Below are 57,671 nucleotides of genomic sequence, written 5' to 3'. Positions count from 1 at the left end.
CCAGCTTTCCAAAAAAACGGTGGAGCGGAAGTATGAAGCAATCGTCCACGGGGAAATCAGTCACGAATACGGAACCATTGATGCACCGATCGGCCGTGATCCCAAGGACCGCCAGAAGATGACCGTCGTCGACGGGGGCCGTGATGCGGTGACTCATTTCCGGGTCATTCGGCTGTTTAACGATTTCACCCACGTTGAATGTAAGCTTGAAACGGGGCGTACCCATCAGATCCGTGTCCATATGCGCTACATCAGCCATCCGTTGGCGGGTGATCCGAAATACGGGCCCCGGAAGACCCTGGACCTTGATGGTCAGGCGCTTCATGCCAAAGTGCTTGGTTTTGAGCATCCTTCAACAGGGGAGTGGATGCACTTCGAAGTGGAACCTCCTCAGGAATTTGCAGATGTGCTCCGTGAACTTGAACTTCGGGAAGGGTAACTCCGTCCTTGACAAACGACGTATGCTTTGACATAATCCTTAATAGAATATAAAGACCTTTAAGAGCAGTCCCGTGAGGCTGAAAAGGTACGGTGATTTTACGTGTGATCTATGCGTAAAAAACCCCTTTTCTGTCTTCATGCGGAAAAGGGGTTTTTTTGTAAAGGAGCTTGCCCATGAATCCGAAAGCCACGGTTCTGGACGATGCAGCCATCCGGCGGGCACTCACCAGAATCTCCCATGAAATCATTGAGAAAAACAAAGGTGTTGAAGATCTTGTGCTCGTCGGGATAAAAACACGCGGTGTTCCCATAGCCCGGAGGATCAAGAGTAAAATATCTGAAATTGAAGGCCGGGAACTGCCGGGGGGAGAACTGGACATCACCTTATACCGTGATGATCTCACTCCTGAAAAGCAGACGTCCGAACCGGAATTAAAAGAAACCAATATTGAAACGGATATTGATGGAAAGAAAGTTATTCTCGTTGATGATGTCCTGTATACAGGGCGGACGGTGCGTGCCGCAATGGACGCGCTGATGGATCACGGGAGACCGAAGGAAATCCAGCTCGCTGTTCTCGTCGACCGGGGACACAGGGAACTGCCTATCCGGGCGGATTATGTCGGCAAGAACGTGCCCACCTCCCTGGAGGAAGTCATCACCGTGACGCTTGCTGAAACGGATGAGAAAGATGAAGTGAAAATTTTCGAAAGATAACTGAATCAACATGCCCTTTAAAAAAGTCCCGTGAGGCTTAAAAGGAATCGTATGGACCTTCCGTGCAGCCGGCTGCACGTGTGCCTCTTTACGCCTTTTAAGCGTAGGGAGGCTTTTTTTACGGGCAGAGGAGGAATGAACAAATGGAAAAACATCAACCAGCATTAGACATTCATGAAGTTCCGGCCGCCGGGAAGTGGCTCACCTTAAGCCTGCAGCACTTGTTTGCCATGTTCGGTGCCACGATCCTTGTCCCATTTCTGACAGGACTTTCCCCAGCCGTCGCTTTAGTATCCAGTGGGTTTGGAACACTTGCCTATCTGCTCATTACAAGAGGAAAGGTCCCGGCCTACCTTGGCTCCAGCTTTGCCTTTATTTATCCCATTATCGAAGTATCAAAGACGAGCGGAGCAGCCGGAGCCATGGTCGGAAGCTTTCTGACAGGTCTTGTATACGGGGCGGTCGCTCTTTTGATCTCGGTGTTTGGAACCAAATGGCTGATGAATCTGCTTCCGCCGATTGTCGTCGGGCCGGTCATCATCGTCATCGGTCTTGGACTGGCTTCCACAGCCGTCGATATGGCTATGTACCTGCCCGGGCCGGAAGAGAATGTATACAGCAGTGTGCACTTGACGACAGCGCTTGTCACCTTGGGATTAACGGTCATGGCATCCATCTTTTTCAGAGGATTCTTCTCCCTGCTGCCCATCTTATTCGGAATCGTCGGCGGATACACCTTCGCTCTATTCCAGGGCATTGTGGATACGAGTACCATTCAAGCGGAATGGCAGGCGCTCACTTCAGCAGATTCCGTGACAGGGTTCCTCGGAGCGTTCTTCCAAGTCCCTGACTTCATCGTTCCCTTTGTGGACTTCAGCCCATGGGAAGTGTTGAGCTGGGAGATCGCCTTCCTGATGGTGCCTTTTGCCCTTGTTACAATCACAGAACATACGGGGGATCAAATGGTGCTCTCCAAAGTGGTCGGCAGGAACTTTTTGAAAAATCCAGGTCTTGATAAGTCGATTCTCGGTGATGGTGCTGCCACCATGATTGCTTCCTGCCTGGGAGGTCCGCCGAACACAACGTATGGAGAAAACATCGGCGTACTTGCCATTACGAAGGTTTACAGTGTCTTTGTGATTGGAGGGGCGGCAGTTGTCGCAGTCATCTTCGGTTTTATCGGAATGATCACAGCTGTGATCGGGTCTGTTCCCACGGCTGTCATGGGAGGGGTTTCCATCCTGCTTTTCGGAATCATCGCTTCCAGCGGACTCCGCATGCTGATTGATAACCAGATTGATTTTGGAGAAAAGCGCAACCTCATCATTGCATCCATCATCCTTGTCCTCGGTGTAGGAGGTGCCTTCGTCCAGGTAACCGAGGAAATTCAAATTGCAGGGATGGCCTTGTCAGCCGTGATCGGCGTCTTCCTCCACCAGGTGCTGCCTGGAAAAGAAAAAGGGTATGGCAATGGAAAAATGTTTGAAGAACCTGAAATCGGAGAGAAACAACAACAGCATGAAGTGGCATAACCAAGAACACACGTTTTAATCGGGTCCCGTGAGGCCCGGAAAGGTGTACCAGGGAATGACTCGTCTGCCTTTGCAGCGAGTAAGGCACCCCCGTACACCGGGGGTGCCTTTTTCTTTGTATACCGGTCAAAAAATAAGGATCGGAGTGAAGGATATGCCGGTAGTCCAGCCATTACAACATTTATTATCTATGAAGGAACTGAGTCCGGTGCAGATATTTCAGCTCATTGAGAAGGCAGAGGAGATGAATCAGCAGAGGGTGACCCCCTCTTACAATGGCAGGTTTGCAGCCAACCTCTTCTTAGAACCAAGTACACGAACCAAAGTGAGCTTCCAGATGGCTCAGCGTAAATCCGGATTTGAGCTCATCGATCTGGAGGGGCACGAATCGAGCCTTACCAAAGGGGAAAGTCTCTATGACACTTTGAAAACGCTCGAATCTCTCGGAGTTGAATTAGCTGTTGTCCGCCAGTCCCGGACAGGTCTGCTGCAGCATTGTGCTTCGAACTTGAATCTTAGCCTGATCAACGCAGGGGATGGATGCGGAGAACATCCGACACAGTGTCTTCTGGATTTATATACCATCTATGAACAGTTTCATAGTTTCAAAGGGCTGCGCATCTGTATTGCCGGGGATATCAAGCACAGCCGTGTCGCCAGATCGAATGCTGCGGCACTTTCCCGTCTTGGGGCGGACGTTCAATTTGTCAGCCGGCCGGAATGGCAGGACTCATCCATTGCGGATCACTACATCTCTATGGATGAAGCTGTTGCACGATGTGATGTGCTGATGCTCTTAAGAATCCAACATGAGCGGCATACCCATCAGGAAGACACAACCACCTACCTGCAGCAATATGGATTGACGAAAGAAAGAGAAGCGCGGATGGGGGCGCAAAGCATTATTCTTCATCCAGCCCCTGTCAACCGCGGCGTCGAAATCGATCATGATCTTGTAGAGAGCGGCAGGTCGAGAATTTTCAGGCAGATGAGTAATGGAGTTGCTGTAAGGATGGCTGTTATCGATTCATTAATGAAAGGGGAGCTGTAAATGAAGGTGAAAGTGATCAATGCTCGTGCGCTTAAGAGCAGTGGGAAGTTAGAATCAGCAGAAATGGTGATAGAAGATGGGGTGATCCAGGAAATAGGGCAAGAGCTTACCTCAGCCACTTTCGACATTGTCTGGGATGCTGAAGGTCTTTTCATCAGCCCCGGATTCGTTGATGTACACGTCCACCTCCGCGAACCGGGGGGAGAAGCGAAGGAGACCATTGCAACGGGAACACAAGCAGCAGCGAAAGGTGGGTTTACGACCATCTGCGCCATGCCGAATACGACTCCTGTCCCTGATGATGTGCAGAAACTGGATGATCTCAAGCGCCGCATCAAAGAGACCGCCCGCGTCCGTGTCCTGCCTTATGCTTCTATCACGAGCCGCCAGGCGGGCCGGGAACTTGTGGACATGAAAGTACTGGCAGGGAATGGAGCCTTTGCTTTTACGGATGATGGTGTAGGCATACAGAATGCCGGAATGATGCAGGAGGCGATGAAAGAAGCCTCCTCGGCCGGCAAAGCCGTAGTCGCGCATTGCGAGGACAATTCCCTTGTACATAAAGGCGTGTGTCATCAAGGTGAAGTGAGTCAACGTCTTTCCCTGCCGGGGATTGCTTCAACGACGGAATCTGTACAGATTGCCAGGGATGTCCTCCTCGCAGAACAAACCGGCTGTCACTATCACGTCTGTCATGTGTCCACCAAAGAATCTGTACGAATCATCCGCAATGCGAAGAAAGCGGGGATCCATGTCACAGCTGAAGTGACTCCGCACCATCTTCTTCTGCATGAAGATGACATTACGGAGGATCACGGGTTTTATAAGATGAATCCGCCACTCCGAAGCAGGGAGGATCAAAAAGCGCTGCTCGAGGCCTTGAAGGATGGCACGATCGACTTTATAGCCACAGATCACGCCCCTCATACAGAAGAGGAAAAGCAGCAGGGGTTTTTAGACGCTCCCTTTGGAATTACGGGTTTGGAAACGGCTTTCCCTCTTTTATATACCCACCTTGTTGAAAAAGGGTTCTGCACATTGAAGGAACTGGTGGATTGGATGACAGTGAAGCCGGCAGCCGTTTTCAATCTGCCATACGGTACGCTTATACCTGGAGCTCCTGCTGATTTTACAATGGTTGAGCTGGAAAGCGAAAGAACGCTCGATCGAAAGACATTTCTTTCAAAAGGAAAAAACACGCCGTTCGATGGCTGGACACTGAAAGGATGGCCGGTCCGGACAATAGTTAACGGAAATCTCGCATGGGAGGAGCCTACACATGAAGCAGCTCGTACTTGAAGATGGAACAGTATTCAAAGGGGAAAGTTTTGGAAGTGAAAGGGAATCGATCGGTGAAATTGTCTTTAACACAGGAATGACAGGTTATCAGGAGGTCTTGTCCGATCCATCCTACTGCGGTCAAATTGTCACGTTCACATATCCGCTGATCGGAAATTACGGCATCAACCGGGATGATTTTGAAACGGTGTACCCTGCTGTGTTCGGGGTGGTCGTGAAGGAGCACTGTGAAAGACCGTCAAACTTCCGCAGTGAGGAAACCCTGGGTGCTTTTCTGGAGGCACGGGATATTCCGGGAATCACCGGCGTGGATACGAGGAAGCTGACGAAGATCATCCGCCGTTACGGTACGATGAAAGCGATGATTGCCTCCAGTGAACGTTCCACAAAAGAAGTGATGGCAATGCTTAAAGACTCTCCTTCCTGCACCAGCCAAGTGCAGCAGGTTTCCACCGTAAAGCCCTATGTTGTACCGGGACGCGGGAAAAGGATTGTTCTGATGGACTTTGGAATGAAGCATGGTATTTTAAGAGATTTTGCCAAACGCAGCTGTCACGTCACTGTCGTTCCTTACCATACTAGTCATGAAGAGATTTTAAGGTTGAAACCGGACGGCGTTATGCTCTCCAATGGTCCTGGAGATCCGAAGAATGTCCCGGAGGCTGTAGATACGGTTCGGAACTTGATCGGCCGTGTTCCGGTTTTCGGCATCTGTCTCGGTCACCAGTTGATTGCCCTTGCAGGCGGTGCGGATACGGTGAAAATGAAGTTCGGACACCGCGGGTCCAACCAGCCTGTAAAAGACCTTGAAACGAATCGCACCTTTATTACCTCCCAGAACCATGGGTACACCGTCGCCTTGGAGTCCCTTGATGATACAGAATTGATTCCCACACAGGTCTCTTTAAACGATCAGACCGTTGAAGGGCTGAAGCACAGCACGCAGCCCGTTTTTAGTGTACAGTATCATCCGGAAAGCTCCCCCGGACCCGAAGATACGTCCTGGTTGTTTGACCGCTTTCTTGAAAACATCGAACAGACGAACAAGTGCACAAAGGAGGATGTTCAATGCCTGAACGTACAGATATAAATAAAATTCTCGTCATCGGGTCTGGTCCCATCGTCATCGGCCAGGCGGCTGAATTTGATTATTCCGGCACCCAGGCCTGCCAGTCTTTGAAAGAGGAAGGTTATGAGGTCATCCTGGCCAATTCCAATCCAGCTACGATCATGACCGATCATACGTTTGCAGACCAGGTTTATATGGAACCTTTAACTCTTGAGTTTATGAAAAAGATTATCCGTAAGGAACAGCCGGATGCCGTGCTTCCGACACTGGGCGGCCAGACAGGCTTGAATATGGCTGTCGAGCTGCATGACTCAGGCATTCTGGATCAATACCAGGTGGAACTTCTCGGCACACCGCTTGAGGCGATTCAGCGCGCGGAGGACCGGGAGAAATTCCGCTCCCTCATGCACGAATTAAATCATCCTGTACCTGAAAGTGATATCGTCAGTACGGTGGATCAGGCGCTTGCCTTTGCCGGCCGCATCGGCTATCCGGTCATTGTCCGGCCGGCTTATACGATGGGAGGAGCCGGCGGTGGAATATGTGAGCATGAGGATCAGCTGAGGGAAACGGTAAGAAGCGGGCTTTCCTTAAGTCCTGTATCCCAGTGCCTTGTAGAGAAAAACATCGCCGGATTCAAGGAAATTGAATATGAAGTCATGCGTGACAGCCTGCAGAATAAAATTGTCGTCTGCAATATGGAAAACTTTGATCCTGTCGGCATCCATACCGGTGATTCCATCGTAACCGCTCCTTCACAGACACTGAGTGACAGGGAATATCAGATGCTCCGGAATGTATCCCTGGAAATTATCGAAGCTTTAAAAATTGAAGGAGGCTGCAACGTTCAACTGGCTCTCGACCCCGACAGCTTTCAATATTATGTGATTGAAGTGAACCCGAGAGTCAGCCGCTCCTCAGCGCTGGCATCCAAGGCGACCGGTTATCCCATTGCAAAGATTGCTGCGAAAATTGCAGTCGGAATGACATTGGATGAAATTCAAAATCCGATTACAGGAACCACCTTTGCCTGCTTTGAACCTTCCCTGGATTATGTCGTTTCGAAAATCCCACGCTGGCCGTTCGATAAATTTGCCAAAGGAAACCGTGTTCTCGGCACACAGATGAAAGCGACAGGTGAGGTCATGAGCATCGGACGCACTTGGGAAGAGTCCCTGTTAAAGGGTATCCGTTCACTCGAAGGGGGAACGGAAGAACTCCGTTTGTCCTATGCGTCCCGTTTAACTGCAGAAGAGTTGAACGAGCGGATTGTAAAAGCGGATGACGAACGGATCTTTTTAATCGCCGAAGCCTTCCGCCGTGGTTTTTCTATCGAGGAGCTTCACGAAAAAACAGCGATCGACGAGTTCTTTCTGTATAAATTGGAGCAGATCATCCTCCTTGAACAGCAGCTGGAAACAGAAGGGCTGAATGGTGCTCTACTTAGAAAAGTGAAACAGCTGGGCATGTCCGACCTGCAGATTTCCCGTGCAGTGGGTGTGTCGGTCGATGAAGTCCGGCAGCAGCGGAAAAACATGGGTATTGAACCGGTCTATAAAATGGTGGATACGTGTGCAGGGGAATTCGCTTCTGAAACGCCGTACTTTTACAGCAGTTATGAAGAGGAAAATGAATCTCTTTCCTCTTCAAGGAAAAAAGTCCTCGTAATCGGTTCCGGGCCGATTCGTATCGGGCAGGGAGTCGAGTTTGATTATGCCACAGTTCACTCGGTCCTCGCGTTAAAAGATATGGGGTATGAAGCCATTATTATGAACAACAATCCGGAAACCGTCTCCACCGATTTCAGTGTTTCGGATAAATTGTACTTTGAACCTCTAACGTTGGAGGATGTTCTCAATGTCATCGACCTTGAAAATCCGGAAGGGGTGATTGTTCAATTCGGTGGTCAGACGGCGATCAACCTCGTAGAAGGGTTGAGCCGTCACGGAATAACGATCCTCGGGACAACGATGGAAGCCATTCACGAAACCGAGGACCGCGACTTGTTTGAAAAGCTTCTCAACCGTCTCGGTGTACCGAAACCTGGAGGAGAAAGTGCTGCAAGCGAAAGAGAAGCTGTGGACGCCGCTGAAAAAATCGGCTTTCCCATTGTCGTCCGCCCATCCTATGTTCTTGGCGGCAGAGCGATGGCTATCGTTTATTCCAGGGAAGAGCTGGCCTCTTATCTGGATGCCAATGCCTTTGTGCATAACGGCCACCCGATATTAATCGATAAGTATATGACAGGGATGGAAGTGGAAGTGGATGCCATCACAGATGGTGAGGATGTGTTTGTGCCGGGGGTCATGGAGCATATTGAACGCGCCGGAGTCCACTCGGGCGATTCCATGGCGGTTTATCCACCTCAGCGCCTGACGCCGGAGCTTGAAAAACAGTGCCTGGATATCACAGCTGCTATAGCAAGAGAACTGAAAATGAAAGGTCTCGTCAACATCCAGTTTGTCATATCCGGGGGAACGGCGTATGTATTGGAAGTAAATCCAAGAGCCAGCCGTACAGTTCCTTTTCTCAGCAAAATTACCGGCGTTCCGATGGCAGGACTGGCAACCAAGGTGCTCATGGGCGGAAAATTGTCAGCCCATGGATATGCCACGGGAACAGCACGTAAGCCGGAAGGGGTCTATGTAAAAGTACCTGTATTCTCCTTTGAAAAATTAAGAAGCGTAGATACAACCCTGGGACCGGAGATGAAATCGACAGGTGAAGTCATAGGGTATGACGAAACGCTCGAAAAAGCCTTGTATAAAGGGATGATTTCCTCCGGATTGAAAATTCCTGTTCAAGGTTCTGTCCTGCTCACGGTTGCAGATAAAGACAAAGAGGAAATGGTCCGCATTGCCCGGACGTTCTATGAACTAGGCTTTCGTTTGTTTGCGACAGAAGGAACATCAGCCGTCATCGCACAGGAAGGTCTTCCTGTAGAAGCGGTCGGTAAAGTCGGTTCGACACAGAGGGATGTGCTGGACCTTATTCAAAACAGTGAAGTTCAATTTGTCATCAATACGTTGAATAAAGGGACGCGCGCAAGGTCTGACGGGTTCAGAATCCGCCGGGAAGCTGTGGAAAATGGAATAGCCTGTCTCACAAGTCTGGATACGGCAGCAGCTATTGTAGAAGTCATTAATGCGATGTCCTTTTCAGCAAGAGCGATCACTCCGATGGAAGGGGTGGGGCAGTGATCAGGGAAGATTTGGAGGTTGTGAATCATACTCTACTGGCGGTAGATACGTATGAACTGATTCTTCGGGGGCGTTTAGTGCGCGACATCAAGCAGCCGGGACAGTTCGTTCATATCCGGACAAGTGCGGACGAATATTTACGCAGACCTGTATCGATCTCGGATTACAGCATGGAAGAGGAAACGATCACCCTGTTGTACAAAATGATTGGGAAAGGAACAAAAGCTCTTACAAACTATCAGGCAGGAGATACCCTCGATGTTCTCGGTCCGGGAGGGAGGGGGTTTCCTGTTAAGGCCCTCCCTGGAGAGCGTATCCTCCTGACAGGGGGCGGCATCGGTGTTCCTCCTTTATACCGGCTCGCCAGGGAGCTGTTTGAAAAGGGAGCGGAGCTGACGATTATCCTTGGTTTTCAATCTGTGGATCACGCGTTTTTGAGAGAGGAATTCCAGCAATATGGAGAGGTCCGTGTAATGACCAATGACGGTTCCTCCGGCAATAAGGGATATGTCACAGATGGGATTGCTCAAATGGCTGCTCCCATTGACCGGTATTATACGTGCGGACCAACGCCTATGTTAAAGGCCGTTGTCCAGCAGCTCGGTGATACAGAAGGCTACATCTCTATGGAGGAACGTATGGGCTGCGGGATCGGTGCATGCTTTGCCTGTGTTGTGCCTTCTCATGATGAGAAAGGCTACAAGCGGATCTGCTGCGACGGCCCTGTTTTTCACCACAAGGAGGTTGTGCTCTCATGAATACAGTGGTTCATCTTCCAGGTTTATCCTTGAAAAATCCGATCATGCCGGCATCGGGATGCTTTGGGTTTGGTCGTGAATATGCCCGGTTCTATCCTCTGGCTGATCTGGGGGCTGTCATCATGAAGGCTGCTACCGGCGAAAAGAGATATGGGAATCCAACTCCGAGAGTGGCTGAAGCAGCAGGGGGCATGCTCAATGCCATCGGTCTGCAGAATCCAGGTGTCGATTCCATCATTCGCGAGGAAATTCCATTTTTAAAAGCCCAGCAGGTGCCGATCATAGCAAATGTCGCCGGCAGCACGGTGGAGGAGTATGTGGAAGTAGCTGAAAAAATATCCTCCCATGTGGATGCACTGGAACTCAATATATCCTGTCCGAATGTCAAGGAGGGAGGCGTTCAGTTTGGGATGGATCCTGTCCTTGCGGAGGACGTAACGCGTAAGGTCGTGCAGGTGAGCAGTGTCCCGGTGTACGTAAAGCTGTCGCCGAATGTGAGCGACATCGTCGTCATGGCCAGGGCGGCAGAAAGGGGAGGCGCATCCGGCCTTTCTATGATCAATACGCTGACGGCTATGCGGGTGGATCCGTCTTCACGGAAACCGACCTTGTCCAACGGGACCGGGGGATTGTCTGGAGCTGCCTTGAAGCCGGTAAGTATTCGTATGATCCATCAAGTCTACCCGGAGGTTGGCATACCGATCATCGGCATGGGCGGGATTGAAACGACAGCCGATATTGTTGAATACCTGTTGGCGGGAGCGAGTGCAGTGGCAGTCGGCAGCGCCAATTTTAAAAATCCATTCATATGCCGGGAGCTTATAGAAGAGCTGCCGGATACGTTAAAGCATTATGGATTTCAATCTGTAGAAGAAGCTGTAGGAGGTGCCCACCGTGAAAGAGTTGAAACCGGTCTATTTCGCCCTTGATTTTTCTTCAGGCAGCGAGGCGCTCGCTTTTATTCAAAGTCATGATTTGGAAGGGGTTCCCGTTAAAGTAGGCATGGAACTTTTTTACAAGGAGGGCGCGCCGTTCATCGCCGAACTGAAAAGACAGAACCATGATATCTTTCTGGATTTGAAGCTTTACGATATACCGGAAACCGTCCGCCGGTCGATGAGGAACCTTGCAGCACTTGGTGTAGACATCGTTAATGTCCACGCTTCTGGTGGAAGCCGGATGATTGAAGCTGCCCGCCAGGGGCTGAAGGAAGGTGCCTTCGGTGAACAGCCGCTTTTGTTTGCGGTCACTGTCCTTACCTCGATGGATGAGTGGACCGTGCGCAGGGAGTTAAACGTGGAGGCATCACCAAAAGAGATGGTTAGTCACTACAGCCGCTTGGCAAAGGCTCACGGGGCGGATGGAGTGGTCTGTTCGGTTCACGAAGCAGCTATGGTCAAAAAAGAAACCGGGCTTTTCACCCTGACCCCCGGGATCCGGCTGCCGGGAGGAGACACCCATGACCAAAAAAGGACATCGACTCCTGAAGAAGCCGGTATTCAAGCCAGTGATGCCATTGTCACAGGAAGACCCATCCGTGACAGTTCAGCACCGGCAGATACATACCAGACCATCAAGGGGGACTTTTTATATGGAAAACAAACAGCTGATTCATAGGCTTCTGGACATTGGAGCTGTCAAAATTAACAGCAGGGACTTTTTTACGTGGACGTCTGGTATCCAATCGCCTATTTACTGTGACAACCGTTTGACGATGTCTTACCCGGAGGTCCGCTCGGCTGTGGCAGATACGCTGGTGGACATGATTCATGAGCTCCAGGGAGGTGTGGATGTGATCGCCGGATGTGCGACTGCCGGCATTCCACACGCGGCATGGGTGGCCGAACGGCTCCATTTACCGATGGTGTATGTGCGCGGGACAGCCAAAAAGCACGGCCGCAGAAACCAGATTGAAGGAGTCGCTGCCGAAGGAAGCCGCGTCGTCGTCATTGAGGATCTAATATCGACAGGACGTTCTTCGATCCAAGCCGCAGATGCTCTTCGGGAAGCGGGGATGGAAGTGGCAGGGATTCTGTCCATTTTCACTTACGGTTTGGCGGAAGCACAGACTGCGTTTATGGAAAAGGGGTACCAGGTACAGTCCATTGCGAGCTATGAAGATCTTTTGAACGAGTTGTATTCCCAGGGGGAAATGGATGACAGTCAGCTGGAGAAGCTGAAGGTATGGAGGGAAAACCCGTACGTATTTACAAACGCTTAACTAATGGAAGAGTTGCTATTTTCATCTTGTCCTTGTACGATTAATACAACACAATGTATTGGTGATGACGATGAAATCTAACAAACATTCCTTTTTTATTCTCATGAATGCCTCCCTCGGACTATTAACCTGCTTTGTTTATTTATATACGTGGGTCGCCTTTTCCTTTATGGAATCCATGTTTTCATGGGAACCTCTGCTCAGCCTGGCGGGGTCTCTGACGATTTTTATTTTATGGAATATGTACATGTTAAAAAAAGAAGCGAAAAGATACTGGGCACAGGCCGTTTTTTCCTACTTAGCCTCGATTGCTGTTTTTGCTTATTTTTTGACTTGAAGCTGCGATGCCGATCGCAGCTTTTTTCGTCCCGGTCTTTTCGTGGGAATTTCTAACAATAGAAGGTGTTAAACCGTGAGGGTTGCCCTCCAGACTGAAAATCGATAAGATAAATGACTATACATATGAAAGAGGGGAGCACTTATATATGAAAGAATTAGTCAAACAGTCATATTGGCTGCGGCGTCTGCTCGCCTCTGATCCGGGCAGGCGAAGACTGGCACAAGCGGGAAAAGCGACACTGAGCCTGGTCTCATCGGTGTTTACGACCTTATTTTTGATGAGCCATACAGCGGTTGATCCGCTTTTTCCAGCGATTATATCCGGAATTGCCGGACTTATGGGGATCATGATTGTTATGGATGATACCAAACGAAAAAAGCAGGTGACCACACTTCTGCTGGGGGTGGCAGCTGTGTCGGGTGTGACCCTTGGGTCTCTGGCCGCTTCCAGTCCGGTGCTGGTCAGTATCTTGATGATTGCTGCCATTTGTTCAGCTTTTTATTTTTCCCAGCACGGAAGCCGGTACTTTTCTCTTGGAATGATTGGTTTTTTCACGATTTATTTTTCCTCCTTTCTACAGCTTTCACCAGACCAGTTCCTCTGGTTTTACCTCGCTGTAGGTATTGGAATCCTTTATGCTTTTCTTTACAATTTCTTCATTTTTGAGGATTCCAGGCAGATGCTGAGAAGAAGCACGGTTTCTTTCCACAGGCAGGCCAACTTGACGTTCGATCTGCTTATAGAGGTGATCAAAGACCCGGAACTGCAGCCATCACGGTTGAAGAAGCTGGGCAGCAACGTGAGTAAATTAAGGATTTATGCCAATCAGGTCGCCGCTGATCTACATCAGCAGGACAGCACAGAAATCTGGCCGGGGCTTCAATCCGGCCGGCTTCGATTATATATTTTCGATACGACCATGTTTGTGATGACTCTTTCGGAAAGCCTGCAGAAATTGAAAGAGGACGAGGCGCTGGATTTAAAAGAACTGCGCCATCTTCTCGTCGATCTGCTTGTGACTTTGAAGGATGCGGATGTGCTTGACCCCCAGCCGGAAATGAGGAGCCTTCAGCAGGCGGAGAAAGTGGTCGCGGGTATCCGGCACCAGCTTAATTACTGGATAATGAATGAAACCGATCTGCCTGATGGCCGGCTGTATTTGATTAGAAGAATTGAAACGATGGCATCGCACGTTACCGAAGGGGCTTATGAAGTGCAGCGGGACATTCATTTCAATGAAGGGGTGGAGCATCCACCGGCTGCTGATGAAGAGGTGCTGGATGAGAAGGAAGAGGAGGCAGCCGGACTAAAACCGGCGGAGAAAAAAGCCGTGCAGGCGCTGATCGCCGGGAGCATTGCGATTGTCACGGGCTATATCATTTCCCCGATTCAGCCGTACTGGGTTCTGCTGACCGCTTTTATTATTCAGCTCGGTACAGAAACAGTGGGGCGCACATACTTGAAGGCCTTTGAACGTTCTGTCGGTACGTTTTTCGGCGCTTTCTTTGGTTTTCTTGCCGCGTTATGGCTCTCCGGTCACCCTCAGATTGAGGTTGCCCTTTTATTCCTCGTGATTTTTACAGCTTTCTACTTTCTCACGGTTTCTTATACGGTGGCAAGCTTTTTTATTACGATGATGATCGCCTTTATCTATGATTTGATCCTTGGTGGAGTGACGCCGGAACTTCTGGGAGCCAGGGTTTTGGACACTGTGGCGGGTGCTGCGATCGCTCTTGCCGTTTCAGCCTTTGTTTTTCCGACGCGGACGAAGGACAAGCTGTCCGCGGCGTTTCACGAATACTTTACACAGCTGTCTCAATTAGTTGATGAGTACCTGACGAATATCAAAGGGACAAAAGGGGTCAAAGGTCTGGCCCAGCAGGCTTTGGATCTGGATGCGAAAATGCAGGAAATTGAAGAGGAATCCAAGCCGGCCGTGCAGGATCCCATTTTCCGGGGAGATAAAAACCTTACAGCCGTGCTGACAGTGATTACAGCCATCAACTATTATGCTAAGCACCTGGTTGCTTCCCCCTACCCGAAGTATACGAGTCACAGCCGGGAGACACTGGATCTTTTGACAGCCGTCCAGGATAAGCTGCAAAAGAATTTACAGGGGCTGCTTCATCAAATTGAAACAGGTCAGCATTCCTATCCGGTTTATGACTTGTTGGATGAGAGAGAACGAGTCGAATTGAGTGTGCAGCCGGGCACAGAGGATAAGGAAAACCTGCTTCATCACCTTTATTACATTTGGAAAATCAATCGTTCCATTACGATTCTCAGGGACCGGTTGGATCACCTCAGGAAAAGGTAGCCGTGCAGACAAGCTGGAGCTGAGAAGGAAAGTCCCTGAATCAAGTTGGCTGCTGTTTCTCTTGAACTGAATGAATATTAATGAAAAAAGAAGGTCGGACTCTGCTGAAAACAACAGTCCGGCCTTCTTTTGCTTTGGATTCAAACGGAACAGGGAAGGCGCGTTTCAGATAATCCATTGAAAAAGGCTGCCGAGATATTCTCGGCAGCCTTTCAGGCGTGTATACGCCAATGGTTTGTCATGGGAACTCTGACTATCGCTCTTCAACGGTCATCAAAAGATTTTCCCGCTTTAGAGATCGTTACGCGCTCTTCACCACTGCTGGGCTGGACCGCGTCCCGGCTCTTCTTTGGGTTGCGTTTTGATTTTGAGTTCTTTGGCATGACTGCAGCCTCCTCTACTAAGATCAAGGTGCCCCCTTAGTATGGCTGCCTGTTTTGGAATTATTCCTCTGTTTGTTTTTTCATGGTACGGACATAGGAGGCATCCGGAGTAACAAACAGTGTCTGCTGATGGTCATAGGTTACAAATCCGGGTTTGGCACCGGACGGTTTCTTCACATGCTTGATCTGTGTGTAGTCCACAGGCACAGAGGAGGACCTGCTGGATTTACTGAAGTTGGCAGCCAGCTGGGCTGCTTCAAGCAAGGTGTCTTCACTTGGGTTTTCGTCCTTAATGACCACGTGGGAGCCCGGAATGTCCTTGGCGTGCAGCCAGATATCGGATTTTCCTGCCATCCGGTTCGTTAAATATTCATTCTGTTTATTATTGCGCCCGACATAGATCATCGTCCCATCACTGGATTGGAAGGTTTCAGGAGCCGGCTTTTTAGGCTTGTTTTTCTTACGCCCGGCTGAAGCGCTTTTTTTCTTCATATAGCCCTGTTCCCTCAGTTCCTCGCGGATTTCCTCAATATCTTCTTCCCTGGCTGTTTCGACTTGTTGAATCAAGCGTTCGAAGTAGGCGATTTCGATTTCCGCTTTCCCGATTTCCTTTTGGACCACCTGTTTCGACTTTTTCATTTTCTGGTACGTCTGGAAATAGGACTGGGCGTTTTCGCTTGGTGTTTTATTCGGGTTCAGTTCAATAGACATTTCCTTTTGATCCGGGTCGTAGTAATCAATGACCGTTACACTTTCGTCTCCGTTTTGAACGAGGTGCATATGAGCGGTCAGCAGTTCACCGAGCTTTTGGTAATCCCCGGCTGCTTCAGACTTCTTCAAAGTATCCTCGTGCTTTTTAATTTTCCGCTTGTTTTTGTCGCGCTCATTCTTAAGAAAGCGGAATAAATCTCCAGCCTGCTGCTTCACCCGGTCTCTCTCGGCTTTACCGGAGTAAAAGGCGTCCAGCATGCCGCTGACTGTGGAGAAGCTTTCGGCTTCTTCTCCGAACGCCTGCAGCGGCAGGACATAAAATTGTTCTTTATCCCCGCGCTTCACCTGCGGTTCATAGGAGTGATCCAGAATCCTGTTCCTTACTTCCTCATAAGCGGTCTTATATCCCGAAGGACCGTTCATCCCGGCTTTTTCTGCAATTTCCTTCGTAATCATAGGAGAAAAGCCCATGACAATGGAAAGAATCTGCTTGTCCAGGCGCCCTGCATTAAAGTCCAGCTTTTTAACCAGCTGTTCCGGTTCCAATTCCACCGGATTGATCTTTCCCTGCTCGGGAGGCAGTTTGTAGGGCTGGCCCGGCATGATCGTCCGGTGCCGGTTCTGGGAAGGGGGGAGGTGTTTAATGCTGTCCAGAATATGGCCTTCCTGTTCATCTACAAGAAGAATATTCGAATGTTTCCCCATCACTTCAATAATAAGGGTTTTGTACGTTTCGTCACCGATTTCATTCCGTGTCCGGATCTGAATTTTGACGATTCTTTCCATGTCCACCTGTTCGATACTTTCAATAAACCCTCCAACAAGATGCTTACGCAGGAGCATACAGAGCATCGGCGGCTCTTTAGGGTTGTGGTATTGGTCATTGGTTAAATGAAAACGTGCATAGGATGGATGAGCGGACAACAGAAGCGTATGTTTGGTCCGCTGGGAGCGGACAGTGAAAACAAGCTCTGTGTCCGTAGGTTGATAAATTTTCATGATCCGCCCGGACTGAAGTACATGGTTCAGTTCATTTGTCGCAGCCCGGGTTACAATTCCGTCGAAAGACATAGTCTCTTCACCTCTCTAAAAAGCCATTATAGCATGATTTTCTAACGGATTTCTAAAGAATCATTCCAGTCGCTCTGAAAGAAGAATTTTGGTAAAATATAAACCACCAAAGATGGAACGGCAGGTGGAGGAGATATGGCAGACAGTATGACCGGTTACGGCCGGGAAATATCAGAGCAGGAGGGAACACGGGTGGTGGTGGAAGTGAGGTCCGTCAATCATCGGTTTCTTGACGTGCACACACACCTTCCTTCGTCCCTTTTGTTTATGGAGGATTCCATTAGAAAACGTGTGAAAGAAGCTGTGCAGCGCGGCCGTGTGGATGTTTACATCACCATGGACAGCGGTGGGTTTCATACGAACGTCGAAGTGGACTGGTCAGCAGCCGAACAGTATATCCAGGCCATGGAGGGCTTGAAGAGCCGGTTTCATTTGACGGGCGATATAACTATTGATATGGTATCCAAGTTAGAGAATGTCTTCGTTACAAAAGAAACGGAGGATGTTCCGGGTTCTTTTCAGGAAGAGCTTCAGGCGTCGGTGAAACAGGCCCTGAACCAGCTGACGGATATGAGGAAACGAGAAGGAAGGCAGTTGACGAAGGATCTTCATTCCCGAATAACGGCCGTTGGACATTGGCTGAAGATGATGGATCAGCGCCGCCCGGATGTCATAAACGAATACAAAGCGAGAATACGCGCCCGTATTGAAGAATACGCTGCACAGACCCTCACGCAGGATGAACCGAGGATTCTGCAGGAAGTGTCCCTGATGGCTGAAAAAGGGGATGTCACGGAGGAATTCACGCGTATGCACTCCCACCTTCAACAGTTTGAGGAGGCGTTGACCCAGCCGGGATCCGTTGGGAGACGTCTGGATTTCATTCTTCAGGAAATGCATCGGGAAGTGAACACGATGGGATCGAAATCCAATGACGCCCTTTTGATGGAGTATGTACTCAACATGAAGAGTGAGTTGGAAAAAATGAAGGAACAAGTGCAAAATGTCGAATAACAATTGTGTTCTGTACGGTTTTTTTCATATAATAGAGTTAATGATTAAGTGCTTGGCCATAAGAAGGAGGAGTCAGCTTTGAGTTTAAAATTGATCAATATCGGGTTTGGGAACGTTGTTTCTGCCAATAGAATCATTTCCATCGTTTCACCTGAATCCGCTCCAGTCAAACGTATCATTACTGTCGCCCGTGACAATAATAAATTAGTAGATGCTACATATGGCCGCCGTACACGTGCGGTCATCATCACAGATAGTGATCATGTCGTACTGTCTGCTGTTCAGCCGGAGACCGTCGGGCAGCGTGTAATCAGTAATGACGAGATTTCAGATGAAAACTAGGAGGACTATTCGCAGTGATTGAACAGAAAGGTATTTTATTTATTCTTTCCGGACCATCCGGTGTCGGAAAAGGAACCGTACGGAAGGCTCTGTTCGAGCAGTCGACAGACTTACGATATTCCATTTCCATGACGACACGTGCTCCACGTGAAGGGGAAGTGGATGGTGTCGATTATTTCTTTAAAAGCAGAGATGAATTTGAAAAGCTGATTACAGAAGGACAGCTGATTGAACATGCCGAATACGTCGGCAACTATTACGGCACGCCGCGCCAGTATGTGGAAGAAACGCTGAACCAGGGGAAGGATGTTTTCCTCGAAATTGAGGTTCAGGGCGCATTGAAAGTCCGCGAAAACTTCCCGGAAGGTGTGTTCGTATTTTTAATTCCTCCTTCTCTTGAAGAATTAAAAGACCGGATTGTAAGCCGTGGAACAGAGACAGAGGAAAAGGTGAAAAACCGTCTTCTCGCTGCCAAAGAAGAAATTGATATGATGGATGCCTACGATTATGTTGTCGTCAATGATCAAATTGACAACGCTGTTCAAAAGGTCCAGTCCATTGTAGCCAGTGAACACTGCAAGCGTGAACGTGTGGCTCATCAATACAAAAAAGCATTGGAGGAAAAATAATTATGATGTTAGAACCATCCATTGATTCCCTGCAGAAGCAGATCAAATCAAAATATACTCTAGTCACTCTTTCAGCACGAAGAGCCCGTGAATTGAAGCAGGGGAGTGCTCCTATGGTCGATCATCCGACCTCTCACCAGCAGGTTGGCGTGGCCCTGGAGGAAATCCGCGACGGGAAATTAAATTATATTGAAGCGGATGAGATTCAAGAACGGACAGAAACCACATAATAGTATTGTTCTCGGAACAACGTAGGAAAAGCCGCGCATCTGTATGACGATCAGCGCGGCTTTTCCTGCGTATTTTACCGTGATATTTTTTACAGGCAGGGGGTCCATCACATGTTAAAAGATAAAAAGATTGTCCTGGGCGTGTCAGGAGGGATAGCGGCGTATAAAGCGGCTGCACTGACGAGTAAGCTTGTTCAGGCAGGAGCCTTCGTCAAAGTTATTATGACAGAAAGCGCCAGGAACTTCGTCGCTCCGACGACGTTTCAGGCTTTGTCCAGACAGCCCGTCTATACAGATACGTTTGATGAACAGGATGCGACACAAATTCAGCACATTGATGTAGCCGATTGGGCGGATTTATTTTTAATTGCGCCCGCCACAGCCAATACAATTGGGAAGCTTGCGGGAGGGCTGGCCGATGATATGCTGTCGACGACCCTTCTTGCAACGGAGGCACCGGTGTACATCGCCCCGGCGATGAATGTACACATGTACAGCCATCCGGCCGTCATGAACAATATGAAAAAGCTCGATGAATGGGGCTTTCGTTTTATTGAGCCTGGTGAAGGTTATCTGGCCTGCGGTTATGTGGGTAAAGGCCGGCTGGAAGAGCCGGAGAGTATCGTCAAGGTCCTTGAGGATGAATATAGGAAAACCGTGTCGTTAAAAGGGAAAAAAGTTCTCATTACAGCAGGACCTACACAGGAAAAAATAGACCCTGTGCGGTATTTTACGAACCCTTCTACAGGGAAGATGGGATTTGCTCTGGCCAGACAGGCGGCACGAAGCGGAGCTGAGGTTACCCTCGTGACAGGTCCTGTCTCTCTCCATACGCCAAAAGGTGTGAAGCGCATTGATGTGGTCTCTGCACAGGATATGTATGAAGAAGTGCTGAAGCATTTCCCGCATGCAGATCTCGTAATTAAATCAGCAGCCGTTGCCGACTACCGGCCGAAGGAGACCTTCCTTCATAAAATGAAAAAATCACCAGGAGAATATGCGGTTGAAATGGAGCGGACCGATGACATTCTTCAGGAGCTTGGCAAAAGGAAAGAATCTCAGTATTTGATCGGGTTTGCTGCGGAAACAAACGATCCTGAGCAATACGGAAGAGAAAAACTAGAGAAAAAGAACCTGGATGCGATTGTGATTAATAATGTTGCAGAGGAAGGGGCGGGCTTCGGAACAGATACCAATGTGTCCCTCTTCATCCAAAGAAACGGCAGTGAAAAAACATATCCATTGATGACGAAGGACCAGCTCGCTGAACAAATTCTTAAGGAAGCGTCTCAGGAGATGTCGGGGCGTGACCGCACGTGATTGCTAATGTCATTGTGGACGTAGCCTCCCAGAATACCAACAGACCCTTTGATTATGAAATTCCTGAAAAGTTCGAAGGGATTGTGCAGCCCGGAGTCAGGGTGATCGTTCCCTTCGGACCGAGGAAAATTCTCGGCTATGTGATTTCCCTGTCGGAAACGTCCAGCTTTTCTTCCGTCAAGAAAATCACGGACGTGCTGGACGTGATTCCTACGCTGACAGAAGAGCTGCTTCATCTGGGGAAATGGCTGTCCAATTATACGTTAAGTTATTACATTTCCTGTCTACAGGTCATGCTGCCGCAGGTCATGAAAGCCAAATACAGAAAAGAGTTATGGAAACTGACAGATGAACCGCTTCAATCAGCCCTTGATGCTGTATTTGATGGACGGGGTGTCATGGATTTTGAAGAGTTCGAGCAGTCCGGTGTCAGTTACCATGTCCTCAGGAAACATATGAACGAAGGCGAAGTAGATGTTCACTATGAAGTGAAGAGCAGGGAAACGAAGAAGTTGAAGCCTATGGTGGCACCGGCTCTTTCCCCTATCGAAATGGAAGAAAAACTGGAAGACCTTTCACCACAGGCGAGAAAACAGCGGGCCATCGTTGAATATTTTCTTCAGCAGCCGGATCCGTTGGAGAAAAAGCTGCTGCTGGATAAACTCCAAACAACATCCGCTGCGTTAAAGCCGCTCGTGGAGCAGAACGTGATCAAGGAGTATAAACAGGAGGTCTTCCGCGATCCATACGGAGGCAGGGAGTTTAAGCGGACGACACCTTTTGCGTTAACAGAGGAGCAGGAAACTGCCATCCAGCCGATCCTCTCACGGATTGAAAATCAGCAGCACGACGTGTTTCTGCTTCACGGAGTTACAGGAAGTGGGAAAACGGAAGTTTATATGCAGTCGATTCAACAGGTGCTGGATAATGGAGAGGAAGCGATCATGCTCGTCCCTGAAATTGCTTTAACTCCTCAGATGGTGGAGCGGTTTAAAGGACGTTTCGGCTCCAAGGTAGCTGTCCTTCACAGTGCTCTGTCAGCTGGAGAAAAGTACGATGAATGGCGGAAAATCCAGCGGCGGGAAGTCCAGGTCGTTGTAGGGGCACGTTCCGCGATATTCGCTCCATTCACGAACATCGGGCTCATCATTATTGATGAGGAACACGAAACCAGCTATAAGCAGGAAGACAGAACGAGGTACCACGCCCGGGATGTAGCTGTTCAGCGTGCAAAGACTCACAACTGTCCGGTCGTTCTCGGAAGCGCCACTCCATCTCTGGAAACGTATGCGCGGGCGGTGAAAGGCAATTATCAGCTGCTTACCCTCAGCAAACGGATGAATGAAGCCGTCATGCCTGAGGTGGAACTCGTGGATATGAGAGAAGAACTGCATAGTGGAAACCGGTCGATGTTTTCCATCCCTTTAAAGGAGAAGATAGAAGAGCGGCTGGCCAGGAAGGAACAGATCGTCCTGTTCCTCAACCGCCGGGGATATTCCACGTTTGTCATGTGCAGGGACTGCGGACACGTGAGCGAATGCCCGCACTGTGATATCGCCTTAACCTTTCATAAGCGGCAGAACCGGCTGAAATGTCACTATTGTTCCCATGAAGAGCCGATGCCTGAGAAGTGTCCGGAATGTGAAAGCAAAACCATCCGGTACTTCGGTACAGGGACACAAAAAGTCGAGGAAGCTCTTCAGGAACTTATTCCCGAGGCACGAATCATCCGGATGGATGTGGATACGACGAGGAAAAAAGGGGCCCACGAAAGACTTCTGACACAGTTCGGTGAAGGGAAAGCGGATATTCTCCTTGGGACACAAATGATCGCCAAGGGTCTCGATTTCGGTAATGTCACACTCGTCGGGGTCCTGGCAGCGGATGCGATGCTGAACCTGCCCGATTTTCGTGCCTCTGAAAAGACCTTCCAGCTGCTCACGCAGGTGAGCGGGAGGGCCGGACGCCACGAGAAAAGCGGGGAAGTCGTTGTTCAGACGTATACTCCGGAACATTACAGCATCGAACTGGCCAGTACGTATGATTATGAGCAGTTTTTCCAGGAGGAAATGAAGCTGAGGAAAGCTTTTCGTTATCCGCCGTACTATTATTTGACGTTGTTTACCATCTCGCATCCGAATCAGCTCAAAGCGGAAGAAGCCACCCGGAAGATTACGATGTTCATGCAGCAGAAGCTGTCCCAGCAGGCCTATGTACTGGGGCCCACCCCCTCTGCGCTTGCCAGGATCAATAATAGATATCGCTATCAATGCATGGTAAAATACAAGAAGGAACCCGAGCAGCGGAAGTTTGTAGAACGAATACTGCATTATTATGAAGATGAAATGAAACAGGAAAATGGTTTACAGATTACGGTTGATTTTCAGCCGTATCAGTTGATGTAGGAAGGAGCCGTCAGTTATGACACGAATTGCATTTATGGGAACGCCGGACTTTGCCGTCCCTGTTCTTGACCGGATTATGAAAGAGGGCTATGAAGTGGTGGTGGCTGTGACCCAGCCGGATCGACCGAAAGGGAGGAAAAAGGTCATGACACCGCCGCCGGTGAAAACCGCAGCCTTGAACCACGGAATTCCAGTGCTGCAGCCCGAAAAGATTAAGAATGAATATGAGGATGTCCTCGCCTATCAGCCGGACTTGATTGTAACGGCCGCTTTTGGACAGATTCTTCCGGAAGCGCTTCTAAACGTTCCGGAATATGGATGTATCAATGTGCACGCGTCACTGCTGCCTGAATTTCGTGGAGGTGCTCCCATCCACTACAGTATCCTTGAAGGAAAGAAAGAAACCGGTGTGACCATCATGTACATGGTCAAAAAACTGGATGCCGGCGATATGCTGTCCAAAGTTGTCGTTCCGATTGAGGATACCGATCACGTCGGTACGCTGCATGACAAATTATCAGCGGCCGGCGCCGACCTTCTCGCCGACACCCTGCCCGATTTGCTGGCAGGAAAAATCACACCGGAAGTGCAGGATGAATCCAAAGTCACATTTGCCGGCAACATTAAGCGTGAACAGGAGCTGATTGACTGGAGCAGAGATCAGCAGGCGGTCTATAACCATGTCCGCGGTCTTCATCCATGGCCGGTAGCCTACACGTACTGGAATGGAAAGCCCTTGAAAATCTGGTGGGCTGAGAAAGTTTCCGGAAACTTCTCCAAGCCTGCCGGAACGGTGGTTAAAATCGAGGAGGACGGCTTCCTCGTTCAAACAGGAGAAGGAAAAGCATTGAAAATCGTATCGCTTCAGCCTTCGGGGAAGAAAAAAATGGACGGACAGTCATTCGTCAACGGTGCCGGGCAATCGTTGAATGAGGGCGACGTATTGGGGGAGCAGCATGGCTAAGTATGTATTAAGGGAAACGGCACTCCATTTGTTAACACGGATCGGTGAGCAGGGAGGCTTCAGTCATGTTCTGCTTGACAGAGAAATGTCCAAACAGGAGCTCTCCCGGCAGGATGGAGCCCTTTTGACGGAAATCGTCTACGGAACGCTGCAGCGCAGAGACCTGATTGATTATTATATCCAGCCGTATACGGCCGGTCAGAAGAAAATTAAACCGTGGGTCCGCTGGCTTCTCTACATGTCTGTTTATCAAATGATATTTCTTGAACGCGTCCCGGATCACGCGGTGATTCACGAGGCTGTGGAAATATCCAAAAAACGCGGACATAAGGGAATTTCCTCCTTTATGAATGGTGTCCTGCGCAATGTACAGCGAAAAGGTGTTCAAAGCCTGGACGACATCGAAAATGAAATCACTCGTCTGGCTGTTGAAACGAGTCATCCTGAGTGGCTTGTCAAGCGGTGGACAGATCAATATGGATTGGAAACAACGCAGGCGATGTGTGAGGCGAACAATCACCATCTTCCTATGTCCATCCGTGTCCAGCCCCTGAGAATCACTCGACATGAGGCTGCTGAACAGCTTCGAGAGGACGGTTTCTCGGTGGAAGAGAGTACGTTCTCCACCCAGGGTCTGGTTGTGAAAGAAGGAAACATTTTAAACCACACTCTCTTTAAAGAAGGCTTTGTAAGTGTTCAGGATCAGAGCTCTATGCTTGTTGGAGAAATGATGAACCTCGAGGAACAGATGTCTGTCCTCGATGCCTGCAGCGCGCCGGGGGGGAAAACGACGCACATAGCTGAAAAGATGAAGGATAAAGGAAGCGTGACCGCTTATGATCTTCATGAGAAGAAGGCCAGGCTCGTCAGTAAAAAAGCCGGACAGCTCCATCTCACTTCCATTAAAGCCGGACAGGCGGATTCACGCACGCTCACTTCTCTCCATGATTCAGAAAGCTTTGATCGCATTCTGCTGGATGCTCCGTGCTCCGGACTGGGTGTTTTAAGAGGCAAGCCGGATATTAAATATCACAAAAGTGAAGAGGATATTTACAACCTCAGGAAGATTCAGGACGACCTTTTCAACGAAGTGGCTCCGCTACTGAAGCCTGGTGGAAAGCTCCTCTATAGTACATGTACGGTGGACCAGCATGAAAATGAGGAAGCTGTCCGTCATTTTCTGGATCAACATCCGGAATTTGAACTGGATCCAGCTTTTGTACACGATCTTCCCGAGGCGCTGCGTAAAGGGGCAGGCCTGACGGAAGCTGGTCTTCAGATCTTTCCGCACGAATGGGATACGGACGGATTTTTCTTGACTCGGTTGGTGAAAAAATAATGGCCCTGCTTCCTGTTGAAGGAAGCAGCCGGTCTTCTATGGATGACAGTAACTGAAAAAGGCAGGTGAACGTCCATGATAGAGTACTACCTCACAGATCAAGGCAGAGTAAGGGCCCATAATGAAGACGCAGGAGGCGTCTTCAGAAATCAAGCCGGTCAAGTGCTTGCGGTGACGGCTGATGGTATGGGAGGTCATCAGGCAGGGGATGTAGCCAGTCGGATGGCTGTTGATGTTTTACATAACGAATGGGAGCAGTCGGACGAGTTTTATACCCCGAGCGGGGCAGAAGAGTGGATGAAGGAAACGATCCGCGCCGCCAACAATGAAATCAAAACCTATGCTTCTGAGCATGAAGAATGTGCCGGAATGGGAACGACGATTGTGGCAGCCATCTGTACCGAACAGTTCGTGTCGATTGCGCATGTGGGGGACAGCCGTTGTTATTTAGCCAATGCGTACGGGTTTAAAGCCGTAACGGAAGATCATTCGCTTGTCAATGAACTAGTCCGCTCCGGCCAGATCACAGAAGAACAGGCCGAGCATCATCCCCGCAAAAATGTCCTGCTAAAGGCGCTGGGGACGGAATATGATCTTTTCCCAGATGTTCAAAGCATGGAATGGGACCCGGATAACCGTCTCCTTCTTTGTACAGACGGTCTGACAAATAAAGTGAGCTTTGATGAGCTCAGCTGTTTGAAGGACCATGAAGGAGACTGGGGCGGTTTCGCCCATTCTCTTGTCGAACGGGCCAATGAACGTGGTGGAGAAGACAACATTACACTTGCCATTGTCCACCACCTGCCACCCCAGGGTGAGAAAGAAGGTGTGGATTGATGCTCAATGACCGTCTTCTTAATGACCGTTACCGTGTCGATAGAATGATCGGCGGCGGAGGGATGGCTAACGTATACTTAGCCCACGATACAATCCTCGACAGAAGCGTTGCCATCAAGGTACTAAGGCTGGAACACGGAAATGATGAAGAGTTTATTGCGCGTTTCCACCGCGAAGCCCAGTCCGCTACCAGTCTTTCTCATCCGAACATTGTCAATATTTATGACGTCGGGGAAGAAGATGATTTGTATTATATGGTCATGGAATATGTAGACGGTATGACACTGAAGCAGTATATCCAGCAGAACAGCCCCGTTGATGTTTCCGAAGCGGTGGACATTATGCGCCAGGTGACTTCTGCCATCACACATGCCCATGACAACGGCATTGTACACAGGGACATCAAACCTCAGAATATTCTCATTGATCACTATGGTCATGTGAAAGTGACGGACTTCGGAATCGCCATGGCTTTGAGTGCGACCGCTCTGACTCAGACGAATTCAGTGCTCGGTTCTGTTCATTATCTGTCTCCTGAACAGGCTCGCGGCGGAATGGCGACGAAGAAATCAGATGTCTATTCAATGGGCATTGTTTTTTTCGAACTGCTCACAGGGCGGCTTCCTTTTTCAGGCGAGTCTCCGGTTTCCATTGCCCTCAAGCATCTGCAGCATGATACCCCGTCATTAAAGCGGTGGCATCCGGATCTGCCGCAGAGTGTGGAAAATGTCGTATTGAAGGCAACGGCTAAAGATCCTTTTCACCGTTATCCGACAGTGGTGGAGATGGAACAGGACATTGAAACATCCCTGGAACCTTACCGGCTGGATGAGAAACCATTCGAATTGCCGGAGGAGGATGAAGAGGAAAAAACGAAAGCCATCCCTGTCATAACCAAAGAAGCATACGGAGATCAAACGGAAGAAAACACGATCATCCATACGGGGGAATATCAGCCAGTAAAGGACACAAAAGCGTACCAGCAGCCGCCGGAGAAAAAGAAAACGGTGGATAAACAGGAGAAAAAGAAGAAAAGAAGACTCTGGCCCTGGATTCTTACCTTTCTTCTTCTGATCATCTTAGGAGGCGGAGCCGCCCTGTATTTTACTCCGGGCATCATTCAGCCTGCAGATGTGACGATTCCTGAAGACCTTGATGGACGGGAATATGAAGAGGTTTACAGTGAATTGAGCGATATGAACTTGATGGTCAGCCGTGAGTCCCAGTATTCGGATGAAGTGGAGGAGGGGCTTGTCATCACGACAGCTCCTGAACCGGGTAGGACCGTGAAGGAAGAAACGGAAGTGACGATTTATACGAGTAAAGGAAAAGAGCGGGAGGAATTTCCGGATTATGTGGGGGAAGAATTTGACCAGATCGATCAGGAACTTCAGGATAAGGGGTATGCAGGAATCGAACGAATCCCCGTTTCCAGTGACGAGCCTGCCGGTCAAATCGTCGCACAGCTTTCGCCGAATCCTGGAGCAAGTGTGATTCCGGAAGAAGAGGAAGTCATTTTCCGCGTCAGTACCGGACCTCCAACCATCAATCTCGGACGGCTTGACCGAATGACACGGGAACAGGCGGAGAAATATTTAACGGACCGCAGCCTTGAGGCTGAAGTAGCGGAAAGCTATTCGGAAACGGTTCCTGCGGGAGAAGTGATCACCCAGGATCCAGAGGCCTATACAGATGTGAAAGAAGGTTCAACGGTAACCATCACTATATCCAAGGGACCAGAGGAAAAACCACCGCGGGAAGAAACGGTGACGCTGGAGGTTCCGTTCAATGAGGAATCGGAAGAAACGGAACAGCAGGTGTTGATCTATGTCGATGATTATGAAAACGATATGGAGACACCGGTGGTGGAAGAAACCATCACGGAAACCACTTCCTTTGATGTCACGCTGATCATAGAAGAAGGCGGGGAAGCGTCTTACCGCGTGCAAAGAGGTGATGAAGTGATTGACGAAGGAAATGTTCCTTATTAAGAAGGTGATTATATGGCAACTGGAAAAATTATAAAATCTTTAAGCGGTTTTTATTATGTGCTCCATGACGGTGAGGTTTATCAATGTCGTGGGCGCGGGAACTTCCGCAAGAAGAAAGTGTCTCCACTTGTCGGGGATATGGTGGAATTCAAGGCGGACAACCATGAAGAGGGTTATATTCTATCCATCCATGAGCGTAAAAATGAATTTGTCAGACCGCCGATTTCAAATGTCGATCAAGCGTTGATTGTGACGTCGGCCATCCATCCTGATTTTAATTCACTTCTTCTCGACAGGTTTCTCGTCCTGGTTGAAGCCAAGCGGATAGAACCATTTATCGTGATTTCGAAGATGGACCAGCTGGACAAGAGTCTGGTGGAAGAAATGGAGACGTATAAGGCGCAGTATGAAAAGATCGGCTACCCGGTCATTTTGTCGGCTGTGAACGATTCCGATTCCATGGATGAAATTCAAGCCCATCTGGCCGGGCGGACAACGGTCATAGCCGGACAGTCGGGAGTTGGGAAATCCTCCCTGCTCAATTCCATCGATCCGCGCCTTTCCATTGATACAGATGAAATCTCTGAAAGCCTTGGGAGGGGAAAGCATACGACGCGCCATGTGGAACTTTACGATATTTCCGGAGGATTGGTGGCGGATACGCCCGGGTTCAGTTCCCTCGAGTTCGGAGATTTGGAACTCGAACAGCTCCCTGAATGTTTTCCGGAATTCGTAGAAGTTCAAAACGATTGTAAATTCAGAGGCTGCCTGCATCACAAAGAACCCAAATGTGCAGTGAAAGCCGGTGTAGAGAACGGTGGGATATCAGAACACCGCTATGACCACTACCTGCAGTTTATGCAGGAAATCCAGAATAGAAAGCCGAGGTATTAAGGAATGACTAAAATTGCACCATCCATCTTATCTTCTGATTTTGCAAGACTGGCTGACGAAATTAAAGATGTGGATCAAGGCGGAGCGGATTACATTCATGTGGATGTTATGGACGGCCATTTTGTTCCTAATATCACAATAGGGCCTTTGATTGTTGATGCGGTGAGGCCGGTTACGGATCTTCCGCTTGATGTCCATTTAATGATTGAAAATCCGGACGCCTATATTGAAGCTTTTGCCAAAGCAGGAGCAGATATCATTACGGTCCATCAGGAAGCCTGCCCCCACCTCCACCGCACGCTGCAGCTGATCAAAAGCTTCGGTGTGAAAGCTGGCGTTGTCATCAACCCGGGGACGCCGGTGGAAATGATCCGTCCAGTCCTTAAGGAAGTGGATCTCGTTTTATTAATGACTGTGAACCCTGGGTTTGGCGGACAGGCCTTTATTCCTGAGGTGCTTGAAAAAGTCACCGAGACGGCTCAGTTTAGAAGAGACCATGGACTATCCTATGAAATTGAAGTGGACGGTGGGGTGAATGAACGCACAGCCCGTCTTTGTGCAGAAGCCGGTGCTGATGTTCTTGTAGCTGGAAGTGCTGTCTTTAATCAGCCGGATAGAAAACAGGCCATCGAAAAGATCCGCGCCTCCTTGTAATAACGTAGACTTAGGAAAGAGAGCTCAGAGGATTGATAAGAATCCTTTGGGCTTTTTCTATAGAAAGGATGAACATAAGTGAAAAAAGTCATCGTCGTCGGTGGTGGGCCGAAATCGTATATCCCGAGCCTCCAGCGATGGGCAGAAGAAGATGTGGAATGGATTGGTGCCGATCAGGGAGCAGAAGTTCTGGTAGAGGCAGGGATATCCCCTGATGCAGCTATTGGAGATTTTGATTCTGTAAGCGAGCGTTCCTATCAGAAAATTAAAGAGCAGGCCCTGGAGCTGCATACATATCCAGATGAAAAAGATGAGACGGATTTGGAGCTTGCGATCAAGGAGGCACTGAACCGGAAGGCGAAGCATATCGTATTACTCGGAGTAACCGGGGGGAGGATGGATCATTCCCAGGCGAACATCCAGCTGTTGTATCCATTAATGGAAAAAGGCATTAAGGCTGTTATTGTAGATCACCAGAACCAGATTGAAATGGCGGCATCCGGTTCGCATAAAATAGAAGAGGATCCGCAGTATCCTTATCTTTCTTTTCTTCCTGTTACCCTGGAGGTTAAAGAGCTGACGCTCAATGGATTTTACTACCCGCTTTCCCGTGCCCATCTGCCTTTTGGGTCGACCTTATGTATCTCCAACCGGCTGGTCGAAGATACAGGTACTTTTTCATTTGAGTCAGGCATACTCTTAGTAATAAGAAGTACAGACTCAATGGAAGATCAGGAAAAAGGGAGTTCGCATTAGTTCACTTAGGAGGAGGGGGCTCTTTTGAAATTTTACACCATTAAACTCCCGCGTTTTGTCGGGGGGATAGTGCGCGCAGTCATAAGTACTTTTAAAAAGGATTAGCTCCGAGCCATACGTGCCTGAAGGGGGAATAACTTTCTCCTGGAAGGCCCTGATGCGATTCGGTGGTCCCGGGGGCGGCTTTTGAACGTCCCGGGGGCTGCCATAATCATATAAAGGCAAGAAAAAAAGCACCCGCAGAACGGGTGCTTTTTTCAGCTCGCTGTTACACGCGCTGGACTTTACCAGATTTAAGTTCACGCGCTGTTACGTAAACTTTCTGAGGCTTGCCATCCACAAGGATGCGTACTTTTTGAACATTTGCTTTGAATTTACGTTTATTAGCGTTCATCGCGTGTGAACGGTGGTTACCTGCGCGTGTACCTTTACCAGATAGAACACTTCTACGTGCCATGAAAATCCCTCCTGTTACATACAAAAATCATCAGATACTTAGTAACTTTATCATATGTATGTGGGCTTTGCAATAATCTCAGAACAATTATATCAAGAATTTTTTCTTGACAGACAGATTGAATTGTTTCACAGTATATTAGGGGATCGCCCGTTTATTTTCAGCATGGAACACAAATTAACCACGCTTCACTTGTGTTATAATAAGGAGAGAAATTGAGGAATCTAAAGGAGGATCTATATGTCTGTGGATTTAAACAACCAATACGGCCATATTACGATTAGCAATGAAGTTATCTCAACGATTGCTGGAGGAGCTGCTGTAGAATGCTACGGCATCGTCGGCATGGCTTCAAAAAACCAGCTGCGGGACGGGCTGGCAGAAATGCTCCGTAAAGAGAACTTTTCCAGAGGTGTCGTTGTCAGACAGGAAGAAGATCGCCTCCACATTGATATGTATATTATTGTGAGCTATGGTACAAAGATATCGGAAGTCGCTCATAACGTCCAATCTCAAGTAAAATACACATTAAACAAAACAGTCGGATTGTCCGTAGACTCTGTCAATATTTTCATCCAGGGAGTCCGCGTGACAAGCGAATAGGTTGCAGTTGCAGTCAAAGGAGGAAGTAAGTGTGACGTTACAAAAGCTTGACGGCAGAACATTAGCCGAGATGATTTTACAGGGAGCGCATTATTTAAAGCAGAATTCGCAGATGATTGATGCGTTGAATGTCTTTCCTGTACCTGACGGGGACACAGGAACAAATATGAATCTCTCTATGACATCGGGAGCGGAAGAAGTGAGGAACGTTTCCCAGGACCATGCAGGAGCGGTGGCCACATCTCTTTCCAAAGGCCTTCTGATGGGGGCCCGGGGGAATTCAGGAGTGATTCTTTCCCAGGTTTTCCGCGGATTTTCAAAAGCCATTGAGAACAAAGAGGTCTTAACGACCCGGGACTTCTCCGATGCCCTCCAAGGCGGGGTGAAAACGGCTTATAAAGCAGTAATGAAGCCGGTGGAAGGAACCATTTTAACTGTGGCCCGTGAAGCGGCGGAAGCTTCTGTGGAAATCGCTGAAAAAGAAGAGGACTTCATTCCTTTCATGGAAAGCGTGGTGGAAGCGGCCAAAGCATCTTTGAAGCGGACGCCTGAACTTCTTCCTGTTCTTAAGGAAGTCGGGGTCGTCGACAGCGGCGGTCAGGGACTTGTTACGATTTATGAAGGTTTCCTTGCTAATTTAAAGGGCGAGGAAATGCCGGATGTCGAAGAAATGGTTTCCATGAACGAAATGGTAAACGCTGAACACCATAAATTAGCCCAGGACTTCATGAACACCGAAGATATCCATTACGGCTACTGTACAGAGTTCATGGTGAAATTCGAGGAGGATAAGCTGGCGGAGAATCCTTACGATGAAGAAGCTTTCCGTCATCAACTGAGCGAACTTGGCGACTCTCTGCTTGTCGTATCTGACGAGGAGCTTGTAAAAGTCCACGTCCACGCCGAGTACCCTGGTGAAGCGATGACACTTGGACAGAAGTATGGAAGTCTGATCAACATGAAGATTGAAAACATGCGTGAGCAGCACACATCCATTGTGGGTGATAAAAAAGCGAAGGCGAAGCCTCAGGAAAAAGCGCCTTACGGAATTGTAACCGTCAGCATGGGGGACGGGATGAAGAAACTTTTTGAAAGCCTTGGAGCAACCGTTGTCATCCAGGGAGGTCAGACGATGAATCCAAGTACCCAGGACTTATCGGAGGCTGTAAAAGAAGCGCATGCGGAACGTGTATTCATTCTTCCGAATAATAAAAACATCGTGATGGCAGCAGAACAGGCGGCAGAGATGGCTGACTCGGAAGTAGCTGTTATTCCGACGAAGACCATTCCCCAGGGGATGAGTGCTATGCTTGGTTTCAACCCTGAAGCCGATCTCGATACCAATAAAGAAGAAATGACCAGTTTGATGTCTGAAGTGAAAACAGGCCAGATTACCTATGCTGTCCGTGATACCCAGATTGATGGTCTGGATATAGAGAAAGATCATTTCATGGGAATCGCCGACGGGAAAATTTCAGCGACGGACAAAGACGCCGTTACGACAGCGAAAGCACTGCTCAACCAGATGATTGATGAGGATGAAGATGAGATCCTGACAATTCTGACGGGTGAAGGTGTGGACGATAAGGATATTGCTGAGCTGGAAGCCTACGTGGAAGAAACCTTTGAAGATTTAGAGGTTGAAATTCACCACGGCGGGCAGCCGATCTACAGCTATATCTTCTCGATTGAATAAAGAGAAAGCGCCGTTCTATTTTTAGAACGGCGCTTTTCAGCTTGTAAGAAGATCATCGTTTTTATACACGGTGTTCTCTGCTGTGAAACCTGCATGGGCATGAATAATGCGAAGCAGACCCTCATGATAAAACGAAATACAGCTGTACGAAGAGCGCCGTTCAATATTAGAACTGCGCTTTTTTTAACCGCGTTTCTGTATGCGGGTGTCTGTGTAGTTTTATATAAGTCCGTATGGAGAAGACGACCGCAGCCGCGTACCCGGTTATCAGCAGGCTGTATATGATATATAACGTCTGTTCATTCCATGGAGCATAGGTAAGCAGGGTGCGGCTGTTTGTCAAAATGATAAAACCACCTGCAGCAACCCCCAAAACGACAGGAGGGAGTTTTTTTACAAGCCAGGCTGCCAGAGGAGCGGCCATGACTCCGCCAATGACAAAAGCCAGGACCAGCAGCCAGCTGAGCTCTTCCCATCCAAGAAAGAGTAGAAAACCAGCCGTTGCGGATAAGGTAACGATAAATTCACTCGTATCTACCGTACCGATCACTTTTCTGGGAAGGATTCCTCTACTGGATAACAGGACCGGAGTATTCACGGGTCCCCATCCGCCGCCGCCTACCGCATCAAGAAAACCCCCCAGGAAACCGAGAGGGAACAAGAACCGGCGTCGGAACGGTTTTTTTTCTGACTTCAAAGGTTTCGTCCTGCTCATAAGTAAAAAGCGGATGACTACATAAACGCCCAGCCCTAATAAAAAGATTGAGATGTACGGGCGGATCAAATCACCTGGAACCCAGCTGAGCAGGGCAGCGCCTGTAAAAGCACTGATCCCACCAGGAAGAGCAAGTGTTAAGACGAGCCGTTTGTCCACGTTCCCGAATTTATAGTGGGAGAACCCGGAGGCCGCTGTTGTGGCAATCTGGGACAAGTGGATAGAAGCTGAAGCCACCGCCGGAGCCATCCCGTAGGCAAGGAGAATGGTGGAGGAACTTAAACCAAACCCCATTCCGAGTGCCCCATCCATCAATTGGGCCATAAATCCGACCAGTGAAAATATCAGTAATTTCTTCATCGTACCTCTCCTTTTGATTAAACACATAAGATTACTTGGTTTTAACCATGAAGAGGGACAAAAAACCTCTTCATCCAGAAGAGGTCAAGCTTCCTCTCCTTATCTTTCAGACCACCGTCTGCTGGAATGAGCACCTTTTCCTAAGTGAGGTTGCTGCGGGATCATCAGACCAGTTTCCTCCCCCGGCTCTTTATAAGGATATATGTAGCCCGCTTCCAAAGCGGAATTCACAAGTACATGAATAATATATTCAAAGCTAAAACATGGATGACAATTTGTCAATGGTTTACAATGAAATAAACAGAAAACTAGTAATATTTGAAATGCATGTTGACATATCTTTAAATCAGGTCTAATATTTGAATCAAATCTTTTGAACAAAATCTGGAAACATTTTTCTTATCGAGAGAGGTGGAGGGACTGGCCCTTCGAAGCCTCGGCAACGGATCTGTCACCACGAACAGAAACTGTGCCAATTCCAGCAGGTGATTGACACTTGGAAGGATAAGAAGAACGGTTGAATCGCGAATGATGACTCTCCTTTCTTCTTATATCAGAAGAAAGGTTTTTTTGTTGAAGATAAGAAAGGAGGAGCTTATGAATACGAGTGCACCAACGTATGAAACATTCACCGGGGACCCTCTGCTCCACATGGACTTTGAGGATGGACACAAGGGAGCCAGGCGTGTCATTGAATGGGCCTACGGGCATTATGGAAAGCAGCTCGTTTATGCGTGCAGTTTCGGTGCTGAAGCGATCGTACTGCTTGATTTTATTGCAAAGGCACAGCCTGATGCCGATGTCGTTTTTCTGGACACAGGCCTTCACTTCCAGGAAACCTATGATTTAATTGAGAAAGTGAAGAATAGGTATCCGAAACTGAACATCCATATGAAAAAGCCCGATTTGACCGTGGAGGAGCAGGCGGAGAAGCATGGACCGGCCCTGTGGAAAAGAAACCCAGATCAATGCTGTGCGATCAGGAAGATCAAACCGTTGGAAGAAGCCCTTACAGGAGCGACGGCCTGGATGTCCGGGTTAAGAAGGGAACAGTCCGCAAGCCGGAGCCATACAAATTTCGTGAACAAGGATGAACGCTTCCAGTCCATTAAAATATGCCCCTTGATTCACTGGACATGGGAAGACGTATGGGATTATATCCGACTAAATAGCTTGGATTACAATGAATTACACGATCAAAGCTATCCAAGTGTCGGCTGCATTCCCTGCACAGCGAAAGCACTGGATGATGGCCGTTCAGGAAGGTGGCAGGGATTCAATAAAACCGAGTGTGGACTCCACACCGCAGGAGATACGAAACAATAAAGGAGAGATGGTTTATGTCAATTATTCAACCGCATGGTGGACGCTTAATCAATCGCTTTACAGAAGAGCCGCAGTCACTGCCGGAGCAGAGGATCGAACTTGATGCGATGGCTTTGAGTGATATCGATCTAATCGCCAATGGAGCCTACAGTCCGCTTCAAGGGTTTTTAACACAGGAAGATTATGAAAACGTAGTGGAAGATCTCCGCTTGAAGGACGGCACCCCATGGAGTCTTCCGATCACCCTGCCGGTTTCTGAGCAGCAGGCCGCTTCGTTAACTGGCCGAGCAGCGCTCGTTAAGGACGGCACGGTTTATGGCGTGATTGAAATCGAAGATATTTTCAAGCCTGATAAACAAAAAGAAGCCGCAAAGGTCTACTTAACAACGGAAGAGGCTCACCCCGGCGTCAGTAAACTTTACAACCGGCCGGACTATTATGTCGGTGGGAAAATCGAAGTATTCGCAAGACCGGAACGTGAGCATGGAAACCATTATTATCTTGATCCCGCAGAGACGAGGGAACGATTCCAAGAAGCCGGATGGGAAAAGGTGGTCGGCTTCCAAACACGCAACCCCGTACACCGTGCTCATGAATACATTCAAAAAGCAGCCCTTGAAAGCGTCGACGGCTTATTTTTGAATCCACTCGTTGGGGAAACGAAAAGCGATGACATCCCAAGTGATGTGCGCATGAAGAGCTACGAAGTGCTGTTGGATGAATATTATCCGAAAAACCGGGTTACCCTGGCTGTCTTCAATGCGGCGATGCGTTATGCAGGCCCGAGGGAAGCGGTGTTTCATGCGATTGTCCGTAAAAACTTCGGATGCTCCCACTTCATTGTCGGACGTGACCATGCGGGTGTCGGCGATTATTACGGTACATACGATGCCCAGAAAATTTTCAGCCATTTTGAAGAAGGGGAGCTGGAAATTACACCGGTCTTCTTTGAACACAGCTTTTACTGCAGAGCCTGTGAGGCCATGGCTTCTCATAAAACCTGCCCGCATGACAAGGAACATCACGTGATTTTATCCGGAACAAAAGTGCGCGAGCTGCTCCGCAACGGGGAAAAACCTCCGAAAACGTTCAGCCGTCCGGAAGTCGTCGACGTGTTGATCGAAGGACTCAAACAACAGACAGCGGATGCAAAGGGGTGAACGATATGGCGACGAATCTAACATGGCATGAAGCCGCTGTACAAAAACAGGATTACCGCAGGAAGAATGGTCATTACAGTGGAGTACTCTGGTTTACCGGCCTGTCAGGGGCTGGTAAATCCAGCATTGCCAACCACTTGAACCGGCTGCTTTTTGAGCACGGCATTCAGACATACCTGCTTGATGGGGATAATGTCCGTCATGGATTGAACCAGGACCTGGGTTTTTCTGAAGCGGACCGGGCAGAAAATATCCGACGGATCGGTGAAGTATCCAAATTGTTCACAGACAATGGTTCCATTGTTTTGACAGCCTTTATTTCTCCGTACAGGCAGGACCGTGATCGTGTCCGTTCTCTTTTGGCAGAGGAAGAGTTTATCGAAGTCTTTGTCGATTGTCCTGTTGAGGAATGTGAAAGCAGGGACCCTAAAGGATTATACAAAAAAGCGAGAGCGGGTGAAATCTCCGGCTTTACAGGCGTGGACGCCCCGTATGAGGCACCGGTGAATCCGGAATGTATCGTGCGGTCTGATCAGCATTCCATCCAGGCCTGTGCCGAGCAGATTTTTCAACTTCTTATTGATAAAAAGTGGTTGAACGACAAGGAGGGATAACGTGACCAAAGTATATATTGTCGGGGCAGGTCCGGGCGACGTGGATCTCATTACCGTTAAAGGTCTTAAAGCTGTCCAGCAGGCGGATGTGGTGCTGTATGACAGACTGATCAACCAGGATCTTCTGGAAGAGACGAAAGCAGGGGCGGAGCTTGTCTTCTGTGGGAAAAGGCCGGATCATCACGCGTTGTCTCAGTCGACCATCAATCATCTGCTTGTTAAATACGCGCTTCAAGGGAAAGTGGTGACACGTCTCAAAGGGGGAGACCCCTTCGTGTTCGGCCGTGGAGGTGAAGAAGCAGAAGCTCTTGCAAAAAGGTCCATTCCTTTTGAAATCGTCCCGGGGATTACCTCAGGGACGGCTGCTCCTGCTTATGCCGGCATCCCCGTCACACACAGGGATTACAGTTCATCGGTCGCATTCATTTCCGGAGTCAGTAAAAAAGGGACAGATGAGGAAGCGTATTGGGAGCGGGTCGTAAAGAGTATGGATACACTCTGTATATACATGGGAGTCAAAAGGCTTCCTGAGATTTGTGAACGGTTGAAAAAATACGGGCGTCCAGCGGATACACCGATGGCACTCATCCAAAATGGAACAACGAGCAGCCAGAAAATGGTGAAAGGGACGATTGATACCATTGTAGAAAAGAGCCGCTTCATCGAAAATCCTGCCATGATAGTAGTGGGGGAAGTAGTGGAATTAAGCAGCCACCTCCAATGGTTCAATCCCGCCGCATCTGACGTCCAGACATCTGAACAAACCGTAGTAGGGTAGGAAATGGAGGAAGACGATGAAAGCTGTTCTGTATGTGAGTCACGGAAGCAGAAGAAAAACAGCCACCAGACAGGCGGAGGACTTTTTACACCGTGCTGCGGGTGCCCATGACCGGCCTTATGAGATTTGTTATTTGGAACTCGCTCATCCTGATATAACAGAGGGGATGAGACGCCTCGTGGAAAAAGGAGCCGATGCCGTCGTTGTGCAGCCGGTCCTTCTATTAAGTGCGGGGCATTATTATAAGGATATCCCGGAAGAACTCGACAGAATTTCCGGCAGTTATCCTGAGCTGACGATTTCATATGGAGAGCCGCTTGGTGTGCAGGATAACATTATAAAAGCGCTGGCAGAACGAATACAGGAAACGAATCCACCCGTTGGAAAGGAAACAAATATCCTGTTAGTCGGAAGGGGAAGTCATCACCCGGATACACCGGCAGCGGTCGAAAAGATTGCAGGACGCCTGGGAGAAGAAATGAGTGGAACCTCTGTGGACGTGTGTTACCTTGCAGCCCTTTCCCCTCGTTTTTCTGAGGCTTTCCAACGCTCGGTCGAGGCTTATGAGCATACGATCGTTGTGCCATACCTCTGGTTCACGGGTGTTTTGATGGAAGAGATTCAAGCAGTTGTTCATCAGGCTGTTCAGCGGGGATATTCTGCTGCTGCCGCCCATCATCTCCAGGATCACCCGGCGATGGAACAGTCGCTTCAATTCCGGGTGAACGAGGCGCTGAACAAACTTTCCAGAGTGGAGTGATTAGTCAATGAAGCCTTTATCCATCGATTTATACAAAAAGAGGGTTGTCATTGTTGGAGGAGGTAAAGTAGCCGAAAAACGTATGAAATCTCTTCTGCCGGAGGATCCCGAAGTGACTGTCATCAGCCCTGAATTGACAGAGAATCTTCGACAGCTGTGGGAGGAGGGAGCTTTTGAGTGGAAGCGGAAGCCCTATGCCGAAGGCGATGCTTCCAGGGCTTTTCTACTCATAACGGCTGCTGATCAGCTGGAGGTTAATGAACAAGCAGAGGCTGAGGCGAAAGAGGTCCCGCTGATCAATCGCGCCGACAATGGCGGGGGGAATGTTCATTTTCCCGCCCACATGAAGAGAGGCAGGCTTTCTGTATCTGTTACAACGAACGGAGCCAGCCCGAAATTGACAGCGGGAATCAAACAGAAATTCGAGGAACAGTTTCCTGAAGATTACGGAAGGTACGTGGATTTTTTGTTCACGATGAGGAATGTCCTGCGGGATGCCGGGTTTTCACCTGACCGGCGTCGTTTTTATCTGGAAGAGGGATTGAAGGAAAGCTGTCGATCCAGGGACCAGCAGCAGTTACTATTGCAGGAGATACATAAGGAGAAGGGGGCGGATGACTGTGAAAGGACTGACCGGTAAAAAGATAGGGGTGGCGGCCGATCGGCGGGCGGATGAAATTGCCAGGCTGATTCGGAATATGGATGGCTCCTCCTCCGGTTTTCCCATTCAAGGCTCGCACCAGTACAATCAGGAAACGGCACGGAGAGATGTTCATCACTTTTTAAAAAAACACTTTGATTATGTTTTGTTAACGACTGGTATAGGAGCTCGTACATTGGAAGAGGCAGCCGCGGGCATTGGGCACCGGCGTTCTTTTATTAAAAAATTGTCTGATGAATCCCTTCTTATACGCGGACAGAAAACCGCAGACTGGTTAAAAGAACAGAACCTTACTTATGAATGGATGGCTGAAGACGGGACAATGGCAAAGCTGTTGTCCTATATGGAGAAAGATACAGGAAAAGCCGGTAAAAGCGTGTATTTACAGGCCTATAATCTTGATGATGCTGCCTTAAAGGAAAGCCTTGAGGAGATGGGATACGACGTATATTTATCGAAACCCTATTCGTTCCTGCCTCCGGATCCACAAATTCTGGGCAGACTGCGAAGGGAAATAACTAAAGAAAATCTGGATGCCGTCGTTTTCACCAGTAAAACCCAGGTGAAACAGCTGTTTTCGAACGAACATCAGCCGGTTGTCGATGCCTTTAATCGGAATGTTCTGGCTACAGCTGTCGGAAAAGTAACAGCAGCAGCTTTGGAGGAGCAGGGGATTTCTTATGTCCTGCAGCCTGAAAAAGCGAAAATGGGTGCAATGATTGTAGCGTTGGAGCGTTATTACCGGGAGGGAGCGCACACGGCCGCTCATTTTTGACTATGGAGGTGACAGAATTGTCGTTACAAGTAATCAACAGTCCGTTTAATAAAGAGCAGACGGAATTATTGAACCAGCTGCTTCCAACATTGAATGAGCAGCAGAAAATCTGGCTCAGCGGCTATCTGGCCGCAGGGACAGACAGCGGAAGTGGAGCAGCGCAGGAAATAGAAGCAGAAGAGACGGCGGTGAAAACAAGACACGTCACTCTTTTATATGGATCACACACAGGAAACTGCCAGGCGCTTGCGGAAGATTTTTCAGGAAGGTTGAAGGAAAACGGACTGCAGGTTTCTGTCGAAGATATGGACCGCTACAAACCGAAGTCATTAAAGAAGGAAGAAGATCTGCTGATCATTACCAGTACCCATGGAGACGGCGACCCTCCGGATAATGCCCTCTCCTTTTATGAATTTCTGTACAGCAGGCGTGCACCAAAACTGGACGGCGTCCGGTACAGCGTCCTTGCACTGGGAGACAGCTCATATGAGTATTTCTGCCAGACAGGTAAGGATTTTGATAAGCGCTTGGAAGAGCTTGGGGCTGAACGTTTTGTAGAACGCGTCGATTGTGACCTTGACTATGAAGAGGAAGCGGAAGATTGGATAAACAAGGTCGTTCATTCTTTGGGAACCGCTGCAGAAGAGAAGAAGGGGAAGACCGCTCCGAGTCCACAAGCCGCCGGCCCGGTTTATACGAAGAAAAATCCATTTTCGGCCGAAGTGCTGGAAAATATCAATTTAAACGGCCGCGGTTCCAATAAAGAGACACGGCATCTCGAACTGGATCTGGAAGACTCCAGCCTGGAATATGAGCCGGGGGACAGCCTTGGGATCTATCCGATTAATGAAGAGAAGCTGGTCGATCAGTTAATTACTCTGATGCAGTGGGACCCTGAGCTCTCGGTCACCCTCAATAAAGACGGAGAGGTCCGTGCATTACGGGAAGCTCTTTTGTCCCACTTTGAGATTACCGTACTTACTAAACCACTGATTGAAAAACTGGAACCTTTCACCAGTAATGAAAAACTGCAGGAAATCCTGGCCTCCAAAGAAACGCTCCAAACATATATCGAAGGAAGAGATCTGCTTGATCTTCTCGCAGACTTTGGCCCTTGGGAGCTTGGAGCGGAAGAGCTGATTCAACAACTTCGAAAAATCCCGCCTCGTCTGTACTCTATAGCGAGCAGCAGGAAAGCGAACCCGGATGAAGTGCACTTGACTATCGGCACAGTGCGGTATGAAAGCCATGGAAGGCCCCGGCTTGGTGTTTGCTCAGGGCAGTGCGCAGAACGCATGGAGCCTGGCGGGAACGTCTCCGTGTTCGTCCAGAAAAATTCGAATTTCAAACTTCCTGAAGATGGATCAGCCCCTGTCATTATGGTTGGTGCTGGAACCGGAATTGCTCCATACCGTGCATTCCTTGAAGAGCGGGAAGAGCTTGGAGCAGAGGGGAATACCTGGTTATTCTTCGGCGAACAGCATTTCACGACGGATTTCCTTTATCAAACCGAATGGCAGCGCTGGCTCAAAGACGGCGTCTTATCCAGGATGGATGTAGCCTTTTCGAGAGATAATGAAGAAAAAGTGTACGTACAGCACAGAATGACCGAGCGGAGCAGAGAACTCTTCGAATGGCTGGAAGCCGGAGCTTATCTCTATGTATGTGGAGATGAAAAGCATATGGCTAAAGATGTCCATCAGGCACTAGTGTCCATCGTCCAAAGGGAATCCGGACGGTCGCTGGAAGAAGCGGAAGCATACGTGGCAGATCTCAGGCAGCAGAAACGCTACCAAAGAGATGTATATTAACCATTATTGATATTGAAAGAACGGAAAGGAGAGGTCGAACCATGACAAAATCCGAACAGCCCTCTCATCAGACACAGGGACCTCCGGATGTAATGGAAAAAATCAAGGAGGACAGCCGTCTTCTGCGTGGCTCTCTGGTAGAGAGTTTTCAGGATTCTATTACCGCAAGCATTCCCGACGATCAGACGAAACTATTGAAGTTTCATGGAAGCTACATGCAGGATGACCGGGACATACGAAATGAACGGAAGAAGCAGAAACTTGAACCTGCCTACCAATTTATGGTGCGTGTCCGGCTCCCGGGCGGTGTAGCCACCCCTGAACAATGGCAGACAATGGATGAGCTTTCAGACCAATATGGCAATGGGACATTAAAGCTGACGACGAGGCAGACATTTCAAATGCATGGCATTTTGAAATGGAATATGAAAAAAAGCATCCAGCGCATGGATCAAGCGCTCTTGGATTCCATTGCCGCCTGCGGAGATGTCAACCGGAACGTGATGTGCAATGTATACCCGGACCAGTCCGATGTTCACAGGGAAGTATATGAGTGGTCGAAGAAGGTAAGTGAACATCTTCTGCCTAGAACAAGGGCCTATCATGAAATCTGGCTGGATGAAGAGAAAGTGGCGGATGGTAGAGAAGAAGAGCCGATCTATGGTCCTGTTTATCTTCCACGGAAATTTAAAATCGGGGTGGCCGTGCCTCCTTCCAACGACGTAGATGTCTTTTCACAGGATCTGGGTTTCATCGCTGTTATTGAAGACGACCAACTCGCCGGCTTCAACATTGCCGTCGGTGGAGGAATGGGGATGACCCATGGAGATGAGAATACGTATCCTCAGTTATCTCGAGTCATCGGTTTCTGCCCGGCGGACAAAATTGTAGAAACGGCTGAAAAAGTAGTCACGATTCAGCGGGACTATGGAAACCGGTCCAACCGCAAAAATGCGCGGTTCAAGTATACGGTTGACCGTCTGGGAGTGGACTGGATCCGAGAGGAACTTGAAAGCCGCCTCGGCTGGGAGCTGGAAGAGGCAAGGGATTACAACTTTGATCATAATGGGGACCGCTACGGCTGGACGAAAGCTGCCGACGGCACCTGGCACCACACCTTTTTTATTCAAAACGGCCGGATAAAGGATGAAAAAGCGTATCAGCTGAAGAGTGGGCTGAGAAAAATTGCTGGAATTCATGAAGGAGACTTCCGGTTGACGCCGAACCAGAATGTGATGATCGCGGGTGTGACAGATGCAAAAAAAGAAGAAATATCAGCGGTCATCGATGAGTATGGACTGACCGATGGCAGGCAAAATTCCGCGCTGAGGAGAAATTCCATGGCGTGTGTTGCTCTTCCGACCTGCGGGCTGGCGATGGCAGAGTCTGAGAGATATCTTCCGTCTCTTATCGATAAGCTGGAAGATATACTCGATGAATACGGACTCTCGGAAGAAGAGATCATTATCCGTATGTCGGGATGCCCCAACGGATGCTCCCGCCCGGCTCTTGGTGAGATTGGATTCATCGGAAAAGCCCCGGGCAAATACAACATGTATTTAGGAGCTGGATTTGCAGGAGACCGTTTGAACAAAATCTATAAAGAAAACATCGGTGAAGAAGAGATTCTTCAAGAGTTAAGACAAATGTTTAAGGAATTTGCGCTGAACCGTTCAGAAGGTGAAAAGTTCGGGGATTTCGTTATTCGAACCGGCTATGTGAAGGCTGTTTCTTCAGGCACAGAGTTTCACTCCTCCTGATCATCTGTCACCTGCCGGCTGTCTCTGCATATCTTGTAGGGGAAACGACAGGCAGAGAGGTGCAGGATAATGGATGATAAAAAGAGTCAGCTCCCCGGTTTTTTTGAGCATACGTTTATGGATCTAATTCGGGCCGTGGACTCGTTTTTTGATCACTCCCTACAGGGAGTGGAGCCCTTGTTCCAAGGAGGTTCATTTCCGGTGGACATTTATGAAACCAACGGGGAGATTGTGGTGGAGGCTGTTCTAACGGACGTGCAGGAAAACCAAATCCGTATTGACCGTTCCGGCCGGCAGCTCCGTATTCTTATTGAACAACAGCAGATGCGTGAAGTGAATGATGAAGTTCGTGACTATTACAGACGGACCCATTTTCTGAAAAGTAGAGAGCAGACGGTCGAACTGCCATTTGAAGCGGATCCGAACAGCAGCCGGGCTTCGTTTCATAATGGAGTATTAAAGATTGTCTTTCACAAGCGCGGACCGCTGGAGTCCATTCCGATCGAAGAATGAGAGGGAGAGAAGTGTAACCGCTTCTCTTCCTTTTTCTATGGCATATATATGAAGGGGGAGGGGGAAGGCTGTGTATAGATACTGGGTTCCCTGCTGCTGGAGGCCGGTCATCCCGATTGATGCAAGACCTGCACCTTCATACCCGGAGGTGGAGGTATCTTCGTTCAGAGAATCCGCCATGACGCTGCAGGAGTTCATAAAAGAAGCCGAAGGACTCGTTGAGAAAATTCATGACGATGAGTCTTACGCAGGGCAAATTATGATGGCGGCCCAGCAGTCCGATGATGTAAAAGTGGTGAACCTGCTTGGTGAATATCTATCGAGTCCATTTCAGACTGCTTATAACCCTGACCGCCTGAAAGTTACCCTGGGGACGTCAGGAGGGAGGCGGGACTGCTGCCGGCTGACGCTTATACTCCGCTGGAGATAAAAAAAGCTCGAAGAGAACAAATCATGTTCTCTTCGAGCTTTTTTTTACAGCAAAATGAATCATTAATGTCCAAGCGAGCGTACGATAAATTCAACGAGAAAGATCATGGCGATGAATACGACTGGAGTGGACAACTCCCGATGTCTGCCCAGGGCAAGCTTTACGATCGGGTAGGCGATAAACCCGAAAGCCATTCCGTCAGCGATGGAATACGTGAAAGGAATCATCACGATGATTAAAAACGCCGGCATGGACTCAGACAGCTGATCAAATGGAATCTCTTTGATATTCTGAACCATAAGCGCTCCTACGATGATCAGAATCGGTGCAATCGCTGTGGATGGAACCATGGAAATCCACGGGATTAAGAACAGCGTGGCTCCGAAAAGAACGGCCATCGTCAGTGCTGATTTCCCTGTTTTTCCTCCCGAGGCAATGACAGCTGCACTCTCTGCGGATGAAACCGTCGGTGATGTACCGAGGAATCCGGTGGTTAAGGCTGAAAAAGCCGTTGCCTGATAGGAACGTTTGAATTTGTCCTCCTGATCCAGCATGGAGAGCTGACCGTGGATCAGACCCATGTTTTCAAAGATGAGCACAATAGCCAGCGGGAAAACCGCCATCCAGAAACCAAACCCGAGAATACCGGAAAAGTCCGGGAGCAGAAGCCAGCTCTGCTCCTGGATATCGATGCTTTTTCCACTCTCTCCAAGCAGTCCTGTGAAGTGTGCGAGGACAGTCCCGGCGATCATCGTCACTAAGAAGTTGCCGGGGACGTTTCTCGAAAATAGAAAAATCCCGATAAACAGGGTGATGATACTGGTAATCACCATGGCGGACGATGGGTTGCCCAGGGTGATCAGGGAGTGTTCACCTTTGACGACAAGGCCTCCCTTTTCAAGACCGATCAAGGTCAGGAACAATCCGAGACCAACGGTGATGGCGTGCTTCAAAGAAGCAGGTATGGCGTGTTTAAGCCAATCGCCAAGCCTTGTAAAAGCAGTAATCAGAAAGATGATGGAAGCCATCGTCACGACGGCCAGTCCCTGCTGAAACGACATCCCGGTCCCTTCTACGATCGAGTAGGCAAACAGCGCATTGACACCCATCCCGGGGATGAGAACCATCGGTGCATTCGCATAAAAAGCCATGATCAAGCAGCCTAACGCGCTGGCAAGAATAGTAGCGACCATACCGCTCTCAAGCGGCAGTCCCGCACTCTCCAGAATCTGACTGTTGACGGCTACGATGTAAACGGTTGTGAAATAACCGATCAAGCCCGCCAGTCCTTCTTTTTTCCAGCCCGCCTGTTGATGTTGCTGATTGAGCATTTCAATCCCTCATATGAAATTATCCCTCTCCCGCCCGGTTACCGAGTAACCCACAATCTACTATTCTACTCTCTCATCAAAGAACAATCAACCAGTCAAAATATGGAGGTTATGAAAAGGAAGGAAGAATAAAGTGGAATGTGATAAGATGGTGGAGGAATGTTAGAATGTAGTAAGCGTTTTCATAACTTACCTGTTCAGGTTTATATAGAAAGGAAAGGGATCTTTATGAAGTACAGATCTGTTTTTGATATCATCGGTCCTGTTATGATCGGGCCCTCCAGCTCCCATACCGCAGGGGCCGCCCGCATCGGCAGAGCCGCCCGCCATTTATTCGGCAGAGAGCCGAAGTATGCCCATATCCATCTTTATGGATCATTTGCAAAAACCTACAAGGGGCATGGAACAGATGTAGCAATCATTGGCGGCCTTCTGGACTATGAAACCTATGATGAAAGAATAAGCACTTCCCTTGATACAGCAAGAGCTTCGGGAATGAAAATCCGTTTCCACGAAGAGGATGCCCATACAGATCACCCGAACACGGCCCGTGTGAAAATTGGTGATGATGACGGGGAACTGGAGCTCGTCGGTATTTCCATTGGTGGAGGGAAGGCTGAAATCACGGAATTGAACGGCTTTGAACTCCGATTATCAGGAAGCCATCCGGCTATCCTTCTTATTCATAATGATCGGTACGGCGCTATTGCATCCGCCACAACGATTCTGGCAAAAAATGAGATCAATATCGGTCGGATGGAAGTTTCCAGAAAAGCCCAGGGTGAACAGGCCTTGATGGTGATCGAAGTTGACCAGAATATTGGTGATTCCATACTTAATGAATTGGAACGCGCAGACCACATTACACAAGTGGCTAAAATCTCAGACTAGACACAAAGGAGTGTTCACATGTTTCGTAATGTAGCAGAACTTATAGAGCTTGCTGAAAGTGAGCAGATACAAATTTCTGAAGTGATGATCCGCCAGGAAATGGAAGTGAAACAGCTTTCAAGAGAAGAAGTCTATGCCCATATGGAAAGGAATCTCGACGTCATGGAAAAAGCCGTTGAAGATGGCTTGAAAGGCGTGAAGTCCCACAGTGGATTGACCGGAGGGGACGCTGTACTCATTCAGGATTACATGAAAAACCATACCCCGTTGTCAGGCCAGCTGTTGATGGACGCCGTCAGCAAAGCTGTCGCCACCAATGAAGTCAACGCAGCGATGGGGACGATCTGTGCTACGCCGACAGCCGGCAGTGCTGGTTGTGTTCCGGGGACTTTGTTTGCCGTTAAAAATCAGCTGAATCCATCACGTGAGCAGATGGTCCGGTACTTGTTCACCTCAGGTGCGTTCGGTTTCGTTGTTGCCAATAATGCTTCGATTTCAGGAGCAGCGGGCGGATGTCAGGCAGAAGTCGGATCCGCGGCTGGAATGGCAGCAGCGGCTATTGTGGAAATGGCAGGAGGGACGCCTTCCCAGTCTGCAGAAGCCATGGCAATCACCTTGAAGAACATGCTTGGGTTGATCTGTGATCCGGTTGCAGGACTTGTCGAAGTCCCATGCGTCAAACGAAATGCTATGGGAGCTTCAAATGCTGTTGTAGCGGCAGATATGGCCCTTGCGGGTGTGACAAGCAGAATTCCATGTGACGAAGTCATCGATGCGATGTATAAAGTCGGCCAGCGGATGCCGTCAGCCTTCAGGGAAACCGCCCAGGGAGGGCTGGCTGCAACACCGACCGGCCGCGAGCTTGAAGCAAAAGTATACGGAATATCTTTAAAGAAAGAGTGAATGATGTGCTGCAGCAATCGATTAGTGAAATCAAAGGAGTTGGAGAAAAACTGCAGTCCCACTTAAATGAACTGGGACTGTTCACAGTAGAGGATCTTCTCTTTTATTTTCCGCACCGTTACGATTCCTATGAAGTCAAGCCGCTGACGGAACTGGCTCATAATGAAAAAGCGACCATCGAAGGGGAAATCGTCTCTGAACCGGTCGTCAGCTATTACGGTCGGAAAAAATCGAGGCTGACCTTTACTCTGCAGGTGGAGCATTTTGCTGTTAAGGCGGTTATGTTTAACCGGGCGTTTGCGAAGAAACAACTGCAGCAGGGTGACACCGTCACGGTTACAGGGAAATGGGATCAGCAGCGTCTGCAGGTGACGGTTAGTCAATTCAAAAAAGGGGAGTCGAAAAGTCAGGCGCCGATTCAGCCCGTTTACACACTGAAGGAAGGTGTGAACATGAACACCCTCCGGAAAGTTATGACAGCTGCCTTCCAAGAGTATGGTGGATCCATTAAGGAAATCCTTCCTGAGGATCTCGCGCTTGCTTACAAGCTCCCTCCAAGACAGCAGGCGCTGCATCACATGCATTACCCGGAGAGCCGGGTGATGCTGAAACATGCCAAGCGCCGGTTTGTTTATGAGGAGTTTTTAATCTTTCAGTTGAAAATGCAGCTTCTCCGCAAGCATAACCGTGAATCGACGCAGGGAATTGTCCAAAGGTATGATAATCAGAAACTCACCGATTTTGTCCAGTCCCTGCCTTTTGAACTGACAGGGGCGCAAAAACGCTCCCTTGCAGAAATATTGAAAGATATGAAGCGTCCGCATCGAATGAACCGGCTCCTGCAGGGGGATGTAGGTTCGGGCAAAACGGCCGTTGCCGCCATTGCTCTTTATGGTTCCATCACAGCAGGCTATCAGGGAGCCTTGATGGTCCCTACGGAGATCCTTGCAGAGCAGCATCATCAGTCTTTGTCGGCTATGTTTGAAGGCCGTGCCCGGGTAGAGCTGCTGACAGGGTCTGTGAAGGGGAAGAAGCGTCAGGAAATTCTAGAAGCTGTCAAAGCGGAAGAGATTGATATTCTTGTAGGAACGCATGCACTCATCCAAGATGAAGTAGTATTCAGCCATCTCGGCTTTGTGATCGTGGATGAGCAGCACCGTTTCGGTGTGGAACAGCGGCGTACCTTAAGGGATAAAGGACTTTCCCCGGATGTTTTATTTATGACCGCTACACCTATCCCCAGGACGCTTGCCATCACGGCTTTTGGTGATATGGATGTCAGTGTCATTGATGAAATGCCGGCCGGCCGTAAGCCTGTAGAGACCTACTGGGTGAAGGGTGAAATGACAGACCGTGTCCTGAATTTTATTAAGAAGGAAATCGATCAGGGCCATCAGGCGTATGTCATCTGTCCCCTCATCGAAGAATCTGATCAACTGGATATTCAGAATGCGATCGATCTGTACCACCAGCTCAGCAGCGTCTTTGAGCCGGACATTTCTGTCGGCCTGATGCATGGACGCCTTCATAATGAGGAAAAGGAAGAAGTCATGAAGGAATTTGCGGATAATCAGTTGAATATCCTTGTCTCCACTACAGTGGTGGAGGTGGGTGTGAACGTTCCCAATGCTACGATGATGGTCATCTATGACGCTCAGCGTTTCGGACTTTCCCAGCTTCACCAGCTCCGGGGCAGGGTCGGACGTGGATCTGACCAGAGCTACTGTATCCTTCTTGCTGATCCCAAGGGGGATGTCGGAAAAGAACGGATGCGTATCATGACAGAAACGAACGATGGCTTTGAATTGTCGGAGCAGGACTTAAAGCTGCGGGGGCCGGGAGACTTCTTCGGGAAAAAGCAGAGCGGTCTGCCTGAATTCAAAGTAGGGGACATGGTTCACGATTACCGTGCCCTTGAAACGGCGAGAAAAGATGCTGCGGAAATGATCGAAGGAAATATGCTGGAGCAGAATGAATCCTACAGCTCGCTGAAGGAAAGGGTCTATAAGGACAAGCAGATCATGGAGAATGTTCTGGATTAGAAAAAGGAACACGTCCCGGGAAGGGGCGTGCTTTTTCTTTCCTTCCTATTTTCATCGCTGAACAGCATGGATTTTTCAATGAATGGGTTTTCAGTCCTTGCGTTCTGGATTCCGGTATTATATATTACTATTAGTACCTAGTCATAAAAAGGGTTATGGCTGAATGAACGGTGGTATTTGTGTGAAAAAAAACAAAAGAGTACGTCAGGAAGAACTGAAAGCACGTATTGAGCAAATGCCTTTCACGACGGATGAAGAACTAGCGAAATCTTTTGGTGTCAGCATACAGACCATCCGGCTCGACAGGATGGAGATGGGAATTCCCGAACTGCGTGAACGGATTAAATCCGTTGCCACCCAGGAATGGAATGAAACAGTAAAAGCCCTGCCGGTGGAGGAGATCATTGGTGAAGTCGTTGATTTAGAGCTGGATGACCGTGCCATCTCCATATTGGATATCCGCCCGGAACACGTTTTTTCAAGAAACCATATCGCCAGAGGCCACCATTTGTTTGCCCAGGCCAACTCCCTTGCTGTCGCTTTGATCAATGATGAGCTGGCTTTAACCGCCCGTTCCACCATTCATTTTTCAAGACCGGTCAAACTGGGGGAACGTGTTGTAGCGAAAGCGACAGCCAAAGGTGAGGACGGTAAAGGGCGGACGATCGTGAATGTCCACAGCTTTGTTGGGAATGAAGAAGTGTTTGCCGGTACATTTGAAATGTACCGCTCGAATCAGTAAAGGAGTCGAATGTTCATGAAGTTAGCCATTGATGCGATGGGTGGGGACAACGCCCCTGAAGCCATTGTAAAGGGAGCGGTAAAGGCCGCGGATACGATTGATGGGTTATCCATCACACTCGTAGGGGATGAAGCAGAAATCCGCCCGTTTTTGAAAGATCAGCCTAATGTAACGGTTTTACATACAACAGAAGTGATTACCTCTGAAGACGAACCTGTCCGCGCGGTCCGCAGGAAGAAGAAGGCTTCCATGGTCATGGCAGCGGCGGAAGTGAAAGAGGGACGTGCGGATGGATGCATTTCTGCAGGGAATACCGGAGCTCTTATGAGCGCGGGTCTTTTCATTGTCGGCCGTATGCCGGGGGTGGAACGTCCAGCCTTGAGTCCGACCCTGCCTACAATGGACGGGAAGGGCTTTTTAATGCTGGATGTTGGAGCGAATGTGGATGCTAAACCAGCCCACCTGCTGCAGTATGCCGTCATAGGGTCCATATATTCTGAGAACGTCCGCAGAATCAACAAGCCGAGAGTAGGTTTGTTAAACGTCGGGACGGAGGATGGAAAAGGGAGCGACCTTACAAAACAGGCGTTCCAGCTTTTGAAAGAAGCACCGATTAACTTCATTGGAAATGTGGAAGCCCGTGATCTCCTTAATGGTGTGGCGGATGTTGTCGTCACAGACGGGTTCACAGGTAATGTGGCTTTAAAAACGATTGAAGGAACGGCACTTACAATGTTCTCCATGATGAAAGAGACGTTTATGAGCAGTTGGAAGACGAAAATTGCCGCCGGTCTTGTTAAGGATGACCTGCGCGGTTTGAAAAACCAGCTTGATTATAGTGAATATGGCGGAGCCGGTTTGTTCGGACTTGCATCCCCCGTCATCAAAGCCCACGGCTCATCGAATGAGCGTGCGGTCCTGAATGCGATCCGCCAGGCGTGTGAAATGGTTGAACTGAATGTCACGGACACCATTGCTGGTACGCTGAGCCGGATGAACGAAAAGGAGGAATCAGAATGAAGAAGACTGCCGTTGTTTTTCCCGGGCAGGGATCCCAGGAAGTCGGTATGGGACGAGCGATGTATGAAGCCTATCCATCTGTGAAAGAATTGTTTGATAGAGCCGACGAAGTGCTTGGGTACTCACTTACGTCATTGATGTTTGAAGGACCTGCTGAGGAGCTTACGAAAACCGAGAATGCCCAGCCGGCTCTTCTGCTGAACAGCATCGCCATTCAGCAGGTGCTGACAGAAGAAGGGGTTACACCGGACATGACCGCCGGTCACAGCCTCGGTGAATACAGCGCCCTGACAGCAGCCGGCGCGCTGGATCCGCTTGAAGCGGTTCAGCTTGTCCATATCCGCGGAAAGCTCATGGAAGAAGCGTACCCGACTGGAAAAGGTACAATGGCTGCTGTACTTGGACTTTCCCAGGAGGAAATCGAGGATATCCTGACAGGGTTTGATGGAGATAAAGCCGTTGATCTCGCTAATATTAACTGTCCGGGACAGATCGTCATCTCCGGTACAAAAGAAGGTGTGGAGGCAGCTGGGGAACAATTGAAGGAAAAAGGGGCAAAGCGTGTCCTTCCTTTAAACGTCAGTGGACCTTTCCACTCCCGTCTTATGGAGCCGGCGAGTGAAGAATTTGCGGGTCATCTGAATGACCGTACGATCAGAGATGCCTCTATTCCGGTATATGCCAATGTGTCTGCAGAAGCCGTTACAGAAGCGGAAACGATCGAGCGTCTGCTTGTAGAGCAGCTGTATTCCCCTGTGCGCTTCCAACAGATTCTTGAGGCGTTTGTGGAAGAGGAAGTCGATGCCATTGTAGAAGTCGGGCAGGGGAAAGTTCTCAGCGGACTTGTTAGAAAAGTCCAGCGCCGCATGAAGACGTTCAGTGTCCAGGATCCTGACACATTAAAGGATTTCATAGAGTGGTATAAGGAGGAAGCCTGATGTTACAAGATCAAGTGGCTCTCGTTACAGGAGCATCACGTGGCATAGGCCGTGCCATTGCTTTAGAACTTGCCCGAAAAGGAGCTAAAGTAGCGGTCAACTATGCGGGAAGTGAAGAGAAGGCGGAAGCTGTCGTGCAGGAAATTATTGCATGCGGCGGTTCAGCGATGAAGATTCAGGCCGATGTAGCCAGTGAGGAAGATGTGAAGCAGATGGTGAAAGCTGTCGTGGATGAGTTTGGTCGTCTGGACATCCTTGTCAACAATGCTGGAATCACAAAAGATAATCTTCTTATGCGTATGAAGGAAGAGGAATTTGATTCTGTCATCAATACCAATTTGAAAGGCGTATTCCTCTGCACGAAGGGGGTCACCCGTCAAATGATGAAGCAGAAGTACGGACGCATCATTAATGTGGCCTCTATTGTCGGCGTTTCCGGTAATCCGGGACAGGCAAACTATGTGGCTGCAAAAGCCGGGGTCATCGGAATGACGAAATCCAATGCAAAAGAGCTCGCCGCCCGGAATATTCAGGTGAATGCCGTAGCCCCTGGGTATATCACGACAGATATGACGGACGCTCTCACGGAGGAACAGCGTGAGCAGATGCTCGCCCTCATTCCGTTGAAGCGCCTCGGGGACGGGGAGGACGTGGCCAGAGTTGTCCGCTTCCTTGCCTCTGAAGACGCCGCATATATGACTGGTCAGACGCTTCATGTGGATGGCGGAATGGTCATGTAAAAACCACTATGGTTTTTCACTGCAAAATTTACTATAATGACTGAAGGGAGGTGAGGTTCCAATGGCAGAAACATTTGATCGCGTAAAACAGATCATCGTCGACCGTCTAGATGTAGACGAATCCAAAGTAGTTATGGAAGCTTCCTTCAAAGAAGATCTAGAAGCAGACTCTCTTGACGTAGTCGAGCTTGTAATGGAGCTTGAAGACGAGTTTGATATGGAAATTTCTGATGAAGAAGCTGAAAAAATTAATACAGTTGGCGACGCTGTGAATTACATAAGCAGCCAGTCATAAAAAGGTCAGCTGTCCGTTATTTAACGGGCAGCCTTTCCTGTATTCAGAAACTTTAAGTAAAGGACAAGGTGATTTATGGGTGATTTCTCCAGTTTCCAGAAGAAAATAAATCAATCATTTCAGAACATTTCGTTACTGGAGCAGGCTTTCACGCATTCATCTTATGTGAATGAGCATCGTAAAACAGACCGGGAGGACAATGAACGTTTAGAATTCCTCGGGGATGCCGTTTTGGAGCTGGGTGTTTCCCAGTATTTATACCGGGAGTTCCCGGATATGGCAGAAGGGGAATTGACGAAGTTCAGAGCTTCCATCGTCTGTGAGGCTTCATTGGTTGAGTTTGCCAATGAACTCAATTTTCAGGATTTGATTCTTCTCGGCAAAGGGGAGGAACTGACAGGCGGACGTAACCGGCCGGCATTACTGGCCGACGTGTTTGAAGCCTTTATCGGTGCGTTATACCTCGATCAGGGGTATGAGGCGGTTATTCAATTTCTGAAAACCTACGTTTACCCGAGAGTCCAAAAAGGTGCTTTTTCTCATGCGATGGATTATAAGAGCCAGCTGCAGGAGTTTATACAGCGGGATAAAAACAGTAAAATTGAGTACGAAATTGTGGAAGAAAGAGGCCCAGCACACAGCCGGGAGTTTATCGCTCACGTGAGGATCCAGGATGACATCGGAGGTATCGGCGTCGGGCGTACGAAGAAGGAAGCGGAGCAGAAAGCTGCTCAGCAGGCTTTAGAGAATCAGGGCGCGCGATTTTAAAAAGGACCGTCACCAGCCTTCAGCGGCTGAGGACGGTCCTTTTTCTCATCTGCGGTACTGTCCGAGTTCCTGAACAAACGCCTGGATCTCGGACACGCTGAGTTGGCCCTTCATGTTGATAATGTCATAGAGGGATTTGATTTCTTCATATTTGTTTAAATCATAATCCTCCGGCTTCATAAGTGAACGATTGACCACCTGCAGTTTATCGGCCATATCGTCGATCATAAATGCAAGATTTTCCTGTTTTGGTTCTTGTAAACTCAAAAGCTGATTCCTCCTTCGGCTGACTATATCCGGTTATTACATATGATAAAGGACTTTGTCCAATTATGAAACCCTTTGACGGAAGGAAAAGAACGCTGAAGGCTTCCTACCGTAGGGAAAGCGTTTATGATAAAATATATTAGTTGAGTGAATGAAAGATTGTGAAGATACAGGAGGATGACTATGTTCCTCAAACAGTTGGATACTATAGGATTTAAATCGTTTGCCGACAGGGTGACCGTTGATTTCGTTTCAGGCGTTACATCTGTGGTCGGACCGAACGGCAGTGGGAAAAGTAACATAACAGACGCCATCCGCTGGGTGCTTGGAGAGCAGTCGGCCCGTTCCCTGCGCGGTGCGAAGATGGAAGATATTATATTTGCAGGAAGTGAGTCGCGCTCCGCCCTGAATATGGCAGAAGTGACGCTCACGCTCGATAACGAAGACCAGACCCTCCCCCTGGACTATCAGGAAATCAGTGTAACCAGGAGAGTGTACCGGTCTGGTGAGAGTGAATTTTATATCAATAATCAAACATGTCGATTGAAGGATATTATCGATTTATTCATGGATTCAGGCCTTGGGAGAGAAGCTTTTTCGATTATCAGTCAAGGGAAAGTCGAGGAAATTCTGAGCTCGAAGGCTGAAGAGCGCCGTACGATTTTTGAAGAAGCGGCAGGTGTCCTGAAGTATAAACAACGGAAGAAAAAAGCCGAATATAAACTCGCGGAAACACAGGAGAATTTAAACCGTGTGGAAGACATTATCCATGAAATAGACGGGCAGCTGGAGCCGTTAAAAGAACAGGCGGCCGTTGCAGAAGACTATTTGGAAAAAAAGGATGAGTTAAAGAACATCGAAATCTCGCTTTTAATTACGCAGATTGAAGGCCTCCATAAGGATTGGCAGGTCGTTCTGAAAGAGCTCGAAGAAGTCAAAAGCGGGGAAGCGGAGTTGAAGGCAGAGATTGCTGCCCGTCAGGAATCGGTAGAGGTGAAACGGAGCCGCATTCAACAGCTGGATGATTCCCTGGAAAATCTGCAGGAGAAACTTGTAGAACTGACAAGGGAGCTTGAAAATCTGGAAGGCAAAAAGCAGTTGATGAAAGAACGTCATAAACATTTCGAAGAGAACAAATCAAAACTCGAGGAAGCCTATGAGGAACTTTCAAATAAACTCGAAACGCTTAAGACAGTGACATCAGAAGAAACCTCCAAATTAGAGGAGGCCAGGGAAAAACGCCGGGAGTCCAAACGTGAGCTCAAGGAGACGAATCAGGCGCTCAATCAGGATCTTCAACAGATGGAAGAGCAGATTGAAGACTTGAAAAGTGATTATATCGAACTTTTAAACAAGCAGGCGGCTAAACGAAATGAAAAACATCTGTTGGAAAAACAGCTTTCTGAACTGCATACCAAAAAAGATGTCCAGAGCGGGAAATTCCAAGGGCTGAGAGAAGAGAGGGAAACCCTGGAGGCTGACCGCCGCCGAATAACTGCAGAACTTGAACAACTGACGTCAGAACGTAAAGAGCTCGAAACCAGTCTGCAGGAGGCAGCAGCGGCTCTTGATGAAAATAAGAAGACCTATCAGGAATGGCAGGAAAAACTGTATAAAGGGTACCAGTATCTCGAAAAGATGCGTTCCAAGAAGGAAATGCTGGAGGATATGAAAGAAGACTTTTCCGGCTACTTCCAGGGGGTGCGGGAAGTTTTGAAAGCCCGGCAGAATGGACGCCTCTCCGGTATTGAAGGGGCCGTGCTTGAGTTGATTGACATTCCGTCCGCGTACATGACAGCCATTGAGACAGCCCTCGGTGCCCAGGCGCAGCACATTGTTGTCCAGGATGAAAAAGCTGGGAGACAGGCGATCCACTGGTTGAAAACCCAGCACAAGGGGCGTGCGACCTTCCTTCCGCTTTCTTCCATCCAGCCCCGTTCTGTCACCGGTGCCGGTTCGCTGAACCAACAGGATGGTTACGTAGGAGTCGCGGCTGAACTGATTGATGTGCCGGATGCCTACGCAAAAGCGGTGCAGCACCTGCTTGGCCATATCGTAGTGGCAGAAACGCTGGAGCACGCCAATGCGATTGCCCGGGTATTAAATCGTAAGTACCGTGTAGTCACTCTCGAAGGGGATGTTGTCAATCCCGGAGGTTCCATGACAGGCGGTGCGAAAAAACAGTCCGGTCAGTCGCTGTTCACCCGGGAGAAGGAACTTCAGGAAACCACAGAAAAAATAAGAGATTACGAGAAAAAGCTGCAGGATGTTGAGCAGAAGGTGATGCAGCTGAAGCAGAGCTTAAGTGAACAGGAACAAGCGAAAGAATCCTATGCAGAAAAGCTCTCTCTCATAAAAAACAAGGAATATGAAAAACAGTCCGATGCGAGGGAAAATGAAGTGAAGCTGAACCATGTTAACAGCCAGCTTCATCTTTACGATCAGGATCAAGCTCAATTTGATCAGGATCGAACGCAGGCGGACGACAGACTTCAATCCCTTACAGAAACTCTGGCCGATCTGGAAGAAGAACTTGCCTCGACCCAGCAGCGGATTGAAGACCTGACGGCTGCAAAGGACAGACAAAAGGAAGATGAGGATGCCCTGCAGCAGCGGCGCCAGGAGCTGCAGATCAAGCTTGCGGAACAGGAATCGGCTGTTCATAACCAACAGGAAAAGGTCAGCCGTTACGAAGAGGAAAAAGCGTTGATCGAGCAGGAACTTCGCGGGAATAAAGCTTCCTATCAGCAGCTGATGGAAGTCGTGGAGTCCAACCAAACCGAAGAAGAGTTAACAGAGCTGATCAAGAACGCAGGACAGGAGAAAGCAG

Annotated in this window: 55 protein-coding genes and 2 riboswitches (2 of these 57 cut by a window edge); of the genes, 50 read left to right on the top strand and 5 right to left on the bottom strand. The window is 48.9% G+C overall.

Annotated features, from left to right (window positions below):
* The 13 genes from GLV97_RS08280 to GLV97_RS08220 all read left to right on the top strand — a co-directional run.
* Positions 1-439: the 3' end of an RluA family pseudouridine synthase gene (locus tag GLV97_RS08280; RefSeq protein ID WP_160835530.1), read on the top strand. The gene continues 473 nt to the left of window position 1, outside the view; only the last 439 of its 912 coding nucleotides appear in the window; its start codon lies beyond the left edge, outside the window; the stop codon is at positions 437-439.
* 176 nt (positions 440-615) lie between these two features.
* Positions 616-1,158 (top strand): bifunctional pyr operon transcriptional regulator/uracil phosphoribosyltransferase PyrR, encoded by a 543-nt coding sequence (gene pyrR, locus GLV97_RS08275; RefSeq protein WP_160835531.1) that lies wholly within the window; start codon positions 616-618, stop codon positions 1,156-1,158.
* Between the two features lie 143 nt (positions 1,159-1,301).
* Positions 1,302-2,690, top strand: a complete 1,389-nt coding sequence (locus GLV97_RS08270) for a solute carrier family 23 protein (RefSeq protein WP_160889485.1) — start codon at positions 1,302-1,304, stop codon at positions 2,688-2,690.
* A 154-nt stretch (positions 2,691-2,844) separates the two neighbouring features.
* Positions 2,845-3,741, top strand: a complete 897-nt coding sequence (locus GLV97_RS08265) for an aspartate carbamoyltransferase catalytic subunit (RefSeq protein WP_160889484.1) — start codon at positions 2,845-2,847, stop codon at positions 3,739-3,741.
* Positions 3,742-5,040, top strand: coding sequence for a dihydroorotase (locus GLV97_RS08260; protein ID WP_160889483.1), 1,299 nt, complete (start codon positions 3,742-3,744; stop codon positions 5,038-5,040).
* A complete protein-coding gene (locus GLV97_RS08255) occupies positions 5,021-6,130 on the top strand; it encodes a carbamoyl phosphate synthase small subunit (RefSeq protein WP_160889482.1) in 1,110 nt (369 codons plus the stop codon). The genes GLV97_RS08260 and GLV97_RS08255 overlap by 20 nt, the downstream gene beginning before the upstream one ends.
* Positions 6,109-9,309, top strand: coding sequence for a carbamoyl-phosphate synthase large subunit (gene carB / locus GLV97_RS08250; protein WP_160889481.1), 3,201 nt, complete (start codon positions 6,109-6,111; stop codon positions 9,307-9,309). Before GLV97_RS08255 ends, carB begins: the two co-directional genes overlap by 22 nt.
* Positions 9,306-10,067, top strand: coding sequence for a dihydroorotate dehydrogenase electron transfer subunit (locus GLV97_RS08245; RefSeq protein ID WP_337194089.1), 762 nt, complete (start codon positions 9,306-9,308; stop codon positions 10,065-10,067). The genes carB and GLV97_RS08245 overlap by 4 nt, the downstream gene beginning before the upstream one ends.
* On the top strand, positions 10,064-10,996 hold the full coding sequence (locus GLV97_RS08240; protein WP_160889480.1) for a dihydroorotate dehydrogenase: 933 nt from the start codon (positions 10,064-10,066) through the stop codon (positions 10,994-10,996). The genes GLV97_RS08245 and GLV97_RS08240 overlap by 4 nt, the downstream gene beginning before the upstream one ends.
* The gene (gene pyrF / locus GLV97_RS08235; RefSeq protein WP_160889479.1) at positions 10,962-11,684 is read left to right on the top strand and encodes an orotidine-5'-phosphate decarboxylase; all 723 of its coding nucleotides are present in this window, start codon (positions 10,962-10,964) and stop codon (positions 11,682-11,684) included. Before GLV97_RS08240 ends, pyrF begins: the two co-directional genes overlap by 35 nt.
* Positions 11,659-12,288, top strand: coding sequence for an orotate phosphoribosyltransferase (pyrE, locus tag GLV97_RS08230; RefSeq protein WP_160835539.1), 630 nt, complete (start codon positions 11,659-11,661; stop codon positions 12,286-12,288). Before pyrF ends, pyrE begins: the two co-directional genes overlap by 26 nt.
* 70 nt (positions 12,289-12,358) lie before the next feature.
* A complete protein-coding gene (locus GLV97_RS08225; protein WP_224872319.1) occupies positions 12,359-12,625 on the top strand; it encodes a hypothetical protein in 267 nt (88 codons plus the stop codon).
* Between the two features lie 148 nt (positions 12,626-12,773).
* Positions 12,774-14,945 carry an FUSC family protein gene (locus tag GLV97_RS08220; protein ID WP_160889478.1) on the top strand — a complete coding sequence of 724 codons (2,172 nt, stop codon included), beginning with the start codon at positions 12,774-12,776 and terminating at the stop codon, positions 14,943-14,945.
* A 443-nt stretch (positions 14,946-15,388) separates the two neighbouring features.
* Here the strand turns inward: GLV97_RS08220 and GLV97_RS08215 are convergent, their stop codons facing one another.
* Positions 15,389-17,110 carry an Rqc2 family fibronectin-binding protein gene (locus GLV97_RS08215; protein ID WP_160835542.1) on the bottom strand — a complete coding sequence of 574 codons (1,722 nt, stop codon included), beginning with the start codon at positions 17,108-17,110 and terminating at the stop codon, positions 15,389-15,391.
* Between the two features lie 135 nt (positions 17,111-17,245).
* Here GLV97_RS08215 and GLV97_RS08210 point away from each other — a divergent pair, with 135 nt between their 5' ends.
* From GLV97_RS08210 to spoVM, 14 genes are all read left to right on the top strand, one after another.
* On the top strand, positions 17,246-18,124 hold the full coding sequence (locus GLV97_RS08210; protein ID WP_160889477.1) for a YicC/YloC family endoribonuclease: 879 nt from the start codon (positions 17,246-17,248) through the stop codon (positions 18,122-18,124).
* Positions 18,125-18,202: 78 nt separating this feature from the next.
* Entirely contained in the window at positions 18,203-18,466 is a 264-nt protein-coding gene (gene remA, locus GLV97_RS08205; protein ID WP_160835544.1) for an extracellular matrix/biofilm regulator RemA, read from the top strand.
* A 14-nt stretch (positions 18,467-18,480) separates the two neighbouring features.
* Positions 18,481-19,095, top strand: a complete 615-nt coding sequence (gene gmk / locus GLV97_RS08200; protein ID WP_160835545.1) for a guanylate kinase — start codon at positions 18,481-18,483, stop codon at positions 19,093-19,095.
* A gap of 2 nt (positions 19,096-19,097) precedes the next feature.
* Positions 19,098-19,325, top strand: a complete 228-nt coding sequence (gene rpoZ, locus GLV97_RS08195) for a DNA-directed RNA polymerase subunit omega (RefSeq protein WP_160835546.1) — start codon at positions 19,098-19,100, stop codon at positions 19,323-19,325.
* A 111-nt stretch (positions 19,326-19,436) separates the two neighbouring features.
* A complete protein-coding gene (gene coaBC / locus GLV97_RS08190; protein WP_160889476.1) occupies positions 19,437-20,645 on the top strand; it encodes a bifunctional phosphopantothenoylcysteine decarboxylase/phosphopantothenate--cysteine ligase CoaBC in 1,209 nt (402 codons plus the stop codon).
* On the top strand, positions 20,642-23,050 hold the full coding sequence (gene priA / locus GLV97_RS08185) for a primosomal protein N' (RefSeq protein WP_160889475.1): 2,409 nt from the start codon (positions 20,642-20,644) through the stop codon (positions 23,048-23,050). The genes coaBC and priA overlap by 4 nt, the downstream gene beginning before the upstream one ends.
* A gap of 16 nt (positions 23,051-23,066) precedes the next feature.
* Positions 23,067-24,014 carry a methionyl-tRNA formyltransferase gene (fmt, locus tag GLV97_RS08180; RefSeq protein WP_160835549.1) on the top strand — a complete coding sequence of 316 codons (948 nt, stop codon included), beginning with the start codon at positions 23,067-23,069 and terminating at the stop codon, positions 24,012-24,014.
* A complete protein-coding gene (gene rsmB / locus GLV97_RS08175; RefSeq protein WP_160889474.1) occupies positions 24,007-25,353 on the top strand; it encodes a 16S rRNA (cytosine(967)-C(5))-methyltransferase RsmB in 1,347 nt (448 codons plus the stop codon). Before fmt ends, rsmB begins: the two co-directional genes overlap by 8 nt.
* Before the next feature lie 75 nt (positions 25,354-25,428).
* Entirely contained in the window at positions 25,429-26,190 is a 762-nt protein-coding gene (locus GLV97_RS08170; protein ID WP_160889473.1) for a Stp1/IreP family PP2C-type Ser/Thr phosphatase, read from the top strand.
* Positions 26,190-28,181 carry a Stk1 family PASTA domain-containing Ser/Thr kinase gene (gene pknB, locus GLV97_RS08165; protein ID WP_160889472.1) on the top strand — a complete coding sequence of 664 codons (1,992 nt, stop codon included), beginning with the start codon at positions 26,190-26,192 and terminating at the stop codon, positions 28,179-28,181. The genes GLV97_RS08170 and pknB overlap by 1 nt, the downstream gene beginning before the upstream one ends.
* Before the next feature lie 12 nt (positions 28,182-28,193).
* Entirely contained in the window at positions 28,194-29,075 is an 882-nt protein-coding gene (gene rsgA / locus GLV97_RS08160; protein ID WP_160835553.1) for a ribosome small subunit-dependent GTPase A, read from the top strand.
* A 3-nt stretch (positions 29,076-29,078) separates the two neighbouring features.
* Positions 29,079-29,729, top strand: a complete 651-nt coding sequence (rpe, locus tag GLV97_RS08155; RefSeq protein ID WP_160835554.1) for a ribulose-phosphate 3-epimerase — start codon at positions 29,079-29,081, stop codon at positions 29,727-29,729.
* A gap of 78 nt (positions 29,730-29,807) precedes the next feature.
* Positions 29,808-30,485, top strand: a complete 678-nt coding sequence (locus tag GLV97_RS08150; protein WP_160889471.1) for a thiamine diphosphokinase — start codon at positions 29,808-29,810, stop codon at positions 30,483-30,485.
* A 24-nt stretch (positions 30,486-30,509) separates the two neighbouring features.
* Positions 30,510-30,590: a stage V sporulation protein SpoVM gene (gene spoVM / locus GLV97_RS08145; protein WP_035531293.1), complete on the top strand. Its 81-nt coding sequence runs from the start codon at positions 30,510-30,512 to the stop codon at positions 30,588-30,590.
* A gap of 163 nt (positions 30,591-30,753) precedes the next feature.
* Here spoVM and rpmB read toward each other — a convergent pair whose 3' ends face one another.
* On the bottom strand, positions 30,754-30,942 hold the full coding sequence (gene rpmB / locus GLV97_RS08140; RefSeq protein ID WP_027954154.1) for a 50S ribosomal protein L28: 189 nt from the start codon (positions 30,940-30,942) through the stop codon (positions 30,754-30,756).
* A 240-nt stretch (positions 30,943-31,182) separates the two neighbouring features.
* On the opposite strand from rpmB, the gene GLV97_RS08135 reads away from it, so the two are divergent.
* Positions 31,183-31,545 carry an Asp23/Gls24 family envelope stress response protein gene (locus tag GLV97_RS08135; RefSeq protein WP_160835556.1) on the top strand — a complete coding sequence of 121 codons (363 nt, stop codon included), beginning with the start codon at positions 31,183-31,185 and terminating at the stop codon, positions 31,543-31,545.
* Between the two features lie 31 nt (positions 31,546-31,576).
* Positions 31,577-33,241, top strand: coding sequence for a DAK2 domain-containing protein (locus tag GLV97_RS08130; protein ID WP_160840231.1), 1,665 nt, complete (start codon positions 31,577-31,579; stop codon positions 33,239-33,241).
* A 166-nt stretch (positions 33,242-33,407) separates the two neighbouring features.
* On the opposite strand, the gene GLV97_RS08125 is transcribed toward GLV97_RS08130, so the two are convergent.
* Entirely contained in the window at positions 33,408-34,316 is a 909-nt protein-coding gene (locus GLV97_RS08125; RefSeq protein WP_160840232.1) for a sulfite exporter TauE/SafE family protein, read from the bottom strand.
* A gap of 96 nt (positions 34,317-34,412) precedes the next feature.
* A riboswitch (SAM riboswitch) is annotated at positions 34,413-34,515 on the bottom strand.
* Positions 34,516-34,712: 197 nt separating this feature from the next.
* A riboswitch (SAM riboswitch) is annotated at positions 34,713-34,827 on the top strand.
* A gap of 86 nt (positions 34,828-34,913) precedes the next feature.
* Here GLV97_RS08125 and GLV97_RS08120 point away from each other — a divergent pair.
* The 11 genes from GLV97_RS08120 (at position 34,914) to GLV97_RS08070 (ending at position 44,904) form a co-directional block, all read left to right on the top strand.
* On the top strand, positions 34,914-35,642 hold the full coding sequence (locus GLV97_RS08120) for a phosphoadenylyl-sulfate reductase (protein ID WP_160840233.1): 729 nt from the start codon (positions 34,914-34,916) through the stop codon (positions 35,640-35,642).
* Positions 35,643-35,656: 14 nt separating this feature from the next.
* Positions 35,657-36,802 (top strand): sulfate adenylyltransferase, encoded by a 1,146-nt coding sequence (gene sat, locus GLV97_RS08115; RefSeq protein ID WP_160835560.1) that lies wholly within the window; start codon positions 35,657-35,659, stop codon positions 36,800-36,802.
* Positions 36,803-36,807: 5 nt separating this feature from the next.
* A complete protein-coding gene (gene cysC / locus GLV97_RS08110; RefSeq protein WP_160835561.1) occupies positions 36,808-37,416 on the top strand; it encodes an adenylyl-sulfate kinase in 609 nt (202 codons plus the stop codon).
* Position 37,417: 1 nt separating this feature from the next.
* Positions 37,418-38,194 (top strand): uroporphyrinogen-III C-methyltransferase, encoded by a 777-nt coding sequence (gene cobA / locus GLV97_RS08105; protein WP_160835562.1) that lies wholly within the window; start codon positions 37,418-37,420, stop codon positions 38,192-38,194.
* A 16-nt stretch (positions 38,195-38,210) separates the two neighbouring features.
* A complete protein-coding gene (locus GLV97_RS08100; RefSeq protein ID WP_160840234.1) occupies positions 38,211-38,954 on the top strand; it encodes a sirohydrochlorin chelatase in 744 nt (247 codons plus the stop codon).
* A 7-nt stretch (positions 38,955-38,961) separates the two neighbouring features.
* The gene (locus GLV97_RS08095; RefSeq protein ID WP_160835564.1) at positions 38,962-39,594 is read left to right on the top strand and encodes an NAD(P)-dependent oxidoreductase; all 633 of its coding nucleotides are present in this window, start codon (positions 38,962-38,964) and stop codon (positions 39,592-39,594) included.
* Positions 39,569-40,390 carry a uroporphyrinogen-III synthase gene (locus GLV97_RS08090; protein WP_202409569.1) on the top strand — a complete coding sequence of 274 codons (822 nt, stop codon included), beginning with the start codon at positions 39,569-39,571 and terminating at the stop codon, positions 40,388-40,390. Before GLV97_RS08095 ends, GLV97_RS08090 begins: the two co-directional genes overlap by 26 nt.
* Before the next feature lie 17 nt (positions 40,391-40,407).
* Entirely contained in the window at positions 40,408-42,201 is a 1,794-nt protein-coding gene (locus GLV97_RS08085; RefSeq protein ID WP_160835565.1) for an assimilatory sulfite reductase (NADPH) flavoprotein subunit, read from the top strand.
* A gap of 41 nt (positions 42,202-42,242) precedes the next feature.
* Positions 42,243-43,961, top strand: coding sequence for an assimilatory sulfite reductase (NADPH) hemoprotein subunit (gene cysI, locus GLV97_RS08080; RefSeq protein ID WP_160889470.1), 1,719 nt, complete (start codon positions 42,243-42,245; stop codon positions 43,959-43,961).
* A gap of 201 nt (positions 43,962-44,162) precedes the next feature.
* Entirely contained in the window at positions 44,163-44,474 is a 312-nt protein-coding gene (locus GLV97_RS08075) for an Hsp20/alpha crystallin family protein (RefSeq protein WP_160889469.1), read from the top strand.
* A gap of 70 nt (positions 44,475-44,544) precedes the next feature.
* Positions 44,545-44,904 (top strand): hypothetical protein, encoded by a 360-nt coding sequence (locus GLV97_RS08070; protein ID WP_160889468.1) that lies wholly within the window; start codon positions 44,545-44,547, stop codon positions 44,902-44,904.
* 62 nt (positions 44,905-44,966) lie between these two features.
* On the opposite strand, the gene GLV97_RS08065 is transcribed toward GLV97_RS08070, so the two are convergent.
* Positions 44,967-46,235 (bottom strand): NCS2 family permease, encoded by a 1,269-nt coding sequence (locus GLV97_RS08065; protein ID WP_160889467.1) that lies wholly within the window; start codon positions 46,233-46,235, stop codon positions 44,967-44,969.
* Positions 46,236-46,463: 228 nt separating this feature from the next.
* Here GLV97_RS08065 and sdaAB point away from each other — a divergent pair, with 228 nt between their 5' ends.
* The 9 genes from sdaAB to rnc all read left to right on the top strand — a co-directional run bounded on the left by sdaAB (position 46,464) and on the right by rnc (position 54,574).
* Entirely contained in the window at positions 46,464-47,126 is a 663-nt protein-coding gene (gene sdaAB / locus GLV97_RS08060) for an L-serine ammonia-lyase, iron-sulfur-dependent subunit beta (protein WP_160889466.1), read from the top strand.
* 18 nt (positions 47,127-47,144) lie between these two features.
* Complete coding sequence (gene sdaAA / locus GLV97_RS08055; protein WP_160835571.1) at positions 47,145-48,029, top strand: L-serine ammonia-lyase, iron-sulfur-dependent, subunit alpha; 885 nt, start codon at positions 47,145-47,147, stop codon at positions 48,027-48,029.
* 5 nt (positions 48,030-48,034) lie between these two features.
* Positions 48,035-50,071 (top strand): ATP-dependent DNA helicase RecG, encoded by a 2,037-nt coding sequence (recG, locus tag GLV97_RS08050; protein ID WP_160889465.1) that lies wholly within the window; start codon positions 48,035-48,037, stop codon positions 50,069-50,071.
* Positions 50,072-50,234: 163 nt separating this feature from the next.
* On the top strand, positions 50,235-50,813 hold the full coding sequence (gene fapR, locus GLV97_RS08045) for a transcription factor FapR (protein WP_202409570.1): 579 nt from the start codon (positions 50,235-50,237) through the stop codon (positions 50,811-50,813).
* A gap of 15 nt (positions 50,814-50,828) precedes the next feature.
* Positions 50,829-51,833, top strand: coding sequence for a phosphate acyltransferase PlsX (plsX, locus tag GLV97_RS08040; protein WP_160889464.1), 1,005 nt, complete (start codon positions 50,829-50,831; stop codon positions 51,831-51,833).
* Complete coding sequence (fabD, locus tag GLV97_RS08035; protein WP_160835575.1) at positions 51,830-52,771, top strand: ACP S-malonyltransferase; 942 nt, start codon at positions 51,830-51,832, stop codon at positions 52,769-52,771. The genes plsX and fabD overlap by 4 nt, the downstream gene beginning before the upstream one ends.
* On the top strand, positions 52,771-53,511 hold the full coding sequence (fabG, locus tag GLV97_RS08030; protein ID WP_160835576.1) for a 3-oxoacyl-[acyl-carrier-protein] reductase: 741 nt from the start codon (positions 52,771-52,773) through the stop codon (positions 53,509-53,511). The genes fabD and fabG overlap by 1 nt, the downstream gene beginning before the upstream one ends.
* Positions 53,512-53,572: 61 nt before the next feature.
* Positions 53,573-53,806 carry an acyl carrier protein gene (gene acpP, locus GLV97_RS08025; protein WP_027954176.1) on the top strand — a complete coding sequence of 78 codons (234 nt, stop codon included), beginning with the start codon at positions 53,573-53,575 and terminating at the stop codon, positions 53,804-53,806.
* Positions 53,807-53,881: 75 nt separating this feature from the next.
* The gene (gene rnc, locus GLV97_RS08020) at positions 53,882-54,574 is read left to right on the top strand and encodes a ribonuclease III (protein WP_160835577.1); all 693 of its coding nucleotides are present in this window, start codon (positions 53,882-53,884) and stop codon (positions 54,572-54,574) included.
* A gap of 45 nt (positions 54,575-54,619) precedes the next feature.
* Here the strand turns inward: rnc and GLV97_RS08015 are convergent, their stop codons facing one another.
* On the bottom strand, positions 54,620-54,841 hold the full coding sequence (locus tag GLV97_RS08015; protein ID WP_160835578.1) for a DUF1128 domain-containing protein: 222 nt from the start codon (positions 54,839-54,841) through the stop codon (positions 54,620-54,622).
* 183 nt (positions 54,842-55,024) lie between these two features.
* Between GLV97_RS08015 and smc the strand changes: the two genes are divergently transcribed.
* Positions 55,025-57,671, top strand: partial view of a chromosome segregation protein SMC gene (gene smc / locus GLV97_RS08010; RefSeq protein WP_160889463.1) — the 5' portion only. 914 nt of this gene lie beyond the right edge of the window; the window shows 2,647 of its 3,561 coding nt (coding positions 1-2,647); the start codon lies at positions 55,025-55,027; its stop codon lies off the right edge, out of view.

Source organism: Halobacillus litoralis (genome assembly GCF_009856355.1).
Lineage (GTDB): Bacteria > Bacillota > Bacilli > Bacillales > Halobacillaceae > Halobacillus > Halobacillus litoralis_B.
The sequence above is the reverse complement of the archived record's forward strand: the minus strand, read 5'-3'. Positions and strand labels throughout refer to the sequence as shown.

Coding starts and splice junctions, on each gene's coding strand:
- GLV97_RS08225 (WP_224872319.1), top strand. CDS start 12,359: ATGAAATCTAACAAACATTCCTTTTTTATTCTCATGAATGCCTCCCTC.
- rnc (WP_160835577.1), top strand. CDS start 53,882: ATGGGTGATTTCTCCAGTTTCCAGAAGAAAATAAATCAATCATTTCAG.
- GLV97_RS08215 (WP_160835542.1), bottom strand. CDS start 17,110: ATGTCTTTCGACGGAATTGTAACCCGGGCTGCGACAAATGAACTGAAC.
- rpe (WP_160835554.1), top strand. CDS start 29,079: ATGACTAAAATTGCACCATCCATCTTATCTTCTGATTTTGCAAGACTG.
- pyrR (WP_160835531.1), top strand. CDS start 616: ATGAATCCGAAAGCCACGGTTCTGGACGATGCAGCCATCCGGCGGGCA.
- fmt (WP_160835549.1), top strand. CDS start 23,067: ATGACACGAATTGCATTTATGGGAACGCCGGACTTTGCCGTCCCTGTT.
- GLV97_RS08090 (WP_202409569.1), top strand. CDS start 39,569: ATGACTGTGAAAGGACTGACCGGTAAAAAGATAGGGGTGGCGGCCGAT.
- coaBC (WP_160889476.1), top strand. CDS start 19,437: ATGTTAAAAGATAAAAAGATTGTCCTGGGCGTGTCAGGAGGGATAGCG.
- fabG (WP_160835576.1), top strand. CDS start 52,771: ATGTTACAAGATCAAGTGGCTCTCGTTACAGGAGCATCACGTGGCATA.
- GLV97_RS08095 (WP_160835564.1), top strand. CDS start 38,962: ATGAAGCCTTTATCCATCGATTTATACAAAAAGAGGGTTGTCATTGTT.
- pyrE (WP_160835539.1), top strand. CDS start 11,659: ATGGAAAACAAACAGCTGATTCATAGGCTTCTGGACATTGGAGCTGTC.
- GLV97_RS08135 (WP_160835556.1), top strand. CDS start 31,183: ATGTCTGTGGATTTAAACAACCAATACGGCCATATTACGATTAGCAAT.
- sdaAB (WP_160889466.1), top strand. CDS start 46,464: ATGAAGTACAGATCTGTTTTTGATATCATCGGTCCTGTTATGATCGGG.
- sat (WP_160835560.1), top strand. CDS start 35,657: ATGTCAATTATTCAACCGCATGGTGGACGCTTAATCAATCGCTTTACA.
- pknB (WP_160889472.1), top strand. CDS start 26,190: ATGCTCAATGACCGTCTTCTTAATGACCGTTACCGTGTCGATAGAATG.
- fapR (WP_202409570.1), top strand. CDS start 50,235: ATGAACGGTGGTATTTGTGTGAAAAAAAACAAAAGAGTACGTCAGGAA.
- GLV97_RS08255 (WP_160889482.1), top strand. CDS start 5,021: ATGAAGCAGCTCGTACTTGAAGATGGAACAGTATTCAAAGGGGAAAGT.
- GLV97_RS08240 (WP_160889480.1), top strand. CDS start 10,064: ATGAATACAGTGGTTCATCTTCCAGGTTTATCCTTGAAAAATCCGATC.
- GLV97_RS08100 (WP_160840234.1), top strand. CDS start 38,211: ATGAAAGCTGTTCTGTATGTGAGTCACGGAAGCAGAAGAAAAACAGCC.
- carB (WP_160889481.1), top strand. CDS start 6,109: ATGCCTGAACGTACAGATATAAATAAAATTCTCGTCATCGGGTCTGGT.
- GLV97_RS08065 (WP_160889467.1), bottom strand. CDS start 46,235: ATGCTCAATCAGCAACATCAACAGGCGGGCTGGAAAAAAGAAGGACTG.
- GLV97_RS08260 (WP_160889483.1), top strand. CDS start 3,742: ATGAAGGTGAAAGTGATCAATGCTCGTGCGCTTAAGAGCAGTGGGAAG.
- rpmB (WP_027954154.1), bottom strand. CDS start 30,942: ATGGCACGTAGAAGTGTTCTATCTGGTAAAGGTACACGCGCAGGTAAC.
- GLV97_RS08210 (WP_160889477.1), top strand. CDS start 17,246: ATGGCAGACAGTATGACCGGTTACGGCCGGGAAATATCAGAGCAGGAG.
- fabD (WP_160835575.1), top strand. CDS start 51,830: ATGAAGAAGACTGCCGTTGTTTTTCCCGGGCAGGGATCCCAGGAAGTC.
- GLV97_RS08170 (WP_160889473.1), top strand. CDS start 25,429: ATGATAGAGTACTACCTCACAGATCAAGGCAGAGTAAGGGCCCATAAT.
- GLV97_RS08270 (WP_160889485.1), top strand. CDS start 1,302: ATGGAAAAACATCAACCAGCATTAGACATTCATGAAGTTCCGGCCGCC.
- cysI (WP_160889470.1), top strand. CDS start 42,243: ATGACAAAATCCGAACAGCCCTCTCATCAGACACAGGGACCTCCGGAT.
- rpoZ (WP_160835546.1), top strand. CDS start 19,098: ATGATGTTAGAACCATCCATTGATTCCCTGCAGAAGCAGATCAAATCA.
- plsX (WP_160889464.1), top strand. CDS start 50,829: ATGAAGTTAGCCATTGATGCGATGGGTGGGGACAACGCCCCTGAAGCC.
- rsmB (WP_160889474.1), top strand. CDS start 24,007: ATGGCTAAGTATGTATTAAGGGAAACGGCACTCCATTTGTTAACACGG.
- cysC (WP_160835561.1), top strand. CDS start 36,808: ATGGCGACGAATCTAACATGGCATGAAGCCGCTGTACAAAAACAGGAT.
- sdaAA (WP_160835571.1), top strand. CDS start 47,145: ATGTTTCGTAATGTAGCAGAACTTATAGAGCTTGCTGAAAGTGAGCAG.
- GLV97_RS08125 (WP_160840232.1), bottom strand. CDS start 34,316: ATGAAGAAATTACTGATATTTTCACTGGTCGGATTTATGGCCCAATTG.
- GLV97_RS08120 (WP_160840233.1), top strand. CDS start 34,914: ATGAATACGAGTGCACCAACGTATGAAACATTCACCGGGGACCCTCTG.
- rsgA (WP_160835553.1), top strand. CDS start 28,194: ATGGCAACTGGAAAAATTATAAAATCTTTAAGCGGTTTTTATTATGTG.
- acpP (WP_027954176.1), top strand. CDS start 53,573: ATGGCAGAAACATTTGATCGCGTAAAACAGATCATCGTCGACCGTCTA.
- GLV97_RS08265 (WP_160889484.1), top strand. CDS start 2,845: ATGCCGGTAGTCCAGCCATTACAACATTTATTATCTATGAAGGAACTG.
- GLV97_RS08220 (WP_160889478.1), top strand. CDS start 12,774: ATGAAAGAATTAGTCAAACAGTCATATTGGCTGCGGCGTCTGCTCGCC.